General features: G+C 44.5%; 46 protein-coding genes and 1 pseudogene (1 of these 47 running past the window's edge). 21 read left to right on the forward strand and 26 right to left on the reverse strand.

All coding sequences use genetic code 11. From position 1 onward, the window contains the following. A pseudogene (locus QUB66_RS29790) lies at positions 1–78 on the forward strand (D-galactonate transporter); the annotation flags it as partial. Positions 79–248: 170 nt separating this feature from the next. Next, positions 249–851 carry a Uma2 family endonuclease gene (locus QUB66_RS19490; protein WP_332969416.1) on the forward strand — a complete coding sequence of 201 codons (603 nt, stop codon included), beginning with the start codon at positions 249–251 and terminating at the stop codon, positions 849–851. Between the two features lie 29 nt (positions 852–880). Here QUB66_RS19490 and QUB66_RS19495 read toward each other — a convergent pair whose 3' ends face one another. The 6 genes from QUB66_RS19495 to QUB66_RS19520 all read right to left on the reverse strand — a co-directional run bounded on the left by QUB66_RS19495 (position 881) and on the right by QUB66_RS19520 (position 5241). Next, complete coding sequence (locus QUB66_RS19495; protein ID WP_265239786.1) at positions 881–1210, reverse strand: helix-turn-helix domain-containing protein; 330 nt, start codon at positions 1208–1210, stop codon at positions 881–883. Beyond that, on the reverse strand, positions 1194–1595 hold the full coding sequence (locus tag QUB66_RS19500; protein WP_332969366.1) for a type II toxin-antitoxin system RelE/ParE family toxin: 402 nt from the start codon (positions 1593–1595) through the stop codon (positions 1194–1196). The genes QUB66_RS19495 and QUB66_RS19500 overlap by 17 nt, the downstream gene beginning before the upstream one ends. Positions 1596–1767: 172 nt before the next feature. Next, positions 1768–2844, reverse strand: a complete 1077-nt coding sequence (locus QUB66_RS19505; RefSeq protein ID WP_332969368.1) for a branched-chain amino acid ABC transporter permease — start codon at positions 2842–2844, stop codon at positions 1768–1770. 284 nt (positions 2845–3128) lie between these two features. Further along, entirely contained in the window at positions 3129–4475 is a 1347-nt protein-coding gene (locus tag QUB66_RS19510) for a branched-chain amino acid ABC transporter substrate-binding protein (RefSeq protein ID WP_332969369.1), read from the reverse strand. A gap of 330 nt (positions 4476–4805) precedes the next feature. After that, positions 4806–4991, reverse strand: coding sequence for a hypothetical protein (locus tag QUB66_RS19515; protein ID WP_332969371.1), 186 nt, complete (start codon positions 4989–4991; stop codon positions 4806–4808). Further along, positions 4984–5241 carry a hypothetical protein gene (locus tag QUB66_RS19520; RefSeq protein ID WP_332969372.1) on the reverse strand — a complete coding sequence of 86 codons (258 nt, stop codon included), beginning with the start codon at positions 5239–5241 and terminating at the stop codon, positions 4984–4986. Before QUB66_RS19520 ends, QUB66_RS19515 begins: the two co-directional genes overlap by 8 nt. Before the next feature lie 139 nt (positions 5242–5380). Here QUB66_RS19520 and QUB66_RS19525 point away from each other — a divergent pair, with 139 nt between their 5' ends. Beyond that, positions 5381–5728, forward strand: coding sequence for a nucleotidyltransferase family protein (locus QUB66_RS19525; RefSeq protein ID WP_332969373.1), 348 nt, complete (start codon positions 5381–5383; stop codon positions 5726–5728). Further along, the gene (locus tag QUB66_RS19530) at positions 5706–6062 is read left to right on the forward strand and encodes a HepT-like ribonuclease domain-containing protein (RefSeq protein ID WP_332969374.1); all 357 of its coding nucleotides are present in this window, start codon (positions 5706–5708) and stop codon (positions 6060–6062) included. The genes QUB66_RS19525 and QUB66_RS19530 overlap by 23 nt, the downstream gene beginning before the upstream one ends. 186 nt (positions 6063–6248) lie before the next feature. Here QUB66_RS19530 and QUB66_RS19535 read toward each other — a convergent pair whose 3' ends face one another. The 4 genes from QUB66_RS19535 to QUB66_RS19550 form a co-directional block, all read right to left on the reverse strand. Beyond that, positions 6249–7259, reverse strand: a complete 1011-nt coding sequence (locus QUB66_RS19535; RefSeq protein ID WP_332969375.1) for an AAA family ATPase — start codon at positions 7257–7259, stop codon at positions 6249–6251. After that, positions 7256–7927: a nicotinamide riboside transporter PnuC gene (gene pnuC / locus QUB66_RS19540; RefSeq protein ID WP_332969376.1), complete on the reverse strand. Its 672-nt coding sequence runs from the start codon at positions 7925–7927 to the stop codon at positions 7256–7258. The genes QUB66_RS19535 and pnuC overlap by 4 nt, the downstream gene beginning before the upstream one ends. A 27-nt stretch (positions 7928–7954) precedes the next feature. Next, positions 7955–9400, reverse strand: a complete 1446-nt coding sequence (locus QUB66_RS19545) for an NAD(P)/FAD-dependent oxidoreductase (RefSeq protein WP_265239775.1) — start codon at positions 9398–9400, stop codon at positions 7955–7957. 87 nt (positions 9401–9487) lie between these two features. Next, the gene (locus QUB66_RS19550) at positions 9488–10558 is read right to left on the reverse strand and encodes a glycosyltransferase family 2 protein (RefSeq protein ID WP_265239774.1); all 1071 of its coding nucleotides are present in this window, start codon (positions 10556–10558) and stop codon (positions 9488–9490) included. A gap of 603 nt (positions 10559–11161) precedes the next feature. On the opposite strand from QUB66_RS19550, the gene QUB66_RS19555 reads away from it, so the two are divergent. Further along, positions 11162–12250, forward strand: coding sequence for a glycosyltransferase family 2 protein (locus QUB66_RS19555; protein ID WP_332969378.1), 1089 nt, complete (start codon positions 11162–11164; stop codon positions 12248–12250). A 105-nt stretch (positions 12251–12355) separates the two neighbouring features. Here QUB66_RS19555 and QUB66_RS19560 read toward each other — a convergent pair whose 3' ends face one another. Genes QUB66_RS19560 through dpdE form a run of 5 tightly spaced genes read right to left on the reverse strand, consistent with a single transcriptional unit; the run spans position 12356 to position 22911 of the window. After that, complete coding sequence (locus QUB66_RS19560) at positions 12356–13063, reverse strand: hypothetical protein (RefSeq protein WP_332969380.1); 708 nt, start codon at positions 13061–13063, stop codon at positions 12356–12358. Positions 13064–13068: 5 nt separating this feature from the next. Continuing rightward, positions 13069–16149: a protein DpdH gene (gene dpdH, locus QUB66_RS19565; protein WP_332969381.1), complete on the reverse strand. Its 3081-nt coding sequence runs from the start codon at positions 16147–16149 to the stop codon at positions 13069–13071. Beyond that, positions 16146–17030 (reverse strand): protein DpdG, encoded by an 885-nt coding sequence (dpdG, locus tag QUB66_RS19570; RefSeq protein WP_332969383.1) that lies wholly within the window; start codon positions 17028–17030, stop codon positions 16146–16148. The genes dpdH and dpdG overlap by 4 nt, the downstream gene beginning before the upstream one ends. Next, entirely contained in the window at positions 17027–19573 is a 2547-nt protein-coding gene (gene dpdF, locus QUB66_RS19575) for a protein DpdF (RefSeq protein ID WP_332969385.1), read from the reverse strand. Before dpdF ends, dpdG begins: the two co-directional genes overlap by 4 nt. Then, positions 19573–22911: a protein DpdE gene (gene dpdE, locus QUB66_RS19580; RefSeq protein ID WP_332969386.1), complete on the reverse strand. Its 3339-nt coding sequence runs from the start codon at positions 22909–22911 to the stop codon at positions 19573–19575. Before dpdE ends, dpdF begins: the two co-directional genes overlap by 1 nt. 81 nt (positions 22912–22992) lie before the next feature. On the opposite strand from dpdE, the gene QUB66_RS19585 reads away from it, so the two are divergent. Next, positions 22993–23157: a hypothetical protein gene (locus QUB66_RS19585; RefSeq protein ID WP_332969388.1), complete on the forward strand. Its 165-nt coding sequence runs from the start codon at positions 22993–22995 to the stop codon at positions 23155–23157. 292 nt (positions 23158–23449) lie between these two features. Here the strand turns inward: QUB66_RS19585 and QUB66_RS19590 are convergent, their stop codons facing one another. After that, complete coding sequence (locus QUB66_RS19590; protein ID WP_332969389.1) at positions 23450–23989, reverse strand: Dps family protein; 540 nt, start codon at positions 23987–23989, stop codon at positions 23450–23452. A gap of 152 nt (positions 23990–24141) precedes the next feature. On the opposite strand from QUB66_RS19590, the gene QUB66_RS19595 reads away from it, so the two are divergent. The 5 genes from QUB66_RS19595 to QUB66_RS19615 all read left to right on the forward strand — a co-directional run bounded on the left by QUB66_RS19595 (position 24142) and on the right by QUB66_RS19615 (position 28918). Further along, positions 24142–25182 carry a mevalonate kinase family protein gene (locus QUB66_RS19595; RefSeq protein ID WP_332969390.1) on the forward strand — a complete coding sequence of 347 codons (1041 nt, stop codon included), beginning with the start codon at positions 24142–24144 and terminating at the stop codon, positions 25180–25182. 54 nt (positions 25183–25236) lie between these two features. Further along, a complete protein-coding gene (locus QUB66_RS19600) occupies positions 25237–26148 on the forward strand; it encodes a UTP--glucose-1-phosphate uridylyltransferase (RefSeq protein WP_332969392.1) in 912 nt (303 codons plus the stop codon). A 308-nt stretch (positions 26149–26456) separates the two neighbouring features. Next, a complete protein-coding gene (locus QUB66_RS19605; RefSeq protein ID WP_265239768.1) occupies positions 26457–26807 on the forward strand; it encodes a hypothetical protein in 351 nt (116 codons plus the stop codon). 106 nt (positions 26808–26913) lie between these two features. Next, positions 26914–28434 carry a stress-responsive protein Ycf46 gene (gene ycf46, locus QUB66_RS19610; protein ID WP_265239767.1) on the forward strand — a complete coding sequence of 507 codons (1521 nt, stop codon included), beginning with the start codon at positions 26914–26916 and terminating at the stop codon, positions 28432–28434. A gap of 130 nt (positions 28435–28564) precedes the next feature. After that, positions 28565–28918, forward strand: coding sequence for a DUF1257 domain-containing protein (locus tag QUB66_RS19615; RefSeq protein ID WP_006635781.1), 354 nt, complete (start codon positions 28565–28567; stop codon positions 28916–28918). 109 nt (positions 28919–29027) lie between these two features. On the opposite strand, the gene QUB66_RS19620 is transcribed toward QUB66_RS19615, so the two are convergent. The 3 genes from QUB66_RS19620 to QUB66_RS19630 all read right to left on the reverse strand — a co-directional run bounded on the left by QUB66_RS19620 (position 29028) and on the right by QUB66_RS19630 (position 32320). Continuing rightward, positions 29028–29375 (reverse strand): hypothetical protein, encoded by a 348-nt coding sequence (locus QUB66_RS19620; RefSeq protein ID WP_332971262.1) that lies wholly within the window; start codon positions 29373–29375, stop codon positions 29028–29030. Positions 29376–29563: 188 nt separating this feature from the next. Continuing rightward, complete coding sequence (locus QUB66_RS19625) at positions 29564–30814, reverse strand: glycosyltransferase family 4 protein (RefSeq protein ID WP_265239764.1); 1251 nt, start codon at positions 30812–30814, stop codon at positions 29564–29566. Positions 30815–31315: 501 nt separating this feature from the next. Next, entirely contained in the window at positions 31316–32320 is a 1005-nt protein-coding gene (locus QUB66_RS19630) for a glycosyltransferase (RefSeq protein ID WP_265239763.1), read from the reverse strand. 292 nt (positions 32321–32612) lie between these two features. Between QUB66_RS19630 and QUB66_RS19635 the strand changes: the two genes are divergently transcribed. Then, entirely contained in the window at positions 32613–32942 is a 330-nt protein-coding gene (locus tag QUB66_RS19635) for a hypothetical protein (protein ID WP_265239762.1), read from the forward strand. A gap of 21 nt (positions 32943–32963) precedes the next feature. Continuing rightward, positions 32964–33629 (forward strand): glycosyltransferase family 4 protein, encoded by a 666-nt coding sequence (locus QUB66_RS19640; protein ID WP_265239761.1) that lies wholly within the window; start codon positions 32964–32966, stop codon positions 33627–33629. Between the two features lie 62 nt (positions 33630–33691). On the opposite strand, the gene QUB66_RS19645 is transcribed toward QUB66_RS19640, so the two are convergent. The 6 genes from QUB66_RS19645 to QUB66_RS19670 form a co-directional block, all read right to left on the reverse strand. Further along, complete coding sequence (locus QUB66_RS19645; RefSeq protein ID WP_265239760.1) at positions 33692–34246, reverse strand: serine O-acetyltransferase; 555 nt, start codon at positions 34244–34246, stop codon at positions 33692–33694. A gap of 402 nt (positions 34247–34648) precedes the next feature. Further along, complete coding sequence (locus tag QUB66_RS19650; protein ID WP_265238500.1) at positions 34649–35230, reverse strand: serine O-acetyltransferase; 582 nt, start codon at positions 35228–35230, stop codon at positions 34649–34651. Between the two features lie 326 nt (positions 35231–35556). Further along, a complete protein-coding gene (locus tag QUB66_RS19655) occupies positions 35557–36567 on the reverse strand; it encodes a glycosyltransferase family 2 protein (RefSeq protein WP_265238499.1) in 1011 nt (336 codons plus the stop codon). 244 nt (positions 36568–36811) lie between these two features. Beyond that, entirely contained in the window at positions 36812–37423 is a 612-nt protein-coding gene (locus QUB66_RS19660; RefSeq protein WP_332969396.1) for an acyltransferase, read from the reverse strand. Beyond that, entirely contained in the window at positions 37416–37631 is a 216-nt protein-coding gene (locus QUB66_RS19665) for a hypothetical protein (RefSeq protein WP_265238496.1), read from the reverse strand. The genes QUB66_RS19660 and QUB66_RS19665 overlap by 8 nt, the downstream gene beginning before the upstream one ends. Before the next feature lie 419 nt (positions 37632–38050). Then, entirely contained in the window at positions 38051–38968 is a 918-nt protein-coding gene (locus tag QUB66_RS19670) for a histone deacetylase family protein (RefSeq protein ID WP_332969398.1), read from the reverse strand. A gap of 77 nt (positions 38969–39045) precedes the next feature. Between QUB66_RS19670 and QUB66_RS19675 the strand changes: the two genes are divergently transcribed. The 4 genes from QUB66_RS19675 to QUB66_RS19690 all read left to right on the forward strand — a co-directional run bounded on the left by QUB66_RS19675 (position 39046) and on the right by QUB66_RS19690 (position 47577). After that, positions 39046–39570: a hypothetical protein gene (locus tag QUB66_RS19675; RefSeq protein WP_265238493.1), complete on the forward strand. Its 525-nt coding sequence runs from the start codon at positions 39046–39048 to the stop codon at positions 39568–39570. Positions 39571–39771: 201 nt separating this feature from the next. Further along, positions 39772–44514, forward strand: a complete 4743-nt coding sequence (locus QUB66_RS19680) for a response regulator (RefSeq protein ID WP_332969399.1) — start codon at positions 39772–39774, stop codon at positions 44512–44514. Beyond that, the gene (locus QUB66_RS19685) at positions 44480–46528 is read left to right on the forward strand and encodes an adenylate/guanylate cyclase domain-containing protein (RefSeq protein WP_332969400.1); all 2049 of its coding nucleotides are present in this window, start codon (positions 44480–44482) and stop codon (positions 46526–46528) included. The genes QUB66_RS19680 and QUB66_RS19685 overlap by 35 nt, the downstream gene beginning before the upstream one ends. Positions 46529–46686: 158 nt before the next feature. After that, a complete protein-coding gene (locus QUB66_RS19690; protein WP_332969401.1) occupies positions 46687–47577 on the forward strand; it encodes an alpha/beta fold hydrolase in 891 nt (296 codons plus the stop codon). Positions 47578–47977: 400 nt separating this feature from the next. On the opposite strand, the gene QUB66_RS19695 is transcribed toward QUB66_RS19690, so the two are convergent. Further along, positions 47978–48859: a Cof-type HAD-IIB family hydrolase gene (locus tag QUB66_RS19695; protein ID WP_332969402.1), complete on the reverse strand. Its 882-nt coding sequence runs from the start codon at positions 48857–48859 to the stop codon at positions 47978–47980. Between the two features lie 345 nt (positions 48860–49204). Between QUB66_RS19695 and QUB66_RS19700 the strand changes: the two genes are divergently transcribed. From QUB66_RS19700 to QUB66_RS19715, 4 genes are all read left to right on the forward strand, one after another. After that, positions 49205–54718 carry a trifunctional serine/threonine-protein kinase/ATP-binding protein/sensor histidine kinase gene (locus tag QUB66_RS19700; RefSeq protein WP_332969403.1) on the forward strand — a complete coding sequence of 1838 codons (5514 nt, stop codon included), beginning with the start codon at positions 49205–49207 and terminating at the stop codon, positions 54716–54718. A gap of 52 nt (positions 54719–54770) precedes the next feature. Then, positions 54771–56183, forward strand: coding sequence for an adenylate/guanylate cyclase domain-containing protein (locus QUB66_RS19705; RefSeq protein ID WP_265238481.1), 1413 nt, complete (start codon positions 54771–54773; stop codon positions 56181–56183). A 146-nt stretch (positions 56184–56329) separates the two neighbouring features. Next, positions 56330–57463 carry an acyltransferase family protein gene (locus tag QUB66_RS19710; RefSeq protein ID WP_332969404.1) on the forward strand — a complete coding sequence of 378 codons (1134 nt, stop codon included), beginning with the start codon at positions 56330–56332 and terminating at the stop codon, positions 57461–57463. Positions 57464–57618: 155 nt separating this feature from the next. Continuing rightward, positions 57619–57671, forward strand: partial view of a hypothetical protein gene (locus QUB66_RS19715; protein WP_332969405.1) — the start only. Its footprint extends 277 nt past the window's final position; the window shows 53 of its 330 coding nt (coding positions 1–53); it begins with the start codon at positions 57619–57621; the stop codon falls past the right edge of the window.

Genomic DNA, 57671 nt, shown 5'->3' on the forward strand with positions numbered 1-57671 from the left:
TTGGTTATTGGTTATTGGTTATTGGTTATTGGTTATTGGTTATTGGTTATTGGTTATTGGTTATTGGTTATTGGTTAAATTCCGATTACCGATTACCCAGGAACTCGCTCGACTGCTGGTTTGGGAAATTGGCGATCGGGCTAGCTACAGTTTAGAATCTTTTGAGTTCGATTATTGCACCAAAAGCGACAAAAAATGAAATATACTGGAACTGTTACCGCAACACAATTCAAAAGGGCGATCGCGATATGGTACAAGCTCCTCAAAAAACTATCACCCTCGACGAGTTTTTGCAATTGCCAGAAACCAAACCCGCTAGCGAATACATCAACGGTGCTATTTTAGAAAAACCTATGCCAAAAGGAAAACACAGCAAACTACAAGCCAGACTCGTCACAGTCGCCAACGACATCGCAGAAAAACCGCAAATTGCGATCGCCCTACCAGAACTTCGCTGCACCTTTGGCGGACGTTCTATTGTTCCAGAAGTCGCGATTTTTGTTTGGAATCGCATTCCCCTAGACGCTGACGGCGAAATTGCCAATACATTTAACGCTCACCCAGACTGGACAATCGAAATTTTGTCGCCTGGCCAAAGCCAAACCAAAGTCACCCACAATATTTTGCACTGTTTGAATGCCGGTTGTCAGATGGGGTGGTTGCTCGATCCAGATGAAAAAAACATTTTAGCTTATCCCGCAAGGCAGCAGCCGATTTCATTGCAAGAACCGACAGATATACTTCCGATACCCGAATTTATGCCCCAGATGCAATTGACTTTAGGCGAAGTTTTTGGCTGGCTGAAACCAGGCTTTAGTATCGAACCGAAAATAGTGGAATCGAGTAAATAATAGGCGATCGCGTATACTCATTTCTCCATTTACGCACTACGCTGCTCACTGCGATTTTCCTCAAGGGCGATCGGGATCAGTTGAACATCCAATCGCTGATTGAGCGCACGCGCAATTTTTTGCAGCATTAAAAGCGAGTGTTCCTCATACTCAGCATCTTCAAGCTCCGCAATCACCGACTGTTTTGTCCCAATGCGATCGGCAAGTTGCTGTTGGGTCAATCCTGCTTGCGTCCGAGCACGATAAATCAGTTGTGCAAGTTCTGCATTGAAAGAGGATTCCTTAATCATTTCCTCCATTTCAGGATCTTCAGAGGTCATTTGTTGAAGGATCTTCAGTGCATCATTCGTCTTCGCCATCTTCTGTTTCCTCCACATAGGTATGAACTGCTGGATTGGCTTCAAATTGAGCCTTTTGCTGAATTGCCCGCTCAATCTCTGTATCAGGGACTTGATTTTCATCTTTTGTGATGGCATAAGCCAAAATTGCTACATTCTGCCCAGAAAAGAAGTACAAAATGCGATACTGCACTCGGAGATGCTTTGCCCGTAATTCATAAATTCCGTCACGCAGGTAATCTGCCACAGGTCGTCGTAACTCGTAACCTGTACTTGCTAGTTGTTGAATTCGCGCAACACAGTTGGCATAGCCTTTGCGATCGTGCTTCAGGAGTATCTTAAGCCATTCCAGAACTGGAGCCACGCCTTCTCGATCTTGATAAAAAATAACTTTTGTTTCGGGCACAGTTTTCGACCCTCGTTATCCACATTTACTTTATCACAATATTGCTGCTATAATTAGCAGATTTGGTTCCCATGCAGAGCCTTTAGACATCAGTTCACAGGCAGAGCCGGGGAACCAGTTAAATTGCTTGAATTATCTTGTTTGACATATTCCCCTTTCTCCATTCCCAAAATTACACCTTCTCCTGAACATTCTCGCCCAACAAACCCCCAGGCCGAAAAGCCAAAATCACCACCAAAACCCCAAACACCCAAGCATTAGTCCAGCGGCTCGACAAATACTGATCGCTCAAAGACGAAAGCACCCCAATCAAAACCCCTCCCAACATCGCCCCCACAATATTACCAATTCCTCCCAAAACCGCGGCTGTAAAAGCTCTCAAACCCGCCGTAAACCCCATCGTAAAAACAATAGTATTGTTGTACAAACCAACCAAAATTCCAGCCGAACCAGCCAAAGCTCCGCCGATCAAAAAAGTCAGAGCAATAATCTGATCGACATTAATTCCCATAATTTTAGCAGCATCGCGGCTTTGAGCAGTAGCCCGCATCGCCTTTCCCAGACGAGTATACTGCACAAACACATGAAGCAAAACCATCAATACAACCGCCACCACCAACACAATTAAATCCTTAGTGGTAAATACAATACTGGTTTCAATTCCCAAAGCTTTGAGAATATCAACTCGCGGCAACAAATCGGGGAAGCTTTTCGGAGCAGCAGAATTAGAACCCATCACCGGAATAAAAGCCTTCAATCCTCCCCAAAACAGCCCCATATTTTGGAATATAAAAGAAACCCCGATCGCCGAAATTAAAGGAGCCAAACGCGGAGCATTCCTCAAAGGCCGATAAGCGTACTTTTCCACAACAATATTCAGCCCCGCACAAAACGCCGAACATACAATTAAAGCAACTAACATCACCGGTATAGCAACAGCTAAAGGTGCGCCGTCTTCAATGCCAAAAGCCCCGAACACGGTGAGGGAAGCAAAAGCACCCAACATATACAAATCGCCGTGAGCAAAATTGATTAATTCAATAATGCCGTAAACCATCGTATAACCCAAAGCAATAATCGCAATCAGCGCGCCGTTGACAAGGCCAACTAATAATTGTTGAATCAACACTTCAGGGTTGCTGGCTATTTCTCCAATAATTTTGGGCAAGTCAAATCCGGCGATCGGCCCTAACAACAAAACTATATAAGCTACACCTAGATATAGAAGAATACTCTGCCACTTTTTCATAATTTTGGGAATTGGGAATTGGGAATTGGGAATTGGAAATTGGAAATTGGGAATTGGGAATTTTTCGTGTTCCGACAGCTATTATTTGTTAGTGATGATTGGTCAGTTGTTACGAATAACCGATAGGAGCATCTTACTTGTGGCAAAAAGCATTTTTTTTCACAGTGCGAGCGTCCCCGCTCGCGTGCTTTATAAAGCACGCGAGTGGCACAGCACTACAAATATAAAACTGAGATGCTCCCTAACCAATGACTAATGACTAATGACTAATGACAACTGACTAATTATTCCGCCTTCAGCGCGCTGACAAACTCCCACTTGCCGCCTTTAACAACATTTCCTGACATTACAGTCAAGCTCGTGTCGCCGTTAGCGTCAAAACTCCAATTGCCGAGTACCCCATTAAAATCCTTAGTTGCCAAGACAGCATCGCGGATCGCAGCGCGATCATTTTTGCAGACTTTATTAATTGCGGCGATCGCCACTTTAGCAGATTCATAAGCGTAAGCTGTATAAGCTTCCGGTTCAGCATTATATTTTGCCTTGTAACTTTGATACCACTTGGCGCCCTCACCAGTCAATTCTTTAGGAGGCAAGCCGCCAAAAGTAGCATAAACACCCTCGGCATCTTTGCCTCCGGCGTCAATTAAAGCTTGGTCTTTAATACCGTCGGGGCCCATAAACTTAACTGCATCAGCCGCCATCCCGACATTTCTCATGTCTTTAATTATTTGTCCAGCATTGCTCTGAGTAGTGCCGCCGAAGTAAATCATGTCTGGATTTAAAGCTTTGATCTTATTCATTAACGCCTTGTAGTCGCTAGCTTTGATATCAATTCCCTCCCGGCCCAAGACTTGAATTCCCAACTTTTTAGCCGTTGCTTCAAAAACGTCAGCCACACCTTTGCCGTAGAGTTCTTGATCGTCGAGAATAAAGACTTTTTGTACGCCTAAAGATTTCGCCCAATTTCCAGCAACAGAGCCTTGAAGGTCATCAGCAGGGACAACGCGGGTGAAATTGCGAGTGCCTGCGGGATAATAAACGTTGGGTTCTTTGGGTTCGCCTTTTCCTGGTTTAGTCAGTCCCGGATAAGTGTTGGCCGGACTGATCATCACGACGTTAGCTTGGTTGAGCACGGGAATGGAAAGTTTAGCAGCACCGGAGTTGTAGTGACCGATAGCCGCAACTACCGAACCGTCAGCGACTATTTTGTTAGAGTTGGACGTTACCTGTGCCGGGTCCCATTTGCCGGCGGCGGCGGTGGCATCATCGAGCACTTCGTATTCGATTTTGATTTTGCCGTCGCAAGCTTTGGAGTCGGTTTCGGCGAGTGCTTGTTTGATGCCGTTGACCATTGTTTGAGATTGACCCAAGGCGCTGCCTGTCATGGGGAGCATGGAGACAATTTTGACAGTATTTGGGTCTCCGGGGGCGCTGACTGCGACGGGAGAGGCTGCTGGAGTCCCTCCGGGAGTTGTGGCGTTTGGTGCTTGAGGATTTTGACAGCTAGCGCACAGAGAGGCTGTGGCGGCGGCTAAAAGTATTGTCCACAATCGGGCCGCGCCCGGATTTTGGGTTGTGTGGGTTTTTGAGGGTGTGGCACTTTTGCCTGATTTCTGGGAAAAGTTCATAGGTTGGTTGCTTGCTGGTGTTTTTGCATATTTTTCACTGTTGTCAGTATGTAGTCAAGAGTTAGCACATATTTCCCAAATTTTGGTTAAATACACTCAATCGTCTGGATCTGCTTGGTATTGTACGATCGCAGTTTGGATTTTTTCAGATAAGACGGCGGTTGAAACCGCGCCTACAAAAACGAAGTCCGCCTCCGCGGACTGAAGAGAATAACATAATTTTCACCGTCAACTCTTCAACCCCTCCCTTGCTCTGGTTTTGTTTGTATAGACGCGGTTTCAACCGCCGAGCCTTCTGAAGAGAACAACGTAATTTTCACCGTCAACTCTTCAACCCGCAGAGGCGGGTTTTGTTTGTATAGTTCCTATAATCTGGTTTCCAATGAAGTTATCTTGGATAATCTCATTGAGGACAGGCTGAATATCGGTTTGAATTTGGCGATACTTTTTAGCCAGTCCTTTGAGGCGACGTTTGAATAGTGGCGTAAATTTGAGTTGGATTGACATATCAGACATTGATGTCGTCCCAGAGTTCTGATATGGGGAAGGTTTGTCCCGATGAGGCTTGGTGGAGGGAGGCTTTCAAATCCGCGAGGATTTGGTTGTTGGAATCGTTGTCTGAGTCAAAATCTGAGTCGAAGTCTGGGGCGTGAGCAGATTGTGTCCGACTGGTCAAAAATTCCAGGAATGTCAAGGTTTGCTCTAAAAGCGGTTCAGGAGTCCGTTCGATCGCTTCGAGAAGGCGTTGTTTAATCGGCGACAACATAAATATGACCTCTAAATCTATATCCTCTCATTTTATTATTTTCCAGATCGATCCTATGACTATGATGGTGAAAGTTAGCGATGCCATTGCTTCACTTTAGCTCAGATGTTATTTGCTCTCGTTGGAGGTTAGCTCGCGCATGGTTGAGTTACAGTCAGATTTAGAATACGTGGTGAGCGATCGCCTAAAAGTCTCTTTAGATGCGATCGCACAATTTTGCCAGCGCTGGAACATTGTCGAGTTTGCCCTCTTTGGCTCAGTGCTGCGGGATGACTTTCGCCCTGATAGCGATGTCGATGTATTAGTTACCTATGAGCCATCGCACCGCCTCACGCTTTCTCATTTATTGGGAATGCAGGAGGAGATAGAGGATTTATTTCACCGTCCTGTAGATTTGGTGGAAAAAAAGCAGTTAAAAAATCCCTATCGGCGATCGAGCATTTTGAAAACCTATCGAGTGATTTATGCAACCCAACCAGCGGGATAGTGGTTCACTTTGGGACATGGCGCAGGCAATCCGTCTGATTCAAGAGTTTACGACTGATGTTTCAGGCGAGACTTATCTTGAAAATGTTTTTATTCAAAGTGCCGTAGAGCGGCAGTTAGGGATTTTGGGAGAGGCAGCTCGGAGAGTTTCGATCGAGTTTCAGCAGTTTTATCCCGAAATAGATTGGCGAAATGCGATTAACTTACGAAATATTTTGGTTCACCGTTATGACCAAGTGAGTTCGGAAGTTATTTGGAATATTGTGACAAATATTTTGCCTAGTTTGCTGTTACAAGTAGAGGAATTATTGCCTACCTTACCTGATGATAGTTGAACGATCGCCCAAAAAAGCAAAATGGGCGATCGACCGATCGGCATATTTCCCAAAAATCAACTAGACTGCGAAATCAAAGACGCATCTTTTTTGTCCTTGGAGCGATCGACACTAAAATCTTCGTAGTACGATCGCTCGGTGTTGACATTCCACAAGTCGTTTGGAATATTGTTACAAATGTTTTCCCTAGTTTACTGGTTCGCAAAAATTTGGGTTAACTTCCTTTAACGGTTCAAACACCAGCACTGAATCGATCGCCCCAATTGCCTGCGACACTCGCAACTCGTGCGTTCCTTCGACAGTAATATACCGCTTGCCTTTCTTCTGAAGAACCTCAACAAACCACTGGTGCATAGTCATCCGTAAATGTTCGCTTTCTCGCGTTCCATCCTGAACAAATCCGAAATCCGGCTGAGTCAAAATATACAAATCGCAGCGGCGGCTGTCTGCAATTTGCTCGATCGTCGGATGTTCTGAACCAACGTAACGTTTGTGCCAAATACAAGTAGCTAAAGGGTCTGTATCGCAAATAACGACTTTGTTAGCGCGAGTAGCAATATGGTCTTCTATAACAGCTTGTTTCTTGGCTATTTCTACAAATTCATAGCTGTCCCAAATTTCAGGATCGGGCGAATATTGCCTGCCTTCCCAGTAACACCTGCCGTATTCGGGAACCCAAACAGTTTGGTAGTGCTGTGCGAGCGATCGTGCTAGGGTAGTCGTGCCACTCGATTCTACACCCAGCACGCAGACTCGTTTGGCAAAATAAGCTTTGGCTGGGGGAGTCAGCATTTGCCAGTTTTCGGCTAGGTGCGATCGCAATTGCGTTCCAGAAATCGGGAATTTGAGCCGTTGGCGATCGACTGCACAGTGTTGAGCTCCCATCAGTTTTGCCCAAGGTTCGCCGTAATCCTCTGAAGTAAAAGCGATATCGGGTTCTCGCCCGGAAAGCACCTCAAGAGTTCTCTGAGCCCAAGGTTCGGGGGCTTCTGGCAAATCGTCGAACACTTCGATAACTTCTGCGTCGGGATGCAAAAACCGAATCCAGTCGGCTCTAACGCTTCCTGCAACTGCTTGATTTGTTTTATAACAGGCGAGAACGATTAAAAGATCGACCTTCTTTTTAGCTTCTCGAATTAAGTAGTCGTGTCCTTTGTGGAAGGGGTAAAATTTGCCTACAGTAACACCGAGTATCATAAAGATTGCTGCTGTTTTAACTTTTGTTCCGAGTAAATCCGCTGGAAATTTTGCAGTCCGTAAATTGCCATCAACCAAAAAATCGCGTACAAAATACTCGTTAGATATAGCCCCCGCGAGGCATACAAGGGAACGTAAATCGTGTCTGCAACAATCCATAAATACCAGCTTTCGAGATAGCGTTCCATTAGGTACAACTGGGCGATCGCGCTTAAGATGGTTGTCAGGGCGTCCCAAAATGGTGCGGCGCCGCCCAAAGATATTAATACTGTTCGCAAGCCAAATACAGCAACTGTAACTAACACTGCGGTGAGGATGAGCCAGCGTTGAGAAATGCGACATACAGGTTTTTCTGTGCTGTTTTCGCCGCCCCGCAGCCAAATATAAATTGCTTGCAAACTCGTGATTAAATAGAAGAATTGAATCGCAACTTCGCCGTAAAGTTTAACTTGATAAAACACCGCAGCGTAGGTGATAACTCCGATTAAGCCGACCCACCAGCCCAGGGAATTGTTTTTAGCAAGCAGCCAAACACTCCAAGCAGAAGCGATCGCGGCTATCGCTTCGATTAAGTTGAGTTGGATAGGGACAAACCGCTGCACTGAAAGCAGGAGCAAAAAGATGCTTGCTGCGAAGCCGATTAAGTTTGGCAGGTTGGCTTTTTTCATGGCAATCCCTATTTCGGCTGGCTATATTCACTGCGAAATCAAAGACGCATCTTTTTTGTCCTTGGAGCGATCGACACTAAAATCTTCATAGTACGATCGCTCAGTATTCACATCCCACAAATCGTGCTTTTCCCCAAGAATATTTCTCGCGGCCAGCATCCCCGTCAGCATAGAATGGTCTTGATTGTTGTATCGGTGCATACCATTTCGCCCGATCGTCTGCAAATTCTCCATTCCCTTCAAAAAACCTTCAAGCACCTCCAAGTGTCCTCGATATTCCGCATCGTAAACAGGATAAGCCTTCGGCTGCCGCAACACCACCCCATCCTCAACATCCGCAGCTTTTGCCAAACCCAACTCAACCAACTCCCGAGTTGCTAATGCCACAAGTTCAGCATCCGACATTTCCCAAAGTTCCTCGCCTTCATTGCAAAAATATTCCATGCCCAAACAAGTTTTGTTCGCGTCGGGAACCAATGCAGCACTCCAATTCTTAAAGTTTTGAATTCGTCCGACTTTGACTTCGGGAGAGTGAATGTAAATCCAGTTGTCAGGAAACAAATCCTTGCAATCGACAATCAGCGATACAATCAAGAAATCTCGATATTTGAGCGAGCGCGCGGCGTGCAATACCTCTTCGGGGGGCTGCGGTTTCAGCCGTGCTACCAGCGCCGATATCGGCATACTCGTAATAAAATTATCCGCAGAATATTGGACTAATTCTCCATTATGTTCAGCAGTAATAGTTTTAATTTTATTACCTTCACGCTCAAAGCTAATCACCTTAGTATCGAGATAAACTTTGCCCTCTTTAGCTTCCACAGATTCGGCAAACTTTTCCCACATCATCCCCGGCCCCAAAGCCGGATAGTCAAACTCTTTAATTAACGTTTTAGTATCATTGCTGCCAAACAAAGCATTAATAATCGCTGTTGTCAGCGACAATCCTTTAATGCGCTGCGCCGCCCAATCTGCTTGAATTTCAGAACAGGGAATTCCCCAAACTTTTTCTGTATAAGTCTTGAAAAATGTTTTATACAAACGTTCGCCAAAACGATTGATCACCCACTGTTCAAAAGTTTCTTCTTTCGGAAGTGGCCAAATTCTCACTTTCAGATAACTCAAAATAATCAGCGCACTCTCAATTATGCCCAAATTAAAGAGAGTATTGAAGGCGCTGATCGGATAGTTGAAAAATTTACCTCGATAAAAAATTCGCGACAATCGTGGCACTTTAATAAACTCATTTCCCAGTACCTCTTGCCACAACTCCTGCACGGCTGCAACTTTAGTATAAAACCGGTGGCCCCCAATGTCGAAACGGTAGCCTTTGTAGGTTTCGGTGCGGGCTAACCCGCCAACTTTATCCCCTTTTTCGAGTACAACAGGGATGATGCCTTCCTTGACTAGCTCGTAGGCGGCAGTCAAACCCGCAGGGCCTGCACCCACGATCGCCACAGGATAATGTTTCACTCAGCGTACCTCCAGCCTTTTTATAGAACTCTACAATTATTTATAACTTCTAAAATTAATAGATGCACCCGTGAATACCCTGAGAAACTATCTATCGGGCTGATGTTGAAGGAGAATTTGCCTTGATTTATTAAGCGATACTGGCAAGTTAATTTTACCAGTCAAGGGCTTTTTTTGCGATAAGTGGCGACCAGTGCCGATCGCAAATGCCAGTCCGCTGTAAAAATAGAAAAGCCAGTGCCAAGGAATTGTTTTCAGGGCAAATACGATACCGTGTTTTTCCTTAAAAAAACGGTAAAGCGGTGCATTAATTGCTACCAGCGGTGTTGCCAGCAAGCCAGCCAGTACCAGAAAGTTCAGCGACCAGCACGTCCCCAAAACTGCCAGCAGCACTGCATAAGTTAAAATCACGCTGATGCGGTTCGAGACTTGCAAGTTGAGATCGTTATTCAATTTGCGATCGCGCCAAATCAGCTCTGTCCAAGGCAGCGCTCGGTAAAAAAAGTCAGCTTTCACCATCCCCACCGCTTCCCAGCGCTTCAAATGCTTCACCTGTAATGTTTTACACAGCCGAATTTTATAACCGGCTTGTTTCAAACGGTAGCCCAGCTCAATATCCTCGATCGAAGGTTCGCGGTAACTCTCGTTAAAGCCACCCATCTGCAAAAAAATTTCCCGGCGAATCACTCCGCAAGCTCCCCAAAAAGTCGAAGCTTCTTCGTTACCTGTTTGGTGCACGTAGTGGTGCAGCAAATTCCTATACTGGGATAAAAAATCTGGATCTCCAGGAGCATCATCGTAGGAGCCGATCAAAGCAGCTAAGTAGGGATTATTTTTGAACACCGATTTCGCATAACCCACAGCTTCTGGACAAACAGCCACATCAGCATCCACAAAAAACAGAATATCTCCCTTGGCAGCTTGCGCTCCCAAATTTCTCGCTCTCGCCGGGCCTCCAGATTCGGGAATTCTGATGACTTTTGCGCCGAATTCCTTGGCCAGACGCCAAGAACCGTCGCTTTCGCCATCTGCTACTACAATAATCTCGATCGGTCTCGGTACAGATTCAGCCAGTTTTGACAAACAGGTGCGGAAGTAAGCCCCCCCGTTGTGGACTGGGATAATCACGGATACAGTCGGGTCTTTGGTATAAATCATTACCGAGTTTACTTTAAATTGCAGGGAAAACAAATGATTGAATTTCAATGCTCCTACTGTACGAAGGGTAAAATCAGCTCTACTTTTTTATTTATAACCCGATTTCTGTTTATCTTCAACTAGATTTTTTACTGACATTGTAGGCTGCATTTATCCCGACTCATGCCTGTATTCTAAGCCACATCTGGCTGAGACTCACCTGATGAAGACAACAGCTTTACGAAATCTTTATATATATTATTGTTTTTGTAAACCTGATAACAAGCCCCACCAGCCATTGTGTTTGAGAGTATTCCACCACACAAGAATTTTCTTTTTTACTTAATTATTAGTATAAAATACAACATATTAATACTGAGGAGAGCCAACGGTGAGGACTTGCCCGTACAGGTGATTTTACAGACATCATGGGCAATCAACTCCTGCACGAAGTCTGTATCCCGACTGCTGTGTCAATGCACATTTTATGAGTTTTGGCAACATATTTAAAATGTACATCTGAAAATTTTTCACGATGTGCGATCGACCTTAGCTATTTGTTAACATAGCATCAGATCGCTGCTTGAGAGCCAAAATTTTTACATAAAAAAGTTTTTATATTACATGAACACCACCAAACATAATTTAGAACAGCCATTAATTTCAGTAATTATACCCGCTTACAACGCCGAGGAATTTATTGCTAAAACATTAGAGTCTGTCTTATCTCAAACCTATCAAAACATAGAAATTTTAGTAGTAGACGACGGCTCCACAGACACAACCGCCGAAATCATCAAAATTTTTGGTCAAAAAGATAGGCGAATCATCTTATTGCAGCAATCAAATGCCGGAGTCGCCGCCGCTCGCAACCTAGCAATTCAAAAATCCCAAGGCGAATACATTGCTCCCATCGATGCCGACGATATTTGGTATCCGCAAAACCTACAAAAACAAGTAGAATGCCTAAAAAAATCAGAACCATCTGTAGGAATTGTCTATTCCTGGTCAGTTGATATAAATGAAAAAGACTTGCTCATCGGTGGATTTTACAACTCCACCATCGAAGGAGAAGTTTACACAGCATTAGTTTATAAATATTTTATCGGCAATGCCAGCTCATCTCTAATTCGCCGCGCTTGCTTTGAAAAAGTCGGCGGTTACAACTGCCAATTCAAACTAGAAAATGCTCAAGGCTGCGAAGACTGGGAACTGCATCTCCGCATAGCCGAACATTATCAATTTACAGTAGTGCCAGAATATTTAGTTGGCTACCGCCAGATTGCCAGCAGTATGTCTTGCAACTATGCAGCAATGGCAAAAGGTCACTCTTTAATTATGGCAAATGTCCGGCAGCAACATCCCGAAATTCCTAGCAACATTTATCGCTGGTCTAGCAGCAATTTCTACATTTATTTAGCAGTCAAAAGCAACGGCAACGGCAATCATCGCAGTACATTATTTTGGCTAGCTCAAGCTTTTAAAGAAGATTTATTTATGTCACTATTGCGTCACAATCTGTACTTGCTGTCAATAACCAGTCTCTTAAAAATTATAGTCTCACCGCCCACTGAATCGGGTTTAAAATTAAAACCAACATCAGAATCGAGTGAAGGGACGACACTTGCGACGATTGAAACGCGGACGAAAGTTCACAAAATGTTGCCGTCGCAGGTGTATGAAAGAATGCGGTTTAATAGTTTAACAAAATGATAGGCATCAATTTTATTTGTAGAGTGTGCATTGCACACCTTACCAGGAGGCATCAACTTTATTGGTAGGGTGTGCATTGCGTACCTTTTGTCACGGCTAAAATTATCACGTCAAGCGAATTCGTAAAGCATCAATCAAACGATGTTTAGTCAACCAATCTTTCACTTCAGGGGTTAAAAGACTCAAAGTGGCACCCTCATTAGCAGCAATTTTGAGAAAATTCAGCACTGCTTCAGGGACTTCATCAGCATCCAGTTTATCCCAGCATTGCTTCAATTGCTCAATTAGGCGATCGACTTTTGCAAAATCCTCAAGGCTTTCGGGAATTGAGTTAGACTCCCGAATTTGCAAATCTAAAGTTCTAATTCGTTGGATAGCTGGCTTAAATGCCGAAACTTTATCTAGCACATTGAGGACTTCCTGATTCGTGCTCGGCATTTTTTGAATTCGGTACAGCCACCAAGCTTGAGTCAATTGCTCTCTCAGAGCTTTTTGTAATTGATTTACCGCAGAAGTAAAAATTTTGTTATTGAAATTTTCATTGTCTATAATCCACTCAGGATTTTCCTTAAATTTTGCTTCAACATTAGTAATAAATTTCAGTAAACTGTCCGCCTTTTGAGTTAAATCAAAATTGGAAATTCCTCTTTCGCCAAAAGCTCTTAAAGATTGCACCAGAGGTATAGTTCCAGTGACCGCTTGCTCAATTTGTTGCTGTCTTGATATAAAACCCTCCAAATTCTTTGCATACTTCTGAAGATTAATTCTATTTTGAGACAACTCACTCAGTTGATTGGATTTTTCTACAAGCATATTGTTTATCCTTTAATCTCACTAATTAGATTCCGCAGTTTGGCAAATCCATCTTGAATAGATTTATGGCTAGATTCTACTGTTGCACCACCAGACGCTTCTAACTCCTCAATCCGGTTTTTGACCTCGGTTAGAGAAGCATCAAGAAAATTATTGGTACTGTTTAGAAACTCCAAAGATTCTGTCATTGCTTTTTGATTATTTTCGCTGAGATACTTAAGCAGCTTCCCCGGTTGACTGTCGGGATTATCCTGCTCCGTTTGCACGCGCTTCATGTTATCTACATAGCTAGAAAGCCCGCTCGCCTTAAACTGTTTTACGACCGATGTTAGGTCATCTAAATTCTTCCGACCCCGAAATACAGCGGCTTCTCTGGATCGCTCCATTGCCTGTTTTACAACATCAGCAACATCCTTTTTATTGATATCTTCTCCTAATTCAGATACAAGAGAATGATAAACAGCGAGTTGCCGATCGCACTCCTCTTGAATCGATTTTTCTAGCAATTCATCCACAGCTTGACGCGCTTTATCAATTTCGGGAAACTTCTCCCGAACATCTGCCGGAATTTCACATTGAGGCTGCCAAGATTTGCTAACCTGTTTCAAAGATTGCAAAATTTGGACAGTATCAATAATTTGAAATTTCGGAGAGCTACCTTTCGTGCAAGCCGTTCGACTGGTAACAGTTTCTAGTAAAGCTAGGGAGTGTTTTTGTAAAGTACCAAATAGCTTCTTCCAAGTAGCTGAACGATGTTCTAAATCTTTTGGCTCTAGTTTGAGAAACAAAGCATTTATCAAATCTTCAGTAGAATTGGTAGAATGTCCGGCCATTGTGGTGGCGATCGCCAGTAGCTCAACTGCCGCAGGTACAGGGCTCCAGGGTTCCCCAGACTCGCGGGGATACAGGCGAATCTGCTCAACTACATACTGACTCCATCTTTCCAGTTGTTTAGCATAGGTGCGGAAGTAGCGATCGCCCTCTGGGAACTTCCAATGCTTGTAGTGCCTGTATTGCAACATACCTTGAAAGGCGATCGCCGTTTCCCGAAACTCATCTGCATCATCAGGATTCAGAGGAAGAGATAGTTTAACTCCAGAAATCGTCTCCCTCGTCACTTTTGGACTAAAGAAAGTAATATTTCTGCTTTTAAAATATGTCGTATTACTACTAGCAAAAACCCCCTTAATCAGCATTTCCGTGTCCCATTCAATCCGCTCGCCGATAGCCGAATAAATCAAAGGTCGCAGTTCTCCAGCGATATCTTGCGGGAAAATTTCTTGATTGTTCCAGCTATCTAGAATTTGTATTTGTTTAGTCAGCTTTTCTGGAAATTTTTCAGCTTGAATTTGTGAATCAACTTGATAATTACCAACTGAAGAACTAGACTCTTGAACACCCGAAACAGATGATGTTTTTTTTGTTTGCTGAACCTCCCCGCCCAGCCTCGGAATATCAAATGCAGAGTGAACTTCTGGGTGCAAATCGCAAAGATCGTTACTATCCGTCCACAAATCTAAGAGAACCTGGCGGCGATCGCCATTTTGGGGATCTTTGGCTTGAATATCTCCCTGAACCATTGCACTCAGCCGCATCTTACCAAAGTGTTCTCGCACAGAAATAGCAGGAAAATCTCCTCGTTCGATATCAGCAACAGAAGTTTCTAGCGTCCACTTAAGAACATCTTTAATCAAAATCCGAGGGTTGAAATTTCCGGGATTGACTCTGGAAAGCATTTGTTCTAATGCTTCAGGCGTGAAGGGATACAAACCAAAACCGTCTGCTTCTGCAAAACCTGCATGACAAGCTACTTTATGTTCGCATTCATTGCAAGCACTAGCTAAAGATTCTCGATCCGAATCTTCGCGATTGCGAGAGTTAGCCCAATTTTGAATTATTTTATCCTCCAAACGCACGGCGTTGAGATATCTACCGACAAATTTTTTGATATCTGCATAATTCACTAAAGATTGTTCACCAACTGTACCGATGTCAAGATTAACGCTAAAAGTAATTCGCTGTTTTACAGTATCTAACCTCAGACTGTCAAAATAGCCAGTAGTACAAGCTAGCGCCGTTCTGATCGCGCACAAATGTTTGCCTCCTGCTTGTTGAGGTCGCGCTAAAACAGCTTCTAAAACTTCGCGATCGATGCCTTGCAATTTAGCAAAATCTTCAATCAGCAAAACTAACTCGATTCCTTGTGCGGCTAAAGTTTCGCGAACTTCCCCCATCAATCTTTGTAAATCTTCGCGCCCCAAGCTCAAAACCTGAGCTATCGCTTCATCTAAATGTCGGTTCAACCAATCTACAGTTGCCCTTTGAATATCCTCATCGCCGATCAGTAAGCTATAAAATTCCCGCGCAGACTGCCCAGATTTTTGCAAGTTTAAGACATTGAGAGGCAAGTCATTTAGCGAAAAATGCCGCCTTTCTTCCACAGTTTCTACCGTATCTCGCTGTCCGAGAATGTGGATAACTAATTGATGGATAATACCCCCATCCTTTAGCCAGTGTTCTCTAAAAAATGGGTCGTAGAGAAGAGAATCCACAGCACCAACTAGGTAATCTTCCACATCAGAAAGTTTAGTGCGATCGCCCCGACCGTTCGGGCCAACCGCAGCCGCAAGCTGATTCAGAAGTTGTTCCCGCGCTTGCGCTTCAGTTAAGGTGCTAGTGGCTCGATTTAAACGCTGCCGGTATTCATCAAAACTTGCTCCTTCCATCCCTTCTAATATTAAACTGATAATATCTTTGAGATTCGTGCCAATTTTGGGAATCAGCAAAACTCGGCGCTTCTGTGTCGATTCAATATTCGCAGCTAGCCAACGAATCAGGTGAGATTTTCCCGTCCCAGAACTTCCTAAAACTGGCACAAAAGCGAAATCTTGTTCAGCGAGAAAATCTTTCAGAAATTGTTCCTCACTGTAGGAAACTCGCGACGGTGCTTCGATCAGTTCCTGGCGGTACATGGCAATTGGATGGTGAGTTGCCAGAAATATACTATCTGGAGTTTGGGTAGCCTCCACACCCATCACGCGACGAACGCGATCGACATCCCAGCAAACAAATTTTGTAAAAGTCATGGTTCAACCCCTGTCAAAATAATATGAGAAAACCCTGCTTCTTTGTCGCCACTTGGAAAGACGAATAAATTAGCATCTGACTCTCGGATCAGCTTGATGTAACCATCATCCTGAAGGCGGAATAAGGCAAAAGCCGTGCTAGTTGATAAGTGATTTGGTAAGCGAAAACCAATTTTTTCTTCAACTTGGTCTCGAAATTTGCCAGTTTCAAACACCGGGCATTTTTTAGCTAGGCGATCGATAAACTCTCGGATTGAAAGTTTAGCTTTTGCTTCTCCTTGAAATAAATCATTTAAATTTCTTCTGAGATAAGCAGTTGGCTCAGCCACAACAAGTTTTTTGTTTGAATCTGAAGCATGGCCCCAAGCAAACCCTAAATAACACATCCAATCCTCGACTTGACCAGACAGGGTATTGCTGGATATTTTCAAATCTAAAGACTCAGCAACTCCCTGCTCTGCGACAAGCTTTTCTACTTTTTCCCATGTATCGGGAGCATCATAAATATCCTGTGCTAAATACCATGCTATTAACCGACCTAAATCTTCTTCATCTTCGTTATCAGCAAAAAATAGCTGTACCAGCGTATCTGGCAAAAACTTATCGCCTGTCTGAGGATGTCGAAATGCTTCGGGGAGTTCAAGATTTATAGAAATATCCTCATTTTCTTCGATTAATAAACCGCACTTGATACTTTCTCCCAACGCAGCATCAAACATCGGATGTTTGGCACCTTTGTTTCTCCCTTCTGACAATTCATTTGGAGAAAGCAGCCCAGTTAGTTTTTCCCTATTTTCGCGCTGCTTTGGTGCTTGAAGTAAATATCTAAATATTCCTCGCATTCTACTAGGAGTAGCTAAAGCAGTTTTTAAGACGCTCATAAATTAACCTCCCTGTAAAAGTGATTAAACATAAAGTATCTACCTGAAAAAATATCAATTAGCTTGCGGTCAGGGCGGATCGGATCGGGTGTATCTACGGGAAGGAAGATAATCAGGGGAGCATGAGAAGTTCTGTTGAGTGACAGATAGTTGTGAGGGATCTCCTTTCCGGGCGGATGAAAGATTAGGGTGGGAATGCGCGGCATCAGCATGGGTTCGTATTTGTGAAACAAAAATATACAAATATCGGCTATTCGATTTGTTTCTGCAATCAAGATACTCTGAAATTCATCAGCCACCACCAGATTATTAATTCCCTGCTCTATTAACCAGTTAAAAACTTGAGAGCTTTTGAGTTGCCAACTTTGAGCTTCAAGAGACTCATAAAAAACGAGCATTAATTTATCTCCTCCCAGCAATGATTTTAGTGTTTCACCTACAACAAAATTTGGTTTTTGCCATACAGGTAATGGTGCGGGCATAATTCCAGAAAATACTACTTCCCTGTTTTTTCTGCAAACAGGACATCCACCACAAGCGGGAGAAACTATCACCTGTTTTCTAGGTTCTGGGGCTGCACGGGCGGGTATGGTGTAAGCTTCAGCTAAGATTTCGGAAATACAGCGTTTTGGCCGCAAAACCTCGCGCATTAATTGCAGATTTTTATAGCTCCAGTTTTGGCGTTGTTGGCGAATTGGCTCTACTTTATGTTCCCAAGTTTGACGGTTGAGGTGCGATTCATCCCGGATGCGGATGAACCGGGATTCTCTGTGAACTTCCCAAGCTTGGTTATAAGCTGCTTCCGATCTAAAATTTCTTCTTTGCGGCGGTTCGTCAGCATCGATATTGATTAAACCCGATCGACTCATCAGCGTTAAAGTGCGGATGTTCCAAGCCTGATTCTGTTCGCTGTTCATGTCAATATCTTCTGGTTTTAAGGATGGAGGAAGATTCACGGGAACGCGAAACCGACCATCGGGAAGAATTTTTTTATTCAAAAACATACTTTTCCACCGTTCTAAACCCCGATCGATCGTTATGGCAGATTTGTCATTAAGATATTTGGCAATGTCTAAGTCTTCAGTGGTATGTAAGGTGAGCGAGATTGCTGCTTTGCCATCTCGACCTCCTCGACCGACTTCTTGATAAAAGCGATCGATAGTTTCGGGGATGCAAACATGAAGCACGGCTCGAATATCTGACTGATCCACACCCAATCCGAAGGCAGAAGTAGCCACAACTATATCAACTCGTCTCTCGCGCAAGTTTTGGATCAGTTGAGAGCGTTCTTCGGAACTGGATTCCCCGGTCATAATTGCACACCGTTTGAATCCAGCAAACAATAATTCCTGTTGCCATCGCCTGATATCTTTGCGCGTTGTGGCGTAAATAATCAGAGGGCGGGGAAGATGATAAACGGCCTCAATTAATCGCTGTTTCCTGATTTCTTCACTTTGACACCAAGCAAACCAGTAGGATGGTTCAGGTCGCAACTGTACGGCAGATATTACTTGAAAATGGCCGGGTTTTCCGAATAAAATTTCTAGGGTATCTAAACAGGATTCTGTTAAGGTTGCAGTCAGTAATAAAGTTGTAAAAGAAGTTAAACGCAACAAATCTCTTCGCAAGCCTGGGATCTCTTGGAAGGCGGGGCGGAATTCATCGCCCCACTGCTCGACGATATGAGCTTCATCTATTACTAAATACCGTAGCATTTGTAATTTGGCTGCTTCGTAAAGAGCAGGTGCGAGAGACTTCATCAAGCTTTCGGGCGAGGTGAAAACGATTCGCTGAGTGCCGTTGCGAATGCGATCGCGAATTTCCTGCCTTCTCTCTTGTTCTTGCCCGGATTCATCGCCATAATAGGCAGTCGCATGGTTCACAAAATGTCTCAAAGCTCGTTCTTGGTCAATGGCTAGTGCTGTAGTTGGCACTACAACAACTGTTACACCAGCATTTTGCGATCGCAACAAAGCCGGCAGTTGAGCGCAAAGACTTTTACCCGCTCCTGTAGGCAAATTAATCGCCAGTGTCGAATTGTCAGGAGCCGTCAAAACTGCCCGAATTGTTTCACGTTGCCCGACACTCCGATACTTCTTCAATTTCACTAATTGCAGGAACGGATCGCCGTCTACTGGCTCATAATTTCGGCGGATTTTATCATTAAATACGGGTTTGTCTGGGGGATATTTTTGGGAAAAGTCCAGCCAATCTGGCTGCCAAGGATGAGCGCTAATCAGATAATAATCGGCACCTTCGCTCAATATATCGATGCCGCTTTGTTGCCACATTTCGCGATCGGGAAAATTAGCTTTCCGAGGTACTTTTAAAATTGGAGGTATCCCACCTTTTTGCTCATATTCCCGCCGCAGAACCTGACGGATCAGAGCCGCAATATCTCCCATTCCCGGCGCGTAAGAAGTTCCCGCAGCATCCAAAGTTTCCAGCAAGCGCCTGTGACAAGCTTCTGAAAAATGACTTTTATCAGCAGGAATCTTACCTGTTTGGAGAATTTCTCTGAGATATTGAAAAGAATCAGCCATCACTCATTTCCCCCTTCCTGAGATTCTACCGGAGGTCGCCCAGAAACAATGATGAATCCTACAGAATCAAGCTTGATTCCGGGATGGCGAATTCCTTCTAAAATAGCTTGACTTAAGGCAGTTTCTATGTTGAACTCTTCGGCTAGCAAAGAATGCGAAGTTTGTTCGCTTTCAGCCAGTCGGTTGAGGCGCAGCCGGAGTTGGTCTAGTCTATTTCCTAGTTTATGGTCGGCGATTTTGGCGCGTTGTTCGGAGAGTGAGATGAAAAAAGTGCGATCGCGCAACAGTATTTCAGAAGTCTCGCGCGCCTGACTGCACAAATCTGCCCACTTACTCTCATCAACAAACTCATTGAGCACCGATAATCGAGTTTTGGCTAAATTGTAATCTCGCGAGGGACGAGAACTTTTACCCTTGTACGAACCTTGCAGAATCTTCAAAAGAGCTTCATCTTCAACAATGCTCATTGGTTCGTAGCGAGCATCAAGAAAAATTGTCTCTACAATTGGGGGAAATAGCGCATCTGTGCGTCGCTTCAGAGATTTAAATTTACTACTATCCTGCCCCAAATCTGTTAAAACTTGCTGGGCTATTTCCAAATTAGCCTCGACTACATAATTAAAGCGAAAACCGAACCATTCCATCCCTTCTCCAGCATCCCAAGATTCCTCGCACCGCCACATCGCAAAGGCTTGACCTCGGTCATCCCAATGAATATAAGATGCTAGCCCTTCCACAAATCCTTCCCCAATACGGTAGAGATTGACACCAGGATGTTGAGTTGATATTCTCCGATTATAAGTGCCAGATATTTCTCCACAATCAACAAAGTGAGTTCTTAGATCGTGAATTGGAATTAAAGTGCGCGCAGTATGTTGATAATGCTGCACTTTTGCTAAATTCAAATCGTCAATTTGCTTGAATCGTAGCGCTTGACAAATCCAGTCTTCAGTTGCTCGTTTAATTTCTTGATGGCCGGCGTCATAATCATCTAAAGCTTGAAAATACTCGGTAGCATTTTCATCTTGAGCATCAATTTCATCTAAAGCGTTTTGTTCGCTAATTTTCACCTGTTCCTCAGCAATTCCTTGCCTGATTGAGTCAATTTTTTCTAAGAGTCCGCTAGCGCCAGCTTGAAATAGCACGGCTTCAAGTTCTGGAAGTTTTTCATCTACATAAAACTGAAGACTGGCAATTGATTGATCAAAAATGCCGAAACCACTTTTTAATAATTCATACCAAGCACTGTGAGGGCTATCCTCTAGGTCTGCACCTGCAAATACTGTAAACTGAACATTCATCGGACGACCAATGCGATCGATCCTGCCAATCCTTTGTTCTAAACGATTGGGCGACCAGGGAATATCGAAATTAATCATCCAATTTACAAATTGGAAGTTGCGGCCTTCTTCACCAGAGGAATCACAAACCAGGATAAAACATTTTGGGTTGTTTTTGAACCGAGCGAGGTTTTTTTCAACCTGAGAGCGTTCCATCCCTAATTGATGGCTAGCTACAGTTTCTTGACCAAAAGTATCTGATAAGTACCGGAAAATTTCAGTATTTGTTTTAACAAAACTGGTAAAAATGACAATTTTAGGTAAGGTATCTCCAGGTACCGGTCTGCGAAGTCGCTGTTGCAATTGTTCGAGCAATTTATGAAGGTTGCTGCGATAAGATTGGAGTTTGAAACACTCAGATAAATGATAGATTAGAACGATTTTGAGTAATTCGATGCGATCGCCATCTTCTGAAGGTTCTTGAATAATTCGCAGCAAAGATTGCAGGATTTCTGCTTCTCCTGAAAATTTGGGAGTTTCACTCAAAATTCTGGCGCTATCAATCCCAAATTCCTGAATGATGCCAGCATGGGAGATACAACTTAAACGGACTTCAACTACCTGTTGCAAAATTCCCAGCCAAGTACCAGCAGCACGGAATAACAGCATAAAAATGTGCTGATATTTTTGTTCTTTGGGGGCGATAGTGCGCCATTCGTCGATGAGTTCGTGAATTTGGGGCGATCGCTCATCTAATTCATATTCGACTTTTGGTATGATATTGCGATCGAAAATTACATCTTCTACAGAAGCGCGACGGTTGCGGAGCATTCGACGGTGCAAGCGATAGGTGTCGCTGATGTGGGTGCGAATCGATCGCACAATTCGATCGCCCGCAGGTGTTTCTTTAGTCTGCAAGCAAATTTGCAACTGATCTGCGAGGTTTAGCAGATACGGATCTTCAGCAAACAGATTTCGCAGTTGGTTGAGGTTAGTTTTAAGAACAAAAGGATTTGCTCCTTCCTTAAATGAGAGTAAAACTCGACCAATTTGTTGGCGGTTTTGCACCCTCGCACGAAAACCTTCCAAATCGTTAAGTTGATAGGTTATTGGATCTAGCAAGTGCAGCATCGCCAGGAAATCTTGCTCGTGATTGAGAACTGGGGTTGCAGATAATAGGAGTAGGCGATCGCTTTGATGAGCGAGGTGTTTGCAAGTCTCGAAAAGCCCGCGCTTCGCGGAATCTGAAGAGGTAGCCATTGCTGCGACGTGATGCGCTTCATCTAAAATTAAAAAGCCTAAATCGGCATTCGGGCTGATTCGATCGACATTTTCTACTGCAAGCACCTGCACTCGATTGTCCGAGGGAGAAATATAAAATTTATTTTCTAATTCTTGAAGCCATTGTTCCTGCAGGTATTGCGGTACTAATACCACAGCCCGTCCCTGGGGGTAGTCGAGAAGATATTGGCGAAGAATAGCACCAGATTCGATCGTTTTTCCCAGTCCAACTTCATCTGCTAACAGGTAACGTTGAATAGGATCTTCTAGTACGCGCCGGACAACTTCAACTTGATGGGGATAAAGCTCAATATTGGCAGAAATCAGCCCTGTCATGCCGCGACTGACAGCGCGTTGTTGAGTCAGACACTTGACAAAAGCTAAACGTCGATCGTGAAAGTAAGGTGTTTCTTGACCTTTCAGCGCCAGAATTGCGATCGGATCTTCAATGGGGATATTGCAACGCACGCAAACATCTCGTTCAAAGGCGAATTCAGTTTGGCGATCGGGTAAGTCAATCTCGTATCGACAGCTATCTTCATCCCAAGCAAAAATCCGACCAACCCTCCAAGTTTGTTTGCTTTGAGACCAGAAATAGCACCTCGTCTGAGGTTGCAGCCTAACTCGAACCAGCCAACTTAAGGCTAAGGTTCGTTCTATCCGGTTCCCCACCGAACAAAAATACTCAACTAAGGCATCTGAATTAGATATTTTAACAACTTTTCCTATACCGAGGTCATTGTTGCGCGATCGCACCAGAGCACCAAGCTCGATCATAATTCCGGTCTCCTCAGAGCGATCAGTTGCTTTGCAAAAAACTTCGCCAACGCTATAGCACTTGAGTCGATCGATCAAACAATGAATTTTCTTGCGGCTAACCGTAGCAGCAATCGTGCTATTACTTACGTCAACAATTTATACTGTGCCGCTTTTACTGCATTGCTGCATGATTATGTAATAATTATTGACAAACCCAGCAATTATAAACTGATAGTAGCAGAGGGAATGCAGCAATCTCAATAAATGCGGCTCTCCGCGCTTTACCGTATCAAACCGAAATCGAGGCAATATTTGATACCGTAAAAGCCTTTGACATTTTGCACTCTTGTTGCACGGTTTTCGGCTCAATGTCTGAGGTTATGTTTAGAAGCGCACTCGGAATCAAGCAGTCGATCGCAAAAAACCCGGTTTCTGCAACACGGACGCATCCGAGGCCCAGAAACCGGGTTTTTGACCAAAATCAAAATATCTAAACCAGTATTTTCCTAAAAAACCCGGTTTCTAACCATCAGCGTTTAACTTCCGTACAAACAATCTAAGCGTGAGAAGCTGTAGGAGTTTTAGCTTGTGGGTGCTTACCGTCCGGCGAAATAGATTCCCCTTCAATAAACGATCGCAACATCCAAGCCATTTGCTCGTGCTGTTCCATCAAACCAGTCAAAAAGTCTGCGGTTCCGTCATCCTTAAACTCTTCACCACACTGTTCAACGTGCTTGCGGAGATTGCGAATAACCAGTTCGTGATCGTCAACCAAACGCGATACCATCTCACTTGCTAAAGGCAAATCGCCGACGTGTTCCTTAATCGAAGCATACTTAAGAAAACCCTCAGCAGTACCAATTGGGTAGCCGCCTAAAGCTCTCACCCGTTCCGCCATAGCATCGATATTTATTGTTAACGCCTGATAGTGTTCTTCCCACAACTGGTGGAGCGAGCGAAACTGCGGGCCAACTACATCCCAGTGATACTTTTTAGTTTTGATTAACAGCAGATAAGCGTCTGACAGGTCGTGATTCAAAAGTTCGATAACACCTGCACGCTGCTCGTCAGATAGACCTATATTTAACTTACGCATTGAAATTATTTCCTCGATTCTTCTAACTAGACATTTATTAAAACAAATTTTGCCAGCAGTTGACATCAACCCAAAGGACGATCGCACTTTTAGTCAAATATCTGCATTTCAGGTTAAAGTAATCACAATATAGATACCCTTAGATAGATGTCATGCAGCTTTTTGTTCCTGGCCGCCTTTGTCTGTTTGGCGAACACAGCGATTGGGCAGCCGCTTATCGCCCCCTCAATCCCGCTATAGCAAAAGGCTGCACTCTGATAGCCAGTACAAATCAAGGAATTTATGCTGAAGTTAAGCCGCATCCCACACACTTGATTTTGCGGGCTGCTTTAAATGACGGCACCAAAATAGAAGCTGCACTCCCGATGGAAAAAAATTGTCTGCTTGCTGAAGCACAAACAGGAACTTTTTTCAGTTATGCAGCAGGTGTTGCGGCTCAATTTCTCACCTACCACCGCGTGGGAGGAGTAGAGATTGACAATTATTTAACAGATTTACCAATTCAGAAAGGCTTGTCTTCCAGCGCCGCAATTTGTGTGTTAGTAGCCCGCGCTTTCAACCGCTTATACGATTTAAAAATGAACGTGCGCGACGAAATGGAAATCGCTTATTTAGGCGAGACTGCAACACCTTCGCGCTGCGGCCGCATGGATCAGGGTTGTGCCTATGGAAATCGCCCGATCATGATGATTTTTGACGGCGCTACAATGGATGTTGTTGAGTTAACAGTTGCCAAAGATTTGTTTTTGGTTATCGTAGATTTGGGCGCCAGCAAAAACACTCAAGAAATCCTGGCAAGTCTCAATCTAGCTTATCCCTTTGCTGCGAATGAAGTTGCAGCAAACGTGCAGCAATATCTCGGTGCGATTAGTTCGAGAATTACGCAAGATGCAGCCGCAGCTTTACAGCAGGGAGATGCAGTTAAACTCGGTGAGTTGATGAAAGTTGCCCAGAGCAAATTTGACCAGCATTTAATCCCCGCTTGTCCGGGACAGTTAACTGCTTCTGTTTTGCACGAACTTTTGAACTATCCACCGATTCAGCCTTATATCTTGGGCGGGAAGGGAGTAGGTTCTCAAGGAGACGGCACGGCGCAGTTTATAGTTAAAGATGCAGAAAGTCAACAGCAGGTGATCGAGATGATTGCACGGGATTTTCCTCAGATGAATTGTGTGAAACTGAAAATCAGTTGAAAAAAAAACAATTTAGGGAATCTTCAAATTCTTCAATCTAAAATCTAAAATCCTATGACAATCCGTTCTCAGTACAAAGTCCGCAAAGCGGTGATTCCGGCAGCCGGTTTTGGCACTCGGATGTTTCCGGCTACTAAGGCTGTGAAGAAGGAATTCTTTCCAATTATCGATCGCGACGGTCGCGCCAAACCGATAATTTTGGCAATTGTGGAAGAAGCTTTGAGCGCCGGAATCGAAGAAGTTGGTATAGTTGTGCAAAATGGCGATCGCACTTTTTTTGAAGATTTCTTTAAAACTGGGCCGTCTCCTGAACTTTTCCAAAAACTGTCTCAGCAAAATCAGGACTATAGCAAATATTTACAAGAGTTGGGGCAGCGCGTTACAATTCTTACTCAAGATGTTCAGGAAGGGTTCGGACACGCGGTATTTTGTGCTCAGGAATGGACGAACAATGAGCCATTTCTTCTGCTTTTGGGCGACCATATTTACTTGTCGGACACTGCAAACTCTTGCGCGCGCCAGCTATTGGATATTTACTCGCAAGTGCAGCAAAGCGTAATTGGTTTGAGGGTGACACAGGCTGAGGTAATTCATCACTACGGCTGTGCCGCGGGTGTTTGGCAGGCACAAGATGCTATTTTGTCGGTGACGCAAGTTTACGAAAAGCCGGATATCGAGTATGCGCGGCAGCACTTAAGCGTAGAAGGTATGGCGGAGGATTTATTTTTGTCATTTTTTGGAATGTATGTGCTTGAGCCTAAAATTTTTGATTATTTGGCTGAACATATTAATGTCAATTTTCGAGAAAGAGGCGAATTCCAGTTAACTTCGTGTTTGGATAAATTGCGGGAGTTCGAGGGAATGGCTGGTTATGTGGTGCAAGGGCGGTGTTTTGACACCGGATTGCCGGATATTTACCGACAGACGCTGATTGATTTTGCCATATCTGGTGGGGCGATCGGCTAATATGGCTGCGCCCTTGCCTGTACCCTATTTGTAGTGAGGACTTCAGTCCTCATACAACGAATAACAGCAATTCACCAGCAGCGCCCCCTGAACAAATCCACAAACCAACTATATATATATAAGTCGATCGACTTTGACGCTACCACACATCAGCTATAACCCTTGGTTTTCCGTTGTTAACCGCCCAAAATTCCCGTTTATTGTAACAAAATATTACAAAATGACGCTAAAACAGCATAGAGTCTTGACAGTAAGAAAGTAAGCCGCTATTCTGATAAACATACCCGGGTAAGTCAATTCACAGTCCTATGCAAGAAAAGCAAAAAGTTACATTGTATCTTCCACCAGAACTGCATCGCCAGCTCAAAATCCGAGCCGCAGTCGAAGCTGAACCGATGTCATCAATTGCAGAAAGGGCAATTTTCTTTTACCTAGGAAACCCCGAACTGGTTGACGAAGTAGAAGCATCCTACGGACAAACCCATCGGGTATACACTTGTCCAGAATGCACGGGTTCTGTCGTAATGCGAGATGGAGAACTGGCATCCGTAACAAGTCAGCCGAGCGTATTGGCTGAGCAGGATCTTCCAGTAAAGCAGGTGTCAGGCATCAGCGCCAGCACAGCCCAAGCGGGAGAGGAAGAATTGGTTCCCTGCTAAGAATGCCTTGCTTCCCCAAAAACCGAGAACTGAAAATTTCAGCATTGGGCTAAAGGCAGCATTGAGATTCAGCAAAGATAGCACCGTCTCTAGTGGGTCGAGGAATATGCAAGAAGAGATCAGTATCCTAATCCAAGCTCAATATCCTCTGATCTACCTCGTGACATCCGAGGAAGAGCGGTGTGAGCAAGCAATTTCGACAATAGCTCAAGCAAAACCACAGCGACGAGTATTTATCTGGACTGTAACTCACGGCATTGTGGAGTACGGTCAACCGCGCACCACTACCCAGCACAACACCGTCTCCCCAGAGGCAGCCATTGAATGGGTGATCAGGCAGCGAGAACCAAACAGCAACGCTAGCATCTACATTTTCAAAGATTTACATCCTTTTATCGATTCTCCTCCGGTAACGCGGTGGTTGCGCGATGCGATCGCCAACTTCAAAGGAACGCAAAAGACAATTATACTGATGTCTCCTTTGCAGCAAATTCCGATCGAGCTAGAAAAAGAAGTAGTGGTATTAGACTTCGCGCTCCCAGACATGAAGGAACTAAACCAAGTATTGTCTAGCCAGTTGGAGCAAACAAAATCGAAACGCATTACCACAGAAGCGCGAGAAAAACTTTTAAAAGCAGCCTTGGGATTGACTAAGGACGAAGCTGAAAAAGTTTATCGCAAAGCCCAAGTTTGCACGGGGCGCTTAACCGAAGAAGAAGTAGACATCGTTCTGTCGGAGAAAAAGCAGCTAATTCGGCGCAACGGCATTCTAGAGTTCATCGAAGAAGACGAAACCCTGGATGCAGTCGGCGGTTTAGAAGAGCTGAAACGATGGCTCAGACAGCGTTCCAACGCCTTTACAGAACGGGCGAGAGAATACGGTCTGCCTCAACCAAAAGGGATGTTAATTCTCGGCGTACCGGGATGCGGAAAATCGCTGATTGCCAAGACTACCTCCCGCCTTTGGGGATTGCCCCTGCTGCGGCTAGATATGGGTAGAGTCTACGATGGCTCGATGGTAGGTCGATCGGAAGCCAACCTCCGCAACGCCCTAAAAACCGCAGAATCCATCTCCCCAGCCATCCTTTTCATCGACGAACTAGACAAAGCCTTTGCCGGAGGCACTGGTTCGGCAGACTCAGACGGAGGCACATCCAGCCGAATTTTCGGTTCCTTCCTCACTTGGATGCAAGAAAAGACTTCCCCAGTCTTCGTAATGGCAACAGCCAACCGAATCGAGCGGTTGCCGGGGGAATTCTTGAGGAAAGGTCGATTCGACGAACTCTTCTTTGTTGACCTGCCAACTAAAGAAGAACGCCAAGATATATTCAAAATTCACCTGTCAAAACGGCGTCGGGAAATTACTCGCTTCGATTTAGAGCAACTTTCCAATGTTTCCGACGGCTTTTCAGGAGCAGAAATTGAGCAAGGGCTGGTAGCAGCCATGTACGAGGCCTTCGCTCAAGATAGAGAGTTTACGCAGTTAGATATCATCGCGGCCATTAAATCTACATTGCCACTGTCTAAAACCATGACCGAACAGGTCAGCGCCCTCCGAGATTGGGCGAGACAGCGCGCACGGCCCGCTGCGTCTTCCGTCGCTGAATACCAGCGAATGGAATTCTAAAAGCTTTCTCCTGGTCCAAACAGGAGCAAAGGCTAGCAACAGCTAGCAGTTCGATTGAAAAGCCGCCCAGCGGCACCGTTAAATCCAGACCGTTGTTGTTTCTCTCTCAGTTTTATTAGGAGGAAATCCAATGTCTCACTTTAGCACTCTGCGTACCAAAATCACTGATGCCGAAATCCTGAAAGCTTCCCTGCGCGACTTGGGCATTTCAGTCAAGTCCGAAGCTGATGTTCGCGGCTATAACGGCCAGCGCGTTCGCTCCGACATCGTGGCGATTCTGGAAGGCGAATATGACCTGGGTTGGTCTCGCAATAGCGACGGTTCCTTTGATCTGATTGCAGACCTCTGGGGCGTCGCCAAAAAGCACAATCAAACTGAGTTAATCAACTCCATCAACCAGAAGTACGCAGTTAACAAAACCTTGGCAGCCGTCAAGCAGCGTGGTTTGCAAAATGCCAACGTTAAGCTGGTAGTGCAAAACTAATTGATCTGCGCGTTTCTAAGCTTGCGGGTTAACCACATACGGGTTAACCCGTTTTTTGCTAGCTAGGATGTAGAGTGGGCTTTTTTGCCCGCCACATTTTTTAGCACCCCTAAGCAGCAGCTTTCAACCGGAGAGCTGCTGCTTTAGCTCGACAGACGGGAATCCCCACAGGGCGAGTGGTACTCCACTTACTGTGGGATGAAAGGCGAGCAAGATGAGGATTCCACCCGCCGGAGGGCCTTCCAAGCGCAGAAGAATGGGAGTGGGCGGGTGGATGAGGAGATGAGAGGCCGAGGGCTAAAGCTTTATCCAGTAAGGGTTTGAGTGCTAGAATTATAGTTATTGGGCAGCCGAAAATGCTACCAATATACTCAACCTTGACAACTGAAGATAGGGGGTTTCTTGGGGAAGTGACACATTTAATTGTGGCAGCAAGAGCTGCGAGTAAAATTTTCAAGGCACGAAGGTGCACTTAATTTCATGTTTGAAACCAAGAGTGGGGCGGGACGTGTCCCTCACTATAAAATGCCGTAGAGGGGAAACAATGCTCGTATACCTAGAAGGAAGATCTGGATATCCTTAACAGGACTCAGATGCCTACACCATAAAGCTTGCGGTTGGTGTAGGAGCGTCACTGCCTGAATACTAATTCTTCTGGCAAGTGTCGATGGTTTGTTGATAAATTTCAATCATGCGATCGACTTTGCGTTGCCAGTCAAAATGCTCCCGAACCCGCTCCCATCCCGCCCTACCCATACTCTGTCGCAATTCTGGTGACTGAGCGAGCTTCAGCATCGCATCAGTCAGTCCCTTGACAAAGCCTTCTTGAGAAGCTGGTTCTACTAAAATACCGCAAGTGGAATTCAGATAATCCGCTGGCCCACCCCAGTTCGTTGCTATGACGGGCAAGCCCAGTGCCATTGCCTCCATCACCACCGCCCCCCCAGGCTCCCGCAAACTCGGAAACACCATTGTATCAGCTTGTTTCATTTTGAGAGCGCACTGCTCCTGAGAGAGCCAGCCGCTGAATACAACGCTGCTGTCGATGCCTAAACGAGCTGTTTGAGCTTCGAGTTCCCCTCGCATATCCCCATCGCCGATGATTTCCAAGACTGCATCAGTTTGAGCGGCGACGGTGGCAAAGGCTTCCAGCAGCAAGTCTACACCTTTCCAGTCGGCCAGACGCCCCAAAAAAACAAAATGAACTTGTTTATTTGGCTCCTTTGATGCGGTAGAGTCCGATCGCCACACCGAGAAATCCACGCCGTTTTCCACAAGTTCAATGATTTTACCCTGCACCCCAGTCGGAAGTGCTTGCTTCGTGCGATCGTTTGCCACTAACATGGTCTCGGCTTTGATTTTACCGGGCAAAAGACGATTGCAGAAATCCACGCACTGGTGACCGATCGCGATTAAAATATCGACTGAACGGTTTTGGCGCGATCGAAATGCCAGAGGAAATTTAACCGACGTGTTCATCGGCCCCATGACTACCGGCACCCCCAATCCGAACATCAACGAAGGAATTGTTGCCGAGACTGGTGTTGGCTCGTGTACAACATCAATCTGGTGTTCGCTCACCAGCCGCCGCACAATGCGACGCTGTAGCACTTGGGTGTACAGGTGACTCAGCAGCCCAAAAGTAAATTCATTCACTCTTGCTGGGATAAATCGCCCGCAATTGTTAAGCAGCCGATGCAGCCAAGTGTCAGGTACAAAGTGCATTCGATCGCGATCTTCGGGAAATAGCGCTTCGAGTTCAGTCTGGGTGCGTGCGTGAACTACTAACCACGTCTCTATTTGGCGCGATCGAAGTATCCGGAAGTAGTTCACCGGCAGCAATGACTCGCCACCGAATTGACTTGAGGCATTTTGAGCAACAATTACTATTCGCATAACTTGTTTTTATTTCCACTAAATTAATAGACAATTTAAACTTAGAAGCTGCTTTTTGGCAATTCATTGATTGAATTCTACATCAACTGGATTACCTCAAAAATTAGCTGAATACCCGTTCTTTTCGCCTTTCATTGTCAGGCGTTTTTTCCAGGCAAAGTAGTTGTTTTTCTTCACCTCGCTGCTGTTGGCGATACAAGTAATACTTGTGTGTATTTTTTTAACTTTGACTGGAGCTTTTTATTTCTTTCGTCGTTAACAAGATTTACATCTGCCAGTTTTCTATTTGGTTGCAAAAAAATGTGACCGACCCAAGGTATAGATGCAGCATCGGGGTTGCACTCTATAAATTAAATTTTTTGGTTAGCCATTTGTTTGTGCTATCTGGATACTTGCCTGAGGCAGGAACGCCGCAGGCAAGGGCATAGGGGAAAGACAAGTTATAAGTTATGTTTATTTTGACTCATCTACTCACTAGATTTAGCACTCATTCTACATCGTCTAATTCATAGACTTTGATGTTTTGTATTCGATCAAATTGCTGCGCTGTCCCAGCAACCTACGCTGGTGAAACTGAATCTGACCTTGCAACTGGGGAAATCTGCCGATCGCACAAGATATAGCATAAAGCGCAGCATCCTTGGCAGGCCAATTCCGCTCTTGCTGCATCCGGCGATAAATTCGGTAAGTAAGCACCGGGTAGCCGGCCAGCAACCACAGGCTCCACCCGTGAGTAAACCAGGCTGTACCCAATGCTAGCACTGGCAAAACCAATCCCCAAAACCAGATTCTGAGGGTGTCTTTCACCCAGTGGCGTTCGGGGGTGTTCCCGTGCAGCCAAGAGCCCTCAGCATAAGCGTGACCCGCTCTTTGAGAGCGCTTCCACCACTGGTCAAAACGAGTCATTTGAGCGTCGTGCAGGGTCATTTCTGCATCTAAGCGATCGATTTTCCAACCGTTTTGGCGCAGCCTCACGCACATTTCCGGTTCTTCGCCGGCTATCAGTGCGGGGTTGAAACCACCGACTTGCTCGAATGCTTTGACTCGCATCATTGAGTCGCCACCGCAGGCTTTTGCTTCGCCGATGGGGGTGTCCCACTCCATGTCGCAGAGTCGATTGTATGCTGTGGCTTCGGGGAATTTTTCGCGCCTGCGCCCGCACACTACAGCTAATTCTGTGTTAGCTGCGAGTTTTTGCTGGGCTGTTTCGAGCCAGCCGTCAACTACTTCGCAGTCGCCGTCTACGAATTGGACAAATTCGATGTCGGGAACTACTTGTCGCAGGCGGGCAAATCCTGCATTTCTGGCGCGGGCTGCGGTAAAGGGTGTAGATAGGTCTAGTTCAACTGTATCGCAGCCGATCGACCGGGCTAATTCCAAGCTGCCGTCTGTTGAGCCGGAATCGACATAAACCACCAAAGCTACTTTGTCGATCGCCGATTGCAAGCACGCTTCGAGCCTCACGCCCTCATTTCGCCCGATCGCCACTAATCCAATTTGTTTCAAAGCTTACCTCTGGAATTCGACTTGCGAGCTGTTCTTTTAATATTTTAGTAACAGTCACGCTAATTTCACAATATCTTTATGCCAAAACTTTCAGCCAGTGGCTGTGGTGGACATCGAAGCTCGTTGAGCTTATCATATATTAAATCACATCCAATCCACAGTTTTTAATTCAGAATAGTTAACCATGCTAAACATTAGTTCTCTGTTCATAATTTACTGTAACGGTCAAGGAATAAGCCATATATTTTTGTCACTTTGCTCCGAGTGGAACCACTCTGACTTTAAAGCCCGCATGGTTGTTCCCAATTGCGATCCGCAATATCGCGGCTATAATATAGTTGAAGGTATACCCCGATATTTAAAATCGTTCTACTACAGGGGCAAAGATAGAGCGGAATCTTGTACTGAAAAACGTTTTTTGAGAGATTTCAATGATTTTGATGCAGCTTACTTGTGGCCTGGCACTTCAATCAAAACTATTAGAAAGGTAAAGCAGCGGGGCAAAACAATAATTTTGGAGCGTATTAACTGCTCTACTAAAAAGGCAAAATATATTCTTGACGATGCTTACGGCCGCTTGGGCATCTCTCCCCAACATGGAATTACAGATGCGATGATTTAGCAAGAAGATGAAGAAATGAGCTTGGCTGATTTCATTTTTTCTCCTAGTCCGGAGGTAAAAAAATCTTTTCTCGAAATAGGAGTTCCTGAATACAAACTGCTCTCTACCAGTTACGGGTGGTGTCCAAAGCGGTTCCCGAATATTTCGCCCCAAAAAGAGCCGTCAGACACCGTTACTGTGCTCTTTGTGGGCAGCATCTGCGTCAGAAAAGGCTCTCACTTGCTCTTGCAAGCCTGGGAAAAAGCCGGCATTAAAGGCAGACTGGTGCTTTGCGCAAGGATAGAGCCTGCAATTGCCGAAAGTTGCAGCGATATTTTAGGACGGTCTAATGTAATTCATATAGATTACACCACCAATGTTGGCGCGGTCTATGGCGAAGCTGACATTTTTGCCTTTCCGAGTCTCGAAGAAGGTAGTCCGCTGGTTACCTATGAAGCTATGGCTCACGGGTTGCCAGTTCTCACCTCACCTATGGGAGCGGGCGCAATTGCCCGGAACGGCAAAGATGGGATCGTAGTTGACCCCTACGACTCTGATGCTTTGGTTGAAAGCTTGCGAAAGCTTGCTTTATCGCCGGAGTTGAGAGCTGAGATGGGTTATAGTGCTCGCCAGCAAGCCGAGGAATTTACCTGGGCAAAAGTAGCACGCCGCCGGAAAGATTTAGTGCAGGAAAAATTGAAAGTTTAGGAAATAGGAGAATTCTCTGAAAGAATCGTTGCTTTGCAACTTCCTTTTTCCTGCAAATATTTCTAAGGGTGCATTTTCAGACTTACTGGTATTTCTTTTTCGATTATTTTTGCCGGAATTCCCACCGCAGTTGCACCGGGTGGCACGTCACAAACAACTACAGCATTGGCACCAATTAAAGCATGATCGCCGATCGTTACGGAGCGAATAATTTTTGCTCCTGCACCGATATCCACGTGACCACCAATTTTGACATCAGTAACAATTGTGACCTGTTGAAAAATTAGACAGTTCGGGCCAATAGACGCGCATGGATTAATGACTATGCCATTAGGATGAACCATAATGAGTCCCCCTCCTATCTGGCAGTTCAAAGGGATGTCAGTTCCAGTTACAATGCTCCAGAATAGATGCTGGATTACGTTCAACCTGGATAAAAAATACCCTAAAATTCCACCTTGCTGGCGCCATTTTTGATAGTTGCGGATAGATTTTAGAAGTTGGCGACTGGGATCGTACCACTGGCGAAGTTTTTCGCGGCTCCAATCTGGTTCTGTGGCAGAAACGACAGGTGTAGTTGTGGGAGCAACGACTGGTGTAGTTATTGATTCAAGCATTCTTTGTGCAATAAAACAGATAAGATATACTGACAATCATCTGACCATCCATTATCAGTATATGATAACTGCTTGATGATTGACAATATTTTTTAAAATTCTCTAGCAATCATATTTGAGTTGTAAGGTTTTTGTAGGTTGCCAGGTTTTTAGAGTAGGTATGGCGGGGCACTAACGGACAAGTTGTTACAATCAATACAGAATTGCCATACGATCAACTTATGATTATTTAGTTAACCGAGTTGATGTTGATGTATACAAACAATCAGTAGCGCACTCTGTTTGCAACAATCACTGCAATAGAATTCCACGATTTCGTAAAAGTATCTATCACTATAGAGGCGGTAGCTCTCTAGTTTATTGAAGTAATAGAAGAGACAGGCTACTTTTTCTGATACTAATTTAAGGATTGTTTTCGACAGGGCGGGATTTGAGAATTTTGGCCGGAATGCCAACGGCAGTTTGACCCGCAGGAACGTCTGATAAAACAACAGCATTTGCACCGATATTTACGTCGTCTCCCAGGTTGACTTTGCCGAGAATTTTTGCTCCGGCGCCGACGTTCACCCGATCGCCCAATTGAGGCGATTCTAGGGGTTTTTCCAAGTAGCGGTTCCCCAGCGTAACGCCTTGGCGGATAATGCAGTCGTCACCAAGAGTGCAATGTCCGTGAACGATGATACAGCCTTCGTGTTCAATGACGACTCGGCGGCCGAGCTTGACTGTGTAGGGCAAATCTATGCCGTAGGTGTTGCGGATTTTTCGGTAGAGCGATCGATACAGAATGCTCAACGGAGCTCGCAGTAGTTTTGGTTCTACCTGCATCCTCCAGACACCGAATCTTTGAACTGCTACGGCCCGAAATCCCGGTTTTGTCCAGTCGCGTCCGTGAGCGATCCAGTCTTCTTGAATCTGCTGCCACAATCCCAGTGCAGGGGTTTCTACTTGATTTTCACTTGCTATTAAATTTGACTCCGTTACCATAAGCTGTACTCAACATTCTGTCTGGTTTAAGTTATTACTAGATGCCACCTATCGTCAGATGTCTATCTTATTTTTCAGGGATTTTCAACCCGGTTTCTTCAATTTAAAATATTAATACTGGGTGAATTAAGCAATCTTTCGCTTGCCAGGATAAACCTAGTTTCTCTGGTTTTATTTTTTTTACCAGAAAGCATTGGCTTAAAGCCTCTCCCTTGTAGGGAGAAATTAAAAGAAGACTATTCATTACTCCAATCCTCTTCCTTCCAAGTAGAGATCGCTGTCAACTATCAACTGTCAACTATCAACTGTCAACTAAAAAATACCCTTTAAAAAATTTTTGAATCTTCTATCTTACCTCCCTTTAAAAATACACTATTCATTACAAAATCGGTGAGCATTTTTGGTGGGTCGCCGTCTGGCTTACCTTGAAGTACGCGGCGCACCCTCCAGGCTGCAAAGCCCGAAGCCCAGGAGACATCAGTTAATGCTGTGTAAACCAAGCCGTAGTTTTTGAGAAAGTACCTGCGCCGGGAATCAAACCAATACTGTGGCAGTCGCTTAGGGGCTTTTTTGGTGTCAGTAACACCTGAGCTTTGACCTACTAGGTGAACCACGCGACTTTCAGGTACATACCAGCAACTCCAGCCAGCTTTGTTTGCTTGTAGACAAAAGTCCATTTCTTCGCAGTACATAAAATAAGCTTCATCCATCAAGCCAATCTTTTCAAATACTTCGCGACGGACGATCATGCTGGCTCCAGCTACCCAATCAGTTTGACAGATTTCTTGGGAAATAGGAGACGCTGCGATCGAGTTTGCCAATAACTTGGATATAAAGCCCGTCCGCCAACCAAAATCTAGTTCGGTCAAGAGATTGTGAAACCGAAAAGCTGACTCCTGTGGCGTTCCGTCGGGGTCTTCCAAGCGGCTGCCGGCGATACCTGCGTCGGGATGAGTCTCCATGAAATCGACCAGGGCTTTTAAGGCTCCGGGGCGAACTACGGTGTCTGGGTTGAGCAGCAGGAAGTATGGAGGGGGATTGGTGGATTGCAGGGCGGGACGGATCAGGGCGTTGTTGCCGAAGGCAAAGCCGCCGTTGCGCTCTAGGGGCACGAAGGATGCCCATTCGCTCCAGCCGAAGGTGTCTATGGCGGCTGGTATTTGTTCGTTAGAACTGTCGCCTGAAGCGTTGTCTGCTACTGCAACCCGCATACCGGGGAGCGATCGCACTTCGCTAACTAGAGAGTGCAAGCAGTCAATGGTCAAACCAGGGGTTCGGTAGTTAACAATGACGACAAGTAGCGGATAGGGATGATTGGGCGGACTGGCATTGGACATAGGTGCAGTTGTTGGTTTAACAACTTTTTAGCTCAAGTTGTATTGATTTGGCAAGGTAGAGCGATCGCTATTTGAGGTATCGCCTACTTTTTTGATGGCTCCTACATATTTTACAAAAGCTGCCACTATTTTTCACCTCTAGTCTTGAAAAGCCTACTTTACTCTTAATAAAAACCCCAAATAACGCCAAAAAATCTTCGGAAAAAGCTTGTTATATAAGGGGTTTGAGTATTGTTGGATATGTCTATTTATTTCTATAGAAGTATGACAATCGCATTTCTGTAAGCTGGGGCTCCATTTGGGGGTCGTAGGCACCCTCCCGACTGTTAATTAAATCTGCCCACGGTAGGCTTTGAGTTTCAGCTTGCCATTTTTCCACCAAGTCTGCAACGCGGCCGATGGGTTTAGCGGGAACACCGGCAACTATATCGCCTTCTGCGACATCTTTGGTGACGACGGCACCGGCGGCGACGATCGCATTGGGGCCGATGGTGACGTTGCGGAGGACGAGGGAGTTGTAGCCGATAAATACGTTGTCACGGATGTCTATTTTGCCCACAGCATCTAGTTTGACGTTGTACGCCTGGTTAAGCATGGCGATCGAGCCGTCGTGGCCGATCAAAGTACAGGTGGAAAAGTGAACGTTGTTGCCGATGCGGACGTAGGTGGGGTCTGTAAACACCGTGCTTGGCAGAATTGTGCAATTTTCGCCGATCGAGTAAAGGTTGCCGTGAAGGCGGAGAAATTGGGTGTACTCCTCGGAACTCGGCTCGCAGAATTTGACGTAGAGGCCTCGGAACTTGCCGTAGCGCATGGCAAAGTGGCGAAGGATTTTCTGAAAGGTTGATTTAATCATTATTTTCCTGAGCCTTAGTAAATTTAAGAATATTGGCAGACATACTAACCGCTGTTGTGCCAGGAGGTAGAGCTGACAAGATGACAGCGTTGGCACCAATGTTCGTGTCATCTCCGAAAGTGATGCTGCCGATAATTTTACCACCATTGCTCAGCCATTGATTCGATCGCCCAATTGATGCCCTTCTACGCCGTGGTGGAGAGTGCAATTGTCCAAGCTTACGTATTGGCGGATCGTGCAGTCGTCGCCAACTAATAAAAATGAACGATCCTCGCGCCTTGATGTTCCAAAACTAGCTAGCGGCCGAGTTTAACAGTGTCGGGCAAGTCTCTGGTGTAGGTGTTGCGACTCTATAGCTGCTGTTGCTGGCGATCGCCAGAACTCTATTAGACATCAACCGAAACTATGTTTTTGCTTAAGCAGGACACTGGTTTCAGCTTTTTTGCGAGATTTCTATTGTTAAACTGAGCATTTTTTCTTAAATAAAACTATAATTAAATTGGCGCTAACATCTTGTATGTCGCCATCTGATAGCATTTATTTTATTTTATTTCAACAGTTTGCGAGTTAATTAAACACGAGCATTTGCTAATTATATAGCTGTATTTACTTGTTTAGTGTTCGGGCTTAAAGTCGATACTGCCGATAAGCCTGACTTGCGGCTCGGTGCAGCAGCGAATGCCGGTAAACCAACCCCTTCGTGTCATCGGCATAGCCACCGCCAATCACGCAGGCAACGGGATAACCACCAGCCAAACAAGTAGATAAAACTTGCATTTCCCGGCGAAATAAGCCCGTATCAGTTAAAGATAATTTTCCCAGTTTGTCTGCCTGATGAGGGTCTACTCCGGCATCATACAATACTAAATCTGGCTTGACATCCAAGAGTAAATCTGGTAAGTATTTAGCCAAGGTTTGTAAATATTCGTCGTCTTCCATACCGACAGGCAAAGCTACATCTAAATCACTCTTTTGTTTAGTGCCGGGAAAATTTACCTCGCAGTGCATCGAAAAAGTAAAAACGCTGCTGTCATCTTGGAAAATTACAGCGGTTCCATCTCCTTGGTGCACGTCTAAATCGACAATTAAGACTTTGCGAACTAAACCCATTTTTTGCAAAACGCGACAGGCGATCGCCAAATCGTTGAAAATACAAAAACCAGACCCATAATTTGGGAAAGCGTGATGAGTTCCACCGGCAGTATTGCAAGCTAAACCGCATTCTAAGGCAAGCTTGGCAGTTAGTACCGTCCCGGAGGAGGCGATACAAGTGCGGTTGACTAGGGCAGGACTCCAAGGCAGGCCAATGCGTCGCTGAGCTTTGGCATCCAGCGTCCCGTTGCAGTAAGCTTGAACGTAGGCGCGATCGTGGACTAATTGAATCCATTCTGTCCCAAACTGTTCCGGCGCGTGAAATTGCGATCGATCTGCTACCCCGTCGGCGAGTAGCATTTCGTAAAGCAGCCCGAACTTTGCCATCGGGAAGCGGTGACCGGGCGGCAGAGGTGCAACGTAATCTTCGTGGTAGATAATTGGTAAGTCCATTAAGATGATTGTAGAACGATTGAATCTCCAATTGAAAGCCTGCAATCTCAAATTTAAATTCGCTGGAGAACCTGTATATGCAACTAACAACAGTCTGGCAGTCCGGCAGCAACGAGCCCGAAAATGCTATCAACCTCGATCATATCAGTCAGTGGTGGGGAAACCTCAACGGCAAAGAAATTAGCTGGGTAGAGCGACTGATTCCACAAAGCGGTGGCTTGAGCGAAATTCACTGGCACCCCCAGCGTTTTGACGAAACATTTGTCATAGTCAATCCCGAAATTCGCGACGACACTCTCTATTGGTACAAACCTGATAGTCCGGTGGAACGAAACACAATAGTTCAGAAACTGGAACTAGACAACGTGCAACAGCAATTGTACTTTTATCCTCAATTGGAATCAGACATAGTAATTTGCATCGGAATTCCCAAAGTTAAATATCAAACACTTGAATTTAAAAATCTCGAAATCGCCTGGGGAGAAGATAATATTATGCTGCTGTGGGATGCGGAACAAGAACTTGAAATCAAAATCGCCCTCAGCCCCGAAAATATTGTTAAACTTCATAAATTATTGGCAAATAAGCTGCCAGTAATTTAAACAGTATCTTTAACAGAGGTTTTGAAACAAGTCTCAATTTCTCTGCTCTTGTTCTCTTCTCCTGCGGGAGTCCTCAGAGGCAATTTGTATTGGTAGCAGCTTAGCGGATCTGGCAAAAATATTCTTTTTGCTGAGGATTACAAAAGTTTCTTGAATAATTTGGTCTGGGATGGAATCGCTAGATTAACTAAAATATCGCAGATGCTGCTAACAGTAGAAGATACAACAATGGCAGAAGAAAAAATGCTGATCAACAAAGAAAATATCCAGATTCTAATTATTGACGATCAACCGAATAATCTCCGGTCTTTATCAAATATATTGACAAAACAGGGGTATAAAGTTCAGCGAACGATTTCGGGAGAAATGGCGGTAAATGCTAAATTTACCGTTCTTCCAGACTTGATTTTGCTAGATATTGCCATGCCCAAAATGAACGGATACGAAGTCTGCAAAAGACTGAAAGCTAACGAAAACACTCGCGAAATACCGGTGATTTTTTTGAGCGTTTTTAATGAAACTTTTCAGAAAGTCAAAGCTTTTGAAGTCGGCGGCGTTGACTACATTTCTAAGCCTTTTCAAATAGAAGAATTTTTGGTTCGGATTGAAAGTCAACTGACAATACAACAGCTCTCGAAACAATTAAAACAGCAGAATGCCGAACTGCAACGAGAGGTAGAATTTCGCAAGCGAACAGAAAAAGCACTCCGGGAAAGCCAAGGGCGGTTGCAGAAATTGGCGGTCAATATACCGGGAGTTATTTATCAATTTATTCAAAATTTGGATGGAAGTTTCAAAGTTGAATATATCAGTTATGCGGCTCGGGATATTTACGAATTTGAGATTGAAGAAATATTAAAAAATCCTAATGTATGTTTTGATCAAAATCATCCTGATGACAGACAATATCTGGAAAAACAAATTGGCGAGAGCGCTCGAACTTTAGAACCTTTTGCTTTGGAATGGCGGATTGTTACGCCGTCGGGAAAACTAAAATGGCTGCAATCTAATTCTCGACCAGAAATGCGTGATAATGGCGATATTGTTTGGTATGGGGTACTTTTTGATATCAGCGATCGCAAGCAAGCAGAAATAGAATCGGCCTCAGCTAAATCTGCTTTAGAACGGCAAGTTCAGCGAGAGTTGCTGATTGCAAAAATAACTCAAGAAATTCGATCAAGCTTGCAGCCGGAAAAAATATTTCAAACGGCTGCAACTCAAATCGGTCAGGCATTCCGCGTCAATCGCTGTTTGATTCATACTTACGTTACTAGCCCCCAAGTCGATCTTCCTCTGGCGGCTGAGTATCTCGAACCGGAGTGGGAATCAATGCGGAACGCAATTGTTCCAATTTGGGGCAATCCTCACGTCGTACAAATGATGATCCAAGACAGGGCGATCGCCTCCGACGACGTTTACTCAGAGCCTCTTTTGCAAGCTGCTAAATCGATTTGCCGCGTGGTTGGGCTGAAATCGATGCTGGCAATTCGCACTTCCTACCAAGGGATGGCAAACGGCGCTATTTGTTTGCACCAGTGCGATCGCCAACGGGAATGGACAAAAGATGAAATTGACTTGTTAGAAGCTGTGGCGAGTCAAGTCGGAATTGCGATCGCTCAAGCTCAACTGATCGATCGAGAAAAAAACCGAGTCGGGCAGCTCGATCGGCAAAATAAACAGTTGCAAGCAGAAATTCGCACCCGCGTCCGCGCCGAACAAGCTCTGCAAGAATCCGAAGCTGAATTGCGGGCGATTTTTACCGCCATGACTGACCTAGTTTTAGTCAGAAATTCAGAAGGGCGCTGCATCAAAATCGCCCCGACAGCAGCGGTCAATTTGGTAAAATTTCCCACCGAAATGATCGGCAAAACCGCCCACGAAATCTTACCGGAACCTGCGGCAGATTTGGTATTAAATACCATCCAACAAGTTCTCAAAACGAAGCAAAGCATCAATATTGAATATAGCTATAGACACGGAGAGCGCGAAGTTTGGCTAGACGCTAAAGTTTCTGTGCTTTCGCAAGACTCAGTGATTGTGGTAGCGCGAGATATTAGCGATCGCAAACAAACAGAATCTGCACTCCGAGAAAGCCAGCACTTCATTCAGGCGATCGCCGATTCCAATCCCAACCTATTGTACGTTTACGATTTAATTGAACAGCGAAATGTTTACTGCAACCGACAAATGGCTGCGATGCTGGGCTACACGCCTCAAGAAATACTAGATATGGGTACAACAATGATGCCAACATTGCTCAATCCCGAAGATTTACCAGACTTTCTTGAGCGCGTTCAACAAGTAGAGCAAGCCAAAGATGGCGATGTTATTCAATGTCAATACCGTATGAAACACAAAAACGGTGAATGGCGGTGGATACACAGTTGGGATACAGTATTTATCAGAACCACTGACGGTAAACCCAAACAAATTCTAGGCACGGCTAATGACTTCACAGACCGCAAATTAGCAGTCGAAAAACTGCTCGCATCGCAGCAAAGAATCTCATTTTTATTGCAGCAAACGCCGATCGCAGTGATCGAGTTAAACCTAAATTTAGAAATTATCACTTGGAATCCGGCGGCGGAAGCTATTTTTGGCTACAGCGAGTCCGAAGCCAAAGGGAGAGTCGCCGCCGATTTGATCGTACCTGAAAGCTACCGCGAGCAAGGAGCTGAGATTTTCAATCGTGGCTTGAGGGAGAAATCCAGCCCCATTTCCGAAAATCTGACCAAAGACGGCAGAATTATCATCTGCCAGTGGTACAATACTCAATTAATTGACGAGAAAGACAGAGCGATCGGCATCGCTTTAATGGCTGTAGATATTACCGAACGCCAGCAAGCACAAACTGAACTGCAAGAAAGTGCTTTGCGACAAAGAGCGATCGCCCGAATCATTGAAAGAATGCGCCAGACATTAGATCTCCGAGAAATTTTTCAAACTACAACCCGAGAATTGCGTCAAACCATGAAATGCGATCGAGTCGCTCTTTACCGTTTCAATCCTGACTGGAGCGGCGAATTTGTAGCCGAATCCGTTGACAGCAAGTGGGCTTCTTTCATGCAAGCACAACAGCTCGATTCTAACTATACAGAAAGTGCCTTAGAAAACGAAAACTGCCTCGTCAAAAGATTCGATAGCACCTCCCAAAAAGTATGCGATACCTATTTGCAAAACACTGCTGGCGGGGCATACAGCCGAGAGAAAACTTACCTTTGCGTCCCAGACATTTACAAGCAAGGATTCAATAGTTGTTACATCCAACTCTTAGAAAGATTTCAATCCAGAGCCTACATTACCGTGCCAATTTTCTGCGGCGAAAAACTCTGGGGACTTCTAGCATCCTATCAAAATTCAGCTCCCCGCCAGTGGAGCGAAGCTGAAATAAACGTTGCAGTTCATGTCGGCACTCAGCTAGGAGTAGCATTGCAGCAAGCAGAATTGCTCGCCCACACTCAAAGACAGTCAATGGAACTACTGAAATCTAAAGAAAATGCCGAAGTTGCCAACCGCGCCAAAAGCCAATTTCTCGCTTCCATGAGCCACGAACTCCGCACGCCTCTCAATGCCATTCTCGGTTTTTCGCAAGTCATGGCTCGCAACAGTTCCATCACGCAAGAACAAAAAGAATACATAGCAATTATTAACCGCAGCGGCGAACATTTACTGGAACTGATCAATGATGTTTTGTCAATGTCCAAAATAGAAGCCGGTCAAATTACTATCAATCAAAGCCGCTTCAATCTCTACAACCTTCTCAGCAGTCTCAGAGAAATGCTGCAACTAAAAGCCAACTCAAAAGGGTTGCGCCTCATCTTTGAAAATATCGGTGATTTGCCACAGTACATTGAAACAGACGAATCGAAATTGCGGCAAGTTTTAATTAACCTGCTCGGCAATGCAATTAAATTTACTCAACAGGGAACCGTTACTTTGTGCGTTAGCAGCCAAGTAGAAAATAACGCCGCAGGACAAGAAGAAGCCCAGTTGCATTTTGAAATTGCCGACACTGGTCCCGGCATTTCTCCATCTGAAGTTATTACCTTATTCCAGCCATTTGTGCAAACCGAAACAGGTCGTAAATCAATGCAGGGAACCGGGCTAGGATTGCCGATTAGTCAACGGTTTGTCAAGATTATGGGAGGTAATATTGCTGTTGAAAGTCAACTCGATCGAGGCACAATTTTTACTTTTAATATCCGCGTTAACGTCGTAACAGAAAGTGACGAACAAGAAAAATCGGCGGTTCAACAAGTTATTGCTTTAGAAGCCGGACAGCAAACCTATAGGATATTAATAGTTGAAGATGTAGCGGAAAATCGCCAACTGCTGTTTAAGCTCCTCGTACCGCTGGGATTTGAAGTCCGCGAAGCAACTAACGGTAAAGAAGGAGTTGCTTTGCAGTCTACTTGGAAGCCGCACCTGATTTTGATGGATATGCTGATGCCAGTTATGGACGGCTACGAAGCTACAAAACAGATCAAGCAAACTCCCGAAGGTAGAGAAATAATAATTATTGCCCTGACTGCGAGTGCTTTTGACGAGCAGCGACAAATAATTTTGTCTGCTGGTTGTGACGATTTGATCTGTAAACCGTTTCGGGAAGAGGTACTATTTGAAAAGATAGCGCATCACCTGAATCTGCGTTATATTTATGAGGAAGAAAGCTCATCTATTTCTGATTCAGCACCGAGACTGCTTCAAAGTTTGACCACCGAGGATTTGAGTGTAATGCCCGCAGACTGGGTGGTCGATTTATACCAAGCAGCACTTTGCGTTGATGACAACCGCATCCTGCAACTGATCGCGCAAATTCCCGAAAATGAGGCAAATCTTGCTAATGCTTTAACAGATTTAGTCGATAATTTTCGGATAGATATCATTATAGATTTAACTCAATTATATTATGATGAACGACGAGCCATTACCAGCGACTCCTAGAGACATTCTGATCGTTGACGATATGCCGGACAACTTGCGACTTCTATCGACTATGCTAGAAGCCTACGGCTATCAAGTCAGGAAGGCTATTAACGGAAAACTGGCTCTGCAAGCAGCAAAAATGTCTCCTCCAGATTTGATTTTACTAGATATTAATATGCCGCAAATGAACGGCTATGAAGTTTGTGAAAATTTAAAAAAAATTGAAAAGACTAAAGATATTCCGGTGATTTTTATTAGTGCGCTAGATGATGTGATGGAAAAAGTTAAGGCTTTTCAAGTAGGAGGAGTAGATTATATTACTAAGCCGTTTCAAGTAGAAGAAGTTTTGGCCCGCGTGGAAAGCCAACTTTCTTTGCGTTTGCTGCAATCGAAACTGGAACAGCAAGCTAGGGAACTGCACGATCGCAATTCGAGATTGCAGGAAGAAATCGTGGAACGGCAGCGGGCACAAGAATCAATCAGGTTTTTGCTGGACACTACGCGGGCGATCGGCGAATCTGTAGATTTTAACTCAGCTTTGGAAGTAATTCTGCACCAAGTCGGCGAAACAATCGGATGGGATTTAGGAGAAGCTTGGATTCCCAATTCAAAAGGAACTGCCTTGCAATCTGCCCGGGGCTGGTATGCCAGCAGCGCGAACATGGAATCGTTCCGCACTCAAAGCGAACAACTGACATTTCCCATGAATATTGGGCTACCGGGACGAGTTTGGGCATCCAAGCAACCGGAATGGGTAGAAGATATTTCCCAGGGATACCCACTTTTTATCAGAAGTAAAATAGCACTAGATATAGGATTTAAAGCAGGTTTTGGCGTGCCGATTTTGGTAGGCGATGAAGTATTGGCAGTGCTAGTTTTCTTTAAAATTTCTCCCTGTCGGACAGACGCGCGATTTATAGACGTTTTTAATGCAGTCGGCACTCAATTAGGTTCTTTGGTTAAGCGCAAACAAGCAGAAGAATTGCTGCGGATTGCTGAAGAAAGATATCACAGCATTGTAGAAAATGCGATGGAAGGAATTTTCCAAAGCACGCCTTCAGGAGTATTTCTCAGCGCTAATCCAGCTTTGGCAAAAATGTACGGTTACGACTCGCCAGAAGCACTGATGTCCGGCATTAAAAATATTTCTGAGCAACTGTACGTTGACGCGGAACACCGCCTCGAATTCGTGGCTGCTATGGATGCAAAAAATGCCGTTTCGGGGTTTGAATCTATGGTATGCTGCCAAGACGGACGGCGGATTTGGGTGTCAGAAAATGTCCGCGCAGTTCGCGATTCAAAAGGTGCGTTGATGTACTATGAGGGTACTGTTTCTGACATTACAGAGCGAAAATTAGCGCAAGAAGCACTCAAAACTCAACAGGAAAAAAGCGAGAAGTTACTGTTAAATATTTTGCCCCAAGCAATAGCAGAACGCTTGAAGGCGGAGGAAAGTACAATTGCTGACAGTTTTGCAGAAGTCAGTGTGTTATTTGCTGATATTGTTGGCTTTACTGAGTTGTCTGCGAGAATGTCTCCCACGGAGTTGGTAAAGCGCTTGAACGTGATTTTTTCCCACTTTGACCAGTTAGCTGAAAAGTACGGTGTGGAGAAAATTAAGACTATTGGTGATGCTTACATGGTAGTCGGGGGATTGCCTACGCCGAGAAATAATCATGCTGAGGCGATCGCCCAAATGGCCCTGGGAATGCAGGCAAAAATAGCCAAGTTGTCGGCCGAGACAGGAGAAAAACTAGCAATTCGCATCGGCATCAATTCCGGGCCGGTGGTGGCGGGAGTGATTGGTGTTAGCAAGTTTACCTATGATTTGTGGGGAGATACGGTGAATGTGGCGTCGAGGATGGAGGGTACGGGTTTTGCTGGCAGAATTCAAGTTACTGATGTTACTTATGAGCTTTTGAAAGATCAGTATTTGTTTGAGAAGCGAGGGATGATTCCGATTAAAGGTAAGGGGGATATGATGACTTATTGGTTGCTAGAAAAAATTAGTCAGTTGACAGTTGACAGTTGACAGTTGTCAGTTGTCAGTTGTCAGTTGTCAGTTGTCCTTGGGAATTGGGAATTGGGAATTGGGAATAATGTTTTTGTGGGACGTTGCTCAAAGCCAGCCCCGGAGCGGGATTGTGCTGCTATGATGAAAGAAGTTAACGAAAATTTACATTTAGAACCGTGACAGCACAACAGCTAGTATCTGCAACGAGTTTTGAAAAGCTAATTTGGACTTGGAAAGGTCACAAAATCCAATATACCGTCCAAGGAACCGGCCGCCCTCTGGTGTTGATTCACGGCTTTGGGGCTTCGATCGGACATTGGCGGCAAAATATCCCCCCACTGGCTGCTGGTGGCTATCGCGTATTTGCGCTGGACTTGTTGGGATTCGGGGCTTCTGGCAAACCAGCCCTCGATTACACTTTGGAATTGTGGGAAGAATTGCTGACAGATTTCTGCGCGGAGTTGGTACAGGAACCGGCGGTATTTGTCGGGAATTCGATCGGCGCTTTGCTGAGTTTGATGGTAGTCGCCAACCATCCAGAAATATCAGCCGGCGGTGTCTTAATCAACTGTGCCGGCGGACTCAACCATCGACCCGAAGAACTTAGTTTTCCGTTGGGATTAGTCATGGGGACTTTTGCTAAATTAGTTCGATCGCCTATCATCGGCCCATTTGTCTTCAATAACATCCGCCAAAAACACCGCATCCGCAACACCCTGCGCCAAGTCTACGGGAACCGCGAAGCCATCACCGACGAACTGGTAGAACTCCTCCACGCACCCTCCTGCGAACCCGGAGCTCAACAAGTTTTTGCCTCAATTCTCACGGCCCCAGCAGGCCCTCAACCGTCAGAATTGCTGCCAAAAGTCGATCGCCCGTTATTGGTGCTGTGGGGCGCAGATGACCCCTGGACGCCCATTACCGGCAGCCAGATTTACCAAGAATTGGCCGCCAACGGTAAACCAGTGAAATTTGTGTCAATTCCCAACACGGGCCACTGTCCCCACGATGAGCGGCCGAAAGAGGTCAATACTCTAATTTTGGACTGGATGCGAGAATTGAACTAAAATTTTTCGGCGGAATGCAAGGTTTGGGCGATCGAGCAAAACCCTTGCATTGCAAAGGTTCTACCTCGTTTCACCGCACCGGTAGCGGACTCAAAAAAAAACTTTCGTTAAAAGTGTTGACAGATTCCACCGAGTTAGCTATATTGATGGACGTGTGAGGAGCGAACCAGAGAAAGCACCGAGACGAAACACGGCCAGTCGTCGGTGCTTTTTCTGTGGAAAGGCATTTTTAAAATCTGAATTATACTGTGGCGCGAGATAACAGGCAAGATGCCTGTTCCACAATTCTGATATCAATGGAGAGCAGATCACAGGCAAGATGCCTGTTCTACAATTGATCACAGGCAAGATGGCTGTTCTACAATTGATCACAGGCAAGATGCCTGTTCTACAAGCAAGATCAACGATCGCCCAAAACAAATTGTTCGATCGCCAACGCCACTCCATCTTCCTCCACATCCGGCGCCACCCAATTAGCAACAGCCTTCACGCCATCAGGAGCATTCCCCATCGCCACGCCCACACCCGCGTAAGCAATCATTTCTAGATCGTTAAAATTATCGCCGATCGCCATCACATTCGCGGCCTGCAAACCCAAAAGTTCCTCCGCCAAATACTGCACCGCATCTCCCTTATTCGCCGAAGGATGCGTCGCTTCAAAAAAAGTAGCAACCGAGCGAGTTAAATAAAGCTCCGCAGGTGTGTATCGCTCCCGCATACTGATCAGTAACCCGTCTAGTACCTCCGGATTCTGGCACAAAGCCAAGACTTTCGTCGGTTCCCCCGGAATATCTCGCCGCAAATCTTTAATCACAATTGGTTCAATGCCCGATCGTTCCGCATAAAGTCGGGTAGCTGTGGTAATTTCCGGCACATAAAGTTTGTCGTCAATGTAGAAATGGATCGACAGGAGCGATCGTAATTCCGGTGCTTCAAAATGCTCTAACAGTTGCAAAGCCCTTTGTTTCGACAGCGGCAAGTGACGCAGCCGCTTTTGAGTCGCCATGTCTTGAATCCACGCGCCCTGGTAGCAAATCAGCGGCAAAGTTGAGCCGATGTCGCGATGAAAACGCAAAGCCGACTGGTACATCCTGCCCGTAGCCACAGCCACTTTCACGCCCCGCGACTGGGCTGCTAAAATTGCCTGCTTGACTGGTTCTCGGATCTCATTGGACAAACCTGCGATCGTGCCGTCGATATCCAGTACCAGTAGTTTAATCTCTGCGGTGCCACAAGGGCGATCGGTCGCAGTAGCTGGATTTGAGGCAGTTATATTCTGCATGATTGTTTTGAGATTTTACCTGTTGATTTGCACGCACCAGTTTATTTTGCCACTGCCGGGATAGCAAAATGCAGCTTTTGATTTTTTGAATACAATATAGATAACTCAGTCAACGCCAAAAAAGTATTGAGGATGAGCCTGTACGGGCGAGTGCCGGCTAATATCACAAGATACAAGCGACTAGACTGCTACAAAACCCGCCCTTCCCATCTAATGTTTATTTGTAACCACTTACTTAATATCCATAATAGCAGCCAGTTTACTGCCGTAAAAATCGCCCTCAACCTGCATTTTTTATTTCCACTTACTTAATAACTGTACCTTTCAAGTCATTCTCAAAACAGCATGATTACCATTCCAGGATACCGCATTGACACAGAACTTTATACAAACCCTCACACAGTTATTTATCGAGGAATACAGCTTGATGAACAAAAACCCGTTATCCTCAAAACTCTCACGCCAACCTACCCTACCCCAGCGCAAATAGCCCAACTCCTGCACGAATCCGAAATCCTTAAAAATTTGAATTTGCCAGGAATAGTCAAGCTTTACAAACTCGAAAAATACAATCACTTTCCTGTTTTAATTTTAGAAGATTTTGGCGGCATTTCCCTAAAACAATTTCTCAACAACAACCAGCTAGAGTTACAACAATTTCTGCAAATTGGCAGAAAACTAGCGGAAACTATCGGGCAACTCCACGAACACCACATCATCCACAAAGATATTAAACCCAGTAATATTATTGTCAATATCGAAACGGGGGATGTCAAAATTGCTGATTTTGCGATCGCCTCCCTGCTACCAGGCGAAAACCCAGCCCTCAGCTATCCCCATTTACTCGAAGGAACCTTCGCCTATATGTCTCCTGAGCAAACGGGACGCATGAATCGGGCGATCGACTACCGCACAGATTTTTATTCTTTAGGCGTCACATTTTATGAAATGCTCTGCGGCGAATTGCCTTTTAATGCCACAGATCCGATGGAATTAGTCCACTGCCATATTGCTAAAATACCCGTTTCTCCTGGCGCAAATAGAAAGCAGAAAGTCAAAGCCAGAATCAATCAAACAGAAAGCGAGGAGATTCCTCAAGCCGTTTCCGATATCGTGATGAAACTATTAGCAAAAACCGCCGAAGACAGGTATCAAAGTGCTTTCGGACTTTTGTACGATTTAGAAAATTGTCTCGCTCAACTCCAAACAACCGGCGAAATTTCTCACATCACCATCGGCGAGCAAGATCGATCGAGTCACCTGCAAATTTCCCAAAAACTTTATGGGCGAGAAGCCGAAGTTAATCTGCTACTAAATAAATTCGATCGCATGAAGCGGGGGAATACAGAAATCCTGCTCATTTCCGGTTCTGCCGGTTTGGGCAAATCGTCGCTCGTCTATGAAATTTACCAACCCATCATGCGGGAAAACGGGTATTTTATTGACAGCAAATTTGAGCAATTTAAGCGCGATATTCCCTACGCTTTTTTGCTCCAAGCTTTTCAAGACTTGTTGCGGCCAATCCTCACAGAAACTGCCGCCCAAGTCCAAGTTTGGAGACAAAAAATCTTAAATGCTCTCGGCGGCAATTGCCAAGTAATTATTGAAGTTATTCCAGAAGTAGAACTAATTGTCGGGCCGCAGCCCCCAGTCCCAGATTTAGGAGCAAATGAATCTCAAAATCGCTTTAATTTAGTATTTCAAAACTTCATCCGTATCTTTACCAAAAAAGCACACCCGCTGGTAATTTTCCTCGATGACTTGCAGTGGATAGACTCAGCATCACTCAAATTAATCCAACTGCTAGCAACTGATTTAGAAAGTCAATACTTGTTAATCATTGGAGCCTATCGAGAACAGGAAGTAGATGCAAATCATCCCGTAATGCTGACGGTGGCAGCAATTAGCAAAGCAGGAGGGACTGTAAGTGCGATCGAACTTTCGCCTTTAGATATTAACAGCGTCAATCAATTCGTTGCAGATACTCTAAACTGCGCCCCAGAAAATTCGCTAACTTTAGCAGAATTGCTGTTTCAAAAAACAGGAGGAAATCCATTTTTTTTAACTCAATTACTGAAGTCTCTTTACTCAAAAAAATTGCTAAAATTTAAATTTGCACCTGCCCACAATTCTATCTGTGGAGCAGAAACTAACATTTCTGACTTGACCCAAAACAATGCCTATCCAGTTGTGAAAAACTGCAAAATTACAGGCGAGTGGCAGTGGGATATCGACCAAATACAAGAAATAGGAATAACTGACAATGTTGTAGAATTAATGATAGACAACATTCAGAAACTTTCAGGAAATACGCAAGAGCTGCTCAAATTAGCCGCTTGTATAGGCAACAAATTTGATTTAGGAATTCTCTCCAAAATCAGCGAACAACCTCTGGCTTCCGCAGCAACAGACCTCTGGGAAGCACTTCAGTCCGGTCTAATTTTACCAGTGAATAACGCTTACAAAATTCCGATCGCACTAGCAGCAAGCACAGAAGTAACAGACCAAATATCTAGACACTTTACAGATGAATTTTCCCTACCAGTTGCTGATGCTGCTAGGGCGACTTATAAATTTTTGCACGAACGAGTTCAGCAAGCAGCTTACGCTTTAACCTCCGAATCTAAGAAACAAGAAACTCATCTAAACATCGGTAGATTTCTGCTAGAAAACGCGCCTCCAGAGCAATTAGAAGACCATGTTTTTGATACAGTAAACCAACTAAATGCAGCCAGAAGAATTATCAACAGTGAATTAGAAAAATTTCAATTATGCCAATTAAATTTAATTGCAGGCCGCAAAGCCAAAGCCAGTGCAGCTTACGAACTTGCCGTTAAATATTTAACCGCAGGTATTGAATTGCTTCCCATGCAAAGTTGGCAAACCGACTACGACTTGACTCTTGCACTCTACGAGTCAGCCGCCGAAGCAGCTTACCTCAATACCGATTTTGAACAAATGGAAAAATGGGCAGAAATTGTCCTGGAACACGCCACCAATGAACTAGACAAAATCAAAGTTTTTGAAATCAGAATCACAGCTTGTGCGATGCAAACCAAACTGCAAGAAGCGGTAACAATTGGTCGGGAAGCACTCACAATGTTAGAAATAAACTTTCCAGAATCGCCTATTCCCCTCCACATTCAGCAAGCACTTACGAAAACCACAGCTTATTTAACCGGAAAAAAGATAGAAGATTTAATAGACTTGCCGATGATGACCAATCCGCGTAAATTGGCAACTATGCGCGTGCTTTCCAGTATGTTGTCAGCTACGTTGATAGTTGAACCAGTGCTGCTGCCGCTGATTGTCTGCGAGCAAGTTAATTTATCTATCAACTACGGAAATTCTGCTTTTTCTGCCTTCGGTTATGCTAATTACGGAGCAATTTTAAAAGGAATAGTTAGAGATGTTGAATCTGGCGAGCGATTTGGTCAATTAGCCTTGAATTTGATCGATCGACTAAATGCTTTAGAATTCAAAAGCAAGACGCTTAATTTAGTTGCCTTTATTTTAATGCACGGCAAGCATCATGTTAAAGATACTTTACCGCTGTTAGAAGAAGCCTATCAAAGCGCCCTAGAAAATGGTGATTTAGAATCGGTTGGATATGCTGCTGTAAATATTTGTCAGTCATTGTATTTCATCGGTCAAGAATTGTCACAGCTAGAACTAAAAATGGCAAATTACAATCATTTGCTGTTTCAACTCAAGCAAGAAACGGTATTGACTTGGAATCAAATATATCGGCAAACAGTTTGGCAATTGATGGGAAAAATGGAAATCCCAGACATTTTGTTAGGTAAAGCTTACAGCGAAGAAATATTATTGCCGCTGCTGTTGAAAATTAACGATCGGGTGGGTCTCCAGCACTTTTATTTGCAAAAATTAATAATAGCTTATTTATTTGGTAATGTCGATCTAGCGCTAGAGAATGCAGCGCAAGCCGAAGTTTATTTAGACGGAGTTGTAGGCTTTATCAATGTTCCTGAATACCATTTTTACGATGCTCTAGCCCGACTCGCAGCATATCCATCTGCAACAAAGGAGGAACAAGAAGGGCATCTTTTTTGTGCAACCACTAACCTAAAAAAACTGCAAAAAAAAGCGCTTTCTGCGCCGATGAATCTTCAGCATAAATGCGATTTAATTGTTGCAGAAAAAGCACGAATTTTGGGCGATATTGTCAGAGCAATGGAATATTACGACTGCGCAATTGAAGGAGCACAAGAAAACGGATACATACAGGTACAAGCACTCGCAGCAGAACTAGCAGGCGCATTTTATCTATCCATAGGACGAGCAAAAATTGCTAAAACTTACTTGACAGAAGCGCGTTATTGCTATCAATGCTGGGGAGCGAAAGCGAAAGCAGCGCATTTAGAATCAAAATACTCGAACTTACTAACTTCAGCCTCGATTTCAACTAATATCGAAATTCACAAATCTACTAGCAGCGCTTGCACTACGAGCGACAGTGCAGGCGTGCTAGACTTGACAACAGCAGTCAAAGCATCGCAAACTTTGGCCGGCGAAATAGTTCTAGACAAACTGCTGGCAAAACTGATGAAAATTGTGATTGAAAATGCTGGAGGGCAAAGAGGTTTTTTGATACTAGAAAAATCTGGCAAATGGGTGATTGAAGCATCAGGATATGTGGATGCTGATCGCGTTTCTGTCATGCAATCAATTCCCATTGATTTTGTAGAAGAGAATCGACAAGTAACGCTGTTGGCAGTTGCAGTCGTCAACTACGTCGCCCGCACCCAGGAAAGTATTGTTTTAAATGATGCCTCCAGCGAAGGACAATTCACTCGCGCACCCTATATAATTGCCGTTCAACCTAAATCAATTCTTTGCACTCCGTTAATCCATCAAGGCAAACTCAACGGCATTTTATATTTAGAAAACAATCTAACTACAGGCGCTTTTACGCCAGACAGGTTAGAACTATTAAAACTGCTATCTTCTCAAATTTCTATTTCGATCGAAAACGCCCAACTTTACACCAATTTGCAGCAATTTAATCAAAATCTCGAAATGTTAGTACAGCAGCGTACTTCCGAGCTTTCCCAAACTTTAGAAGACCTAAAATCTGCCCAAAATAAACTGGTTGAATCGGAAAAAATGGCGGCTCTCGGAGGGTTGGTTGCAGGTGTTGCTCACGAAATCAATACTCCCATCGGCATTGGTATCACCGCCGCCTCGCTGCTGTCTGAAAAAGTCACAAAATTTTTTGATCTTTACAGCAAGGGTCAAATTAAACGATCTGAGTTAGAAAAATTCCTGGATACGACTCTGCAAAGCAGTAATATGATCTTATCCAACCTCACGCGGGCGGCTGACTTGATTCACAGTTTTAAAGAAGTGGCTGTAGATCAGTCGAGCGAGTTAAAACGCACGTTTAATGTGAAAAATTATCTAGAGGAGATTTTGACATCCTTAAGTGCCAAACTAAGAAGAACTAAGCACAAAGTAGAGATTAAGTGCGATGAAAGTATTGTACTAGACAGTTATCCGGGCGTGCTGTGTCAAATTGTGACAAATCTGGTGTTGAATTCCCTAATTCACGCTTACGATGGAGAAGATGAGGGCATTATGGCTTTTGAGATCGAGCTGGAGGGCGATCGGCTAATCTTTGAATATACCGATAACGGCAAAGGAATTACCCCAGAAAATCTCAGTAAAATTTTTGAACCGTTTTTTACCACCAAAAGAGGTCAGGGCGGCACAGGATTGGGACTGCACATTATTTACAACCTGGTCACGCAAAAACTAAAAGGCACAATTAACTGCGAAAGTCAAGTAGAGAAAGGCACAAAGTTTATGATTGAATTTCCCGCTAAAATTAGCAATTAGTTATTATACTGCCAGCATTAATATAATTTAATTTAATTTAGGAGAACGATAAATGTCAGAAGCCAATAAAACTCTGTTCGCTGCGGGCGATGACGAATTAATCGCGGCGGGCGACGATGAATTAATATTTGCCGAAGAAGACGAGGCGGAAAAAAAGCCGATCGCAGGCAGTTGGAAAATCTTAATTGTAGATGATGAAATAGAAATTCATAATATTACAAAACTTGCCTTAAATGATTTTATATTTGAAAACAAACTGATCACATTTGTCAGCGCTTTTTCCGGCAAAGAAGCCAAGGAAATGATTCAAGCCCATCCAGATATAGCATTGATTTTACTCGATGTAGTTATGGAAACAGAAGAGGCAGGCTTGGAAGTAGTAAAATACATCCGCGATATTTTAGACAATAAGATAGTGCGGATTATTTTACGCACTGGACAGCCGGGACAAGTCCCAGAAGATGTAGTAATTGTCAGCTACGATATTAACGATTACAAAACTAAAACAGAACTGACAAACAAAAAGTTATTTACCACGGTAGTAACAGCACTGAGAGCATTTCGCTCCCTGACTCAAATCGAAGCTAGCAAAAGCGAACTTGAAAAAATTGCCATAGCTTATGCTCGATTTGTCCCCCGCGAATTTTTAAAATTTCTTAAAATTGAAAGTATTGTTGATGCCAGATTGGGAGACTCTGTACAGGCAGAAATGACGATTATGTTTGCTGATATTCGTTCGTTTACCAGTCTGTCAGAAAGTATGTCTCCGCGAGAAAATTTTGAATTTCTCAACTCTTACTTGAGCCGAGTTGGCCCAGTGATCCGACAGTACAATGGTTTTATAGATAAATACATTGGTGACGGGATTATGGCTTTGTTTCCTAACTGTGCTGAAGATGCCGTGCAAGCAGCAATTGAGATGCAGCAGCAAGTTAAAATCTATAATAAACATAGACAAAATAGCGGCTATCAACCTATTTCGATCGGGATTGGTTTGCACACAGGAACTTTAATGTTGGGTACTATTGGTGAAGCGGAACGGATGGAAAGTACGGTAATTTCTGATGCTGTAAATTTAGCCTCTAGGGTCGAAGGATTGACAAAGCTTTACGGAGTTGGTATTGTTGCTAGCGTTCAGACTTTGTGCCGGATTGATGACCCCCAACATTATAAGTGCCGATTTCTCGATCGCGTTCAAGTAAAAGGGAAACAAACGCCGGTTGCTGTTTTTGAAATTTATGACGGCGACTCGGATATTATGATCGAGCTCAAAGGGCAAACCCAAACTGATTTTGAACAGGGGATTTTTTTTCACTACCAGCAGCAATTCGCGCAAGCAAGGCAAATGTTTCTGCGCGTCTTGCAAGTTAACAAGTATGATAAGGCTGCATCTTTTTATGCGGATCGCTGCGATATGTTGATGAAGAATGCTGTCATTATGACTTTAGAAGGAATAGAGATATAGGGCATTGGGCATTGGGCATTGTTGGCTGTTGTTATTTGTGAGTGGCTACCAATGACTAATGACTAATGACTAATGACTACTGACTACTGACTAATGACTAATGACTAATGACTACTGACTACTGACTACTGACTACTGACTAATTTATGCGCTTAAAATCTCTTGATGTTTTTCGCGGAATTGCGATCGCCTCGATGATTCTAGTCAACAACCCCGGCAGTTGGAAACAGGTGTATCCGCCGCTAGATCACGCAGAATGGCACGGCTGTACGCCGACAGACTTGGTATTTCCGTTTTTCCTGTTCATCGTGGGCTGCGCGATGTCCTTCTCGCTGTCTAAATATACTGAAACTACTACAAAAATAGAAACAAATATCTACTGGCGAATTGCGCGCCGCGCGGGGATTTTGTTTGGATTAGGATTGCTGCTAAATACATCTTCGATCGCCCTTGACGTACTTCTCAACAGCGCCCCAGTGGAAAACTTCGGTAAAATCCGCATCATGGGAGTATTGCAGCGCATCGGTTTGGCGTATTTGATTAGTGCGATCGCGATTCTCAACCTTTCCCCCCGCCATCAAAAACTGCTCGCTGTGGCGGTGCTTTTGGGCTACTGGGGCGCATTGCTCGTATTTGCTGTAGGGGGGTACAGCGCCTACGAACTCACGCCGGAAGGATATTTAGGTGGATATGTCGATCGGCTAATACTCGGTAGCCAACACCTGTACAAAGGCGGCCCCTTCGATCCTGAAGGACTGTTGAGCACCTTACCAGCAAGCGTGACAGTGCTGATCGGCTACTTTACAGGAGAGTGGCTGCGCGTACAGCCAATCAAAACCCGCACCAGTTTAAATTTAGCGATCGGCGGCCTCTGTTGCCTAGTAATCGGTCGTTTGTGGGGATTTTCCTTTCCCATCAACAAACAACTCTGGACGAGTTCCTATGTAGTTTTTACCGCAGGTTGGGCGTTGCTATTGTTAGCAGCTTGCTATGAAACAATAGAAGTGCGAAAGTGGAAATGGGGGTGGCCGTTTGAAATCATGGGATTGAATGCAATTTTCTTGTTTGTCGCCTCCGGTATTGTTGCCAGAATTTTGTTAAAAACTCATATTGGTAGTGGTAAAACTGCTCCAAATACCTACAGTTGGATTTATGAAAACTGGTTTGTGCCGTGGGCGGGGCCGCTCAATGGTTCTCTGGCATTTGCGGTGACGGCGGTATTGTGTTGGTGGTTGGTTTTGTATGGAATGTATCGCAGAGGTTGGGAGATTAAAATTTAAATTGTGGCTTGTTTAACAAGTAGGTTTGTTGGCAAGTGATGAGGAAGGAAACTTGACAGTCAAAAGCTGTTTTCAGTATAATATATCTAAATTATTTTACGGTTTTTAACGTGTATATTCTAATTGAGTCAACAAGAGAATTTGAGAAAGATATTGTGCTGCTAAATGAAGATGAGAAAGCCACAGTAATTCAAAAAATTAATTATTG

The organism is Microcoleus sp. A2-C3 (assembly GCF_036706065.1).
Classification (GTDB): domain Bacteria; phylum Cyanobacteriota; class Cyanobacteriia; order Cyanobacteriales; family Microcoleaceae; genus Microcoleus.

What these genes read in the sequence shown, in the direction of transcription:
- dpdH (WP_332969381.1), bottom strand. Translation starts at nt 16,149, where the DNA reads ATGACTTTTACAAAATTTGTTTGCTGGGATGTCGATCGCGTTCGTCGC.
- QUB66_RS19510 (WP_332969369.1), bottom strand. Translation starts at nt 4,475, where the DNA reads ATGAACTTTTCCCAGAAATCAGGCAAAAGTGCCACACCCTCAAAAACC.
- QUB66_RS19585 (WP_332969388.1), top strand. Translation starts at nt 22,993, where the DNA reads ATGAATTTTCTTGCGGCTAACCGTAGCAGCAATCGTGCTATTACTTAC.
- QUB66_RS19590 (WP_332969389.1), bottom strand. Translation starts at nt 23,989, where the DNA reads ATGCGTAAGTTAAATATAGGTCTATCTGACGAGCAGCGTGCAGGTGTT.
- QUB66_RS19680 (WP_332969399.1), top strand. Translation starts at nt 39,772, where the DNA reads ATGCTGCTAACAGTAGAAGATACAACAATGGCAGAAGAAAAAATGCTG.
- pnuC (WP_332969376.1), bottom strand. Translation starts at nt 7,927, where the DNA reads ATGAAAAAAGCCAACCTGCCAAACTTAATCGGCTTCGCAGCAAGCATC.
- QUB66_RS19705 (WP_265238481.1), top strand. Translation starts at nt 54,771, where the DNA reads ATGTCAGAAGCCAATAAAACTCTGTTCGCTGCGGGCGATGACGAATTA.
- QUB66_RS19600 (WP_332969392.1), top strand. Translation starts at nt 25,237, where the DNA reads ATGACAATCCGTTCTCAGTACAAAGTCCGCAAAGCGGTGATTCCGGCA.
- QUB66_RS19560 (WP_332969380.1), bottom strand. Translation starts at nt 13,063, where the DNA reads ATGCTTGTAGAAAAATCCAATCAACTGAGTGAGTTGTCTCAAAATAGA.
- QUB66_RS19700 (WP_332969403.1), top strand. Translation starts at nt 49,205, where the DNA reads ATGATTACCATTCCAGGATACCGCATTGACACAGAACTTTATACAAAC.
- ycf46 (WP_265239767.1), top strand. Translation starts at nt 26,914, where the DNA reads ATGCAAGAAGAGATCAGTATCCTAATCCAAGCTCAATATCCTCTGATC.
- QUB66_RS19675 (WP_265238493.1), top strand. Translation starts at nt 39,046, where the DNA reads ATGCAACTAACAACAGTCTGGCAGTCCGGCAGCAACGAGCCCGAAAAT.
- QUB66_RS19635 (WP_265239762.1), top strand. Translation starts at nt 32,613, where the DNA reads ATGGTTGTTCCCAATTGCGATCCGCAATATCGCGGCTATAATATAGTT.
- QUB66_RS19660 (WP_332969396.1), bottom strand. Translation starts at nt 37,423, where the DNA reads ATGATTAAATCAACCTTTCAGAAAATCCTTCGCCACTTTGCCATGCGC.
- QUB66_RS19515 (WP_332969371.1), bottom strand. Translation starts at nt 4,991, where the DNA reads ATGTCTGATATGTCAATCCAACTCAAATTTACGCCACTATTCAAACGT.
- QUB66_RS19490 (WP_332969416.1), top strand. Translation starts at nt 249, where the DNA reads ATGGTACAAGCTCCTCAAAAAACTATCACCCTCGACGAGTTTTTGCAA.
- QUB66_RS19605 (WP_265239768.1), top strand. Translation starts at nt 26,457, where the DNA reads ATGCAAGAAAAGCAAAAAGTTACATTGTATCTTCCACCAGAACTGCAT.
- QUB66_RS19625 (WP_265239764.1), bottom strand. Translation starts at nt 30,814, where the DNA reads ATGCGAATAGTAATTGTTGCTCAAAATGCCTCAAGTCAATTCGGTGGC.
- QUB66_RS19615 (WP_006635781.1), top strand. Translation starts at nt 28,565, where the DNA reads ATGTCTCACTTTAGCACTCTGCGTACCAAAATCACTGATGCCGAAATC.
- QUB66_RS19520 (WP_332969372.1), bottom strand. Translation starts at nt 5,241, where the DNA reads ATGTTGTCGCCGATTAAACAACGCCTTCTCGAAGCGATCGAACGGACT.
- QUB66_RS19505 (WP_332969368.1), bottom strand. Translation starts at nt 2,844, where the DNA reads ATGAAAAAGTGGCAGAGTATTCTTCTATATCTAGGTGTAGCTTATATA.
- QUB66_RS19645 (WP_265239760.1), bottom strand. Translation starts at nt 34,246, where the DNA reads ATGCTTGAATCAATAACTACACCAGTCGTTGCTCCCACAACTACACCT.
- QUB66_RS19695 (WP_332969402.1), bottom strand. Translation starts at nt 48,859, where the DNA reads ATGCAGAATATAACTGCCTCAAATCCAGCTACTGCGACCGATCGCCCT.
- QUB66_RS19495 (WP_265239786.1), bottom strand. Translation starts at nt 1,210, where the DNA reads ATGGCGAAGACGAATGATGCACTGAAGATCCTTCAACAAATGACCTCT.
- QUB66_RS19530 (WP_332969374.1), top strand. Translation starts at nt 5,706, where the DNA reads ATGCAACCCAACCAGCGGGATAGTGGTTCACTTTGGGACATGGCGCAG.
- QUB66_RS19710 (WP_332969404.1), top strand. Translation starts at nt 56,330, where the DNA reads ATGCGCTTAAAATCTCTTGATGTTTTTCGCGGAATTGCGATCGCCTCG.
- dpdF (WP_332969385.1), bottom strand. Translation starts at nt 19,573, where the DNA reads ATGGCTGATTCTTTTCAATATCTCAGAGAAATTCTCCAAACAGGTAAG.
- QUB66_RS19555 (WP_332969378.1), top strand. Translation starts at nt 11,162, where the DNA reads ATGAACACCACCAAACATAATTTAGAACAGCCATTAATTTCAGTAATT.
- QUB66_RS19535 (WP_332969375.1), bottom strand. Translation starts at nt 7,259, where the DNA reads ATGATACTCGGTGTTACTGTAGGCAAATTTTACCCCTTCCACAAAGGA.
- dpdE (WP_332969386.1), bottom strand. Translation starts at nt 22,911, where the DNA reads ATGATCGAGCTTGGTGCTCTGGTGCGATCGCGCAACAATGACCTCGGT.
- QUB66_RS19595 (WP_332969390.1), top strand. Translation starts at nt 24,142, where the DNA reads ATGCAGCTTTTTGTTCCTGGCCGCCTTTGTCTGTTTGGCGAACACAGC.
- QUB66_RS19550 (WP_265239774.1), bottom strand. Translation starts at nt 10,558, where the DNA reads ATGATTTATACCAAAGACCCGACTGTATCCGTGATTATCCCAGTCCAC.
- QUB66_RS19685 (WP_332969400.1), top strand. Translation starts at nt 44,480, where the DNA reads ATGATGAACGACGAGCCATTACCAGCGACTCCTAGAGACATTCTGATC.
- QUB66_RS19655 (WP_265238499.1), bottom strand. Translation starts at nt 36,567, where the DNA reads ATGTCCAATGCCAGTCCGCCCAATCATCCCTATCCGCTACTTGTCGTC.
- QUB66_RS19650 (WP_265238500.1), bottom strand. Translation starts at nt 35,230, where the DNA reads ATGGTAACGGAGTCAAATTTAATAGCAAGTGAAAATCAAGTAGAAACC.
- QUB66_RS19525 (WP_332969373.1), top strand. Translation starts at nt 5,381, where the DNA reads ATGGTTGAGTTACAGTCAGATTTAGAATACGTGGTGAGCGATCGCCTA.
- QUB66_RS19670 (WP_332969398.1), bottom strand. Translation starts at nt 38,968, where the DNA reads ATGGACTTACCAATTATCTACCACGAAGATTACGTTGCACCTCTGCCG.
- dpdG (WP_332969383.1), bottom strand. Translation starts at nt 17,030, where the DNA reads ATGAGCGTCTTAAAAACTGCTTTAGCTACTCCTAGTAGAATGCGAGGA.